This is a genomic window from Methanopyrus sp., assembly GCF_053997775.1.
Map to the genome: position 1 here is coordinate 107,973 of NZ_JBMXXF010000025.1, position 43,628 is coordinate 151,600.

Genomic DNA, 43,628 nt, shown 5'->3' on the forward strand with positions numbered 1-43,628 from the left:
GTCCGATGGCCACGTGCAGCACGCCGAACCCGAGGGAGACGAGCAGGATCGTGATCGGGTCCTTCATCGGGTCGACCCAGAGGGGCTTGATGCCGAGCAGGTTGCCGAAGTAGCCGCCGGTGAGTACGCCGAGGACGATCGTGGCCGCGCCCGCGTAGATCATCAGCTCGGAGAACATCTTGAGCCCCTCGTCCACTCGGCCACCGGTGAGTCGGATCGCGGTCGCCAGTCCGAGTAGGATGGCGCCGTAGGCGGCGTCGGTAAGGATGAACCCGAAGTAGATCGGGAAGAACACCGCCAAGATGGGGGTGGGGTCCACCTCGGTGGGCCTCGGGGGCGAGAACATCTCGACGAGCGTCTCGAAGGGCTTGAGCGGGCGCGGGTTCTTCAGCTCGACGGGCATCTCCTCCACGTCCGACACCCGCTCCCGGATCAGGGCGTAGCACCCGTCGGTCGCCTCCTCCACGGCGCGCTCGAGCCGGTCGATCTCGTCCTTGGGCACCCAGCCGTAGATGAGGTACGTTCGGTCCGTCATCGCCAGCTTCGGGATCTCGTCCAGCAGCTCCCGCTCGTTCTCCAGCAGCTCGATCCACGCGTTGATCTCGGCCGCCCGCTCCTCGTAGTACTCCGCCAGCTCGCGCCGCAGGCGCTCCAGCTCCTCCCGGGTCTCCCGGATCCGCCGCTCCAGCTCCTCCCGGACGGAGTTCACGGACCCGGACAGCTCCGATAGGATTTCGTTGACGGCCTCCGGCTCCGTCGCCCCCATTCGGCGGATTTCGGCCTCCAGCTCCGTCTCGCCCTTGGGCAGGGCGATGACGGCCACCACGTCCTCGTCCTCGGTCTCGCCCACCCTACCCGCGTACGCGGGCTCGTCCTCCAACCGCTCGACCAGATCGTCCCAGGCGTCGGACCGGACCACGTACAGCCGGGCGACGACGTGCGTACCCTCGCCCAGGTGCCCGACGTCGAAGTCCTCCGTGACGTGTTCCAGGAAGTCCCGGGTCTCCTCCAGCCGCTCCAGTTCGCCCTCCAACTCGTCGATCCGCTCCAGCCGCTCCCCGACCTCCTCCTCCAGCTGGTTTAGGAACCGCTCCGCGGACTCGATCACCTCCGAGGTGGGCCGGAGCTCGAACTCGACCTTCTCCGGCTCTTCGGCCCGGAAGAACGAGGCGAGAGCCTCCTTGATGCCCTCCTCAGAGAGCTCCTCGTGAATCTCCCGGAGCGCGTCGCGCAGGCGCGTGAGCCCGGCCAGCACGTCGGTGACCTTGATCAGCTCCTCCGGGGCCTCCGGGCGCTCAACGCCGTAGAACCGTTCTACCCCGTGCACCTCCCAGAAGTTCTCGATGTGCAGGCAGCCCTCCACCTGCACGCGCTTCAGCGTGTCGGCAACGTCCTCCCTCAGGCAGAAGATGAAGACCTCCTCCATCTCCCGGATCGCCACGCTACCCCTCCCCCAGGACCAGCCTGACGACGGCGTCCACGGCCTCGTCCATCCGCTCCTTCGCCCGCTCCCTCAGCTCCTTCGCCTCCCGTTCACCCTCCTCCCGGATCTTCCGGGCCCGGTCCTCGGCCTCCTTCTCGGCCTGCCGCCGGATCTTCTCCGCCTCCTTCCGCGCCTCCTCCTCCGCCTCGCGAATCAGCTTCTCCGCCTTCTTCTCCGCCTCCTCGACGATGCGCTCGGCCTCCTCCCGTGCCTTCTCCACCCGCTCCTTGGCCTCGGACTCGGCCGACCGAATCCGGTCCAGCGCCTCCGCCACCGTGGTCATGGGTCCTCCCGCCCGACCTCTACTCGCCGCTTCTAAACAGCTTTTCCACCTTCTTCAGCTTGTCCCGGAGCGCGAGCACGAGGACTCGGTCTCCGGGATTTATTTCCGTGTCGCCACGGGGTAGGATGAGTTCCCCATCCCGGTAGAGCGCGACGATCACGCAGTCGTTGGGGAGGTCGGAGACCCGCTTGCCCGAGACCTTGGCCCCTTCGGTGACCTCGAACTCCAGCAGCTCGGCCTCGCCGCGGCCGAACGTGATCATGTCAACGAGGTAGGGGCGGGTGATCGCCTTCTCGATCAGCTGGGCGGCGCTCCGGTCCGGGTTCACCACGGCGTCGACGCCCAGCCTGCGGAAAATGTCGACGAACCGGTCGTCGGTGACGCGCGAGACGACGCGGTCGACGCCGAACTCCTCCTTCGCGATCAGGGAGACGGCCAGGTTCACCTCGTCCTTGTCGGTGACCGCGGCGACGACGTCGGCCGACTCAATCTCCGCGTCCTGCAGCACGTCGAGGTCGGTGGCGTCGCCCTGCACGACCAGCACGTCCAGCTCGGACTGGGCGAGCTCCTGGGCCCTCCTTTTATCCTTTTCTATTATAACCACGTCGTGACCGTGAGCGATCAACATCTCAGCCAAGATCCGGCCCACCCGCCCGCCTCCCACGATGATGACGTGCAAGCGTCCCCACCCCCGGAGGCAGCCTCCTGAGGAGCGTGAGGGACCAGTACAGGGTCGCCAGGCACGGTAGGACCTCCAGCCGGCCCAGCCACATGTGGAAGATGAGCAGCGCCTTCACGCCGGCCGGGGCGTCGGGGGCCGTGATCCCGGCGGAGAGTCCGACCCCGCCCTGGGCGGAGGCGATCTCGAAGAACGCGTCCACGGGTCGGTACCCGTAGTATCCGGCGAGGAGGAGCGCCCCCAGGACGACGAAGAAGATGTAGGAGCCGGCGATCGCGAACGCGTCGATGATCTCGTCCTCGGAGAGCGTTCGACTCTGCAGCTTGGGGACGATGACGCCGCGGAGGGGGCGCGTGCGTCGGGCGATCGCGACCCGGATGGCCTCACCGATGATCAGGAATCGGAGGATCTTGACGGCGCCCGCGGTCGAGGCGGTGGAGCCCCCGACGATCATCAGCATGATGAGGGCGGCCTTGGCGTGGTCCGGGAAGTCCGGCACGTTCGCGTTCGAGAATCCGCAGCAGGTGATCGCCGAGACGGCCTGGTATCCGTAGTACCGGAGGGACTCCAGCGGCGGTAACCGCGAGTGGAGGCACATGTACGCGGTCGTGAGCAGCACCAGGGCGATCAGCGTGAGGAACTGGAGGTCCCGGGAGTAGTGCCGGAGGGCGTTGAGCAGCCGCCGGGGTCCGCTCCCCGGGTGCACGCGGAGGGTCTTGAACGCCCGGTGGTGGGTTACGAAGCTCGTGGCGCCGAGCACCATGAGGATCGAGGTGGCGAGCTCGATCGCGGGCGAGCGGTAGGCGGCGATGCTGTCCGAGCGGGTGGAGAACCCGCCGGTGGCCAGCGCCGTCATCGCGTGGTTGAGCGCGTCGAAGGGGCTCATGCCCAGGAGCCAGAGGATCAGGGCGCCGGCCGCCGTGAACGCCGCGTAGATCTTCCACATCTCCTTGGCCGTGTTGACGACGTTCGGGCGGATCCGCTCCTCCCGGGCCTCCGCCACGTACAGCAGGCTCGGGGTCTCGAATCGGAGGATGCTGATGACCGTGACGACGAGGCCCAGGCCGCCCACCCACTGCTCCAGGCTACGCCAGAAGAGGATCGAGCGGTGGGCGTGGTCGACGTCCGGGAGGACCGTGAGCCCGGTCGTGGTCCATCCGGACATGCTCTCGAAGTAGGCGTCGAGCCAGGGCATCCCCTCGCACAGGTGGAAGGGGATGGCGGTGAACAGCGGGATCAGAAGCCACAGGATGGGCACGGAGACTATCGCGTGCCGGGGCCTCACCAGGTTTCCGTCGCCCGGAATGCGCTCCAGGAGGAGGCCGGCGGCGAGCATCGCGACGAACGTGAGCAGGAAGGGGATCACGCAGGACAGCTCGCCGTAAATCAGGGCGACCGGGATGGGAAGTAGGGAGAGAAGGGAGGCGACCTTGGTCACCATCCCCAGGATCCGGCCCACCGTGACCAGGTCCGAGATCGGGTCCGTGGGGTGGCACCCCCCCGTCACTCTCCGTGCAGGAGCGATCGGAGTAGGTCCGCGTACACGGGTCTGGTGATCGAGACGCCGTACAGGGCGCCCAGCACCGTCATGATGGCGAAGCCCTTCAGCAGCCCCATGCCGGCGAAGAACAGGGCGGCCATGGCCGCCGCCAGCGTCGCGAACGAGGCCAGGACGACGCTGAACGCCCGCTTGATCCGCTGCCTCAGCGGGACCTCCTCGCCCTTTCTCCCCCTGCCGCCCCCGCGGACCACCTCGTCGGTGATCACGATCAGGTCGTCGACGCCGCTACCGATCGAGAGGATGATTCCGGCGAGCGCCGGCAGGTCGATGGTGTACCCGGTGAGCGAGGCCACGCCGAGGAGGAAGGCCACCTCGGAGGAGCCCGTGAAGAGGATCGGGCCCACGACGCGGGGCTCCCGGTACCGCAGCGCGATGATGAGGGACACCGCGACGAACGCGACCGCCCCGGCGATCACGGCCATCCTCAGGAAGTTCTGGCCCAGGGTGGCGGACACCGAGTACACGCCCTCAGGGATGAGCTTCGCCGGCAGCTGTCCCGAGCGGAGCACCGCCATGATCTCCCTGGCCTCCCGCTCGGCCTGCTCGCGGGTGGGCGCACCGCCCTGGATCTCGATCTCCCGCTCCACGTGCCCGGAGGCGGCCGCCTCGGCCAGGTCCTGGGATATCCGCGGGCTGGAGACCTTCTTGTTGTCAAGGTACATGTCGATCGGCTGCCCGGGCGCCCGCTTGGCCACCTCGGCGAACCTCTTCGCGCCCTCCGGGGTCAGCCGGAAGGGGACCTCCCACTCGTACCCGCCCTCGACCCGTTGGATCCGGTAGGATTCAACGGACTCGATGTCCTGGCCCGTCAGCACCGTCCTGCCCTTGTACTTGGCCTCGAACTTGCCGGGCCGGGTGATGAGCTCCACCGCCTCCTTCGGGGGCGTCCCGGGCATCATCACGATGATGTGGCTCCGGCCCACCGGCTGGACCTTGATCCCCTTGAACCCGAACGTGGAGAGTCGGTTCTGCAGGACGGAGACGGTCTGATCCATCTCCTTCTTGCTGAGCGGGTGGTCCGTGCGGGCGATGACCATCGTGCCTCCCTTCAGCTCCAGCCCTAGGTTCAGTCCCTTTACGGCGAGGGAGGTGATGGAGGCGACCCAGACGAGGGCGATGACGATCAGGCGCCAGCGCTCCCTCAACCATCCGAGGCTCAACCTCACCGCCCCGCGATCTTCTCTTTGATCACCCAGGCGTTGAACACCCACGTGTTGAGCACGTCGGCGAGCAGGCCGAACACGACCACGGCCGCGATCTCAAAGATCGCCTCCGAGGCGGAGAGGAGGAACAGCGCCCCCGCGGCCGCGGACGTGGTCAGCGTCATGGTCATGCCCGTCTTGAAGGATTCCCGGATGGACGCCTCCACCGTGCGGGCCCGGCGGCGCTTGACCGTGTACATGGAGAGGAGGATGTTGCTGTCCACCGCGTAGCCGATGATCATGAGCAGCCCGGCGAAGCTGGCGAGCGTCAGCGGGATGCCCGTGAGCGACATGAGGCCCAGGGCGTCGATCAGGTCGAGGGCCAGGGCCGCCAGGACGGTCGCGCTCAGCAGCGGTCGCCGGAAGATCGCGAAGACGATCGCCGCGACGGCGACGATGGCGAGCGGGACCGCGATCTTCACGCTCCGCCAAAAGGCTCGGCCGAGGGCGGGTCCGACGGTCTGCATCGACTCGATCTTGACGTGGAGGGAGCGCTCCAGCCTCGAGGCGTCGCCCGCGGACAGGTACTTAGGCACCTGTAGCAGGATCACGCCCTGCGAGGAGCGGACCGCCTGCACGTCGGGGACGCCGAGGACCCGTGATGCCTGCCGCGCGAGCGTGTCGGGGTCCTGGTTGGACTTCAGCACCAGCATGGTGCCGCCCTTGAGGTCCACCCCGAGCTTGATCCCGACGGTCAGCAGGGCCCCCGCGCACGCGGCGGTGAACGCGAGCGTGACGATCATGAGGCGGTCCAGGTTCCTCACGTACGCGTCGATCGCCCTCAACCCGCATCCCCCGGGGGGTGGTCGGGCGTGGTGAGGCCGGAGGATCTCGTGCGGGTGGGCGTGGTGCTCACGCTGCTCGGAGTGTTGCTGCTCATGGCGGCGGTCCTGCTGGCGGTGGTTAAGAGTGCCTCGGGGCGGGGCGAGTGGGGAGGGGTGATCCTGATCGGCCCGGTGCCGGTGGTGGTGGGTAGTTCGCCGAAGATGGCGCTGCTGGCGGCCCTGGTGGCGCTGGTGCTGATGGTGCTTGCGCTCGCGTGGTGGTGGAGCGTGCGCGGGCCCTAGGCCCGGGCGGCGATCGTTATGGGGTTCGTAACGATTGGCGGGAAGAAGTTGAGGGGCGTGAGGGGGATGAGGGTTTAGAACTCGGTGCTGCTGCCGCCGCTCTCCTCCTCTTCCTCTTCCTCCTCCTTGCTCAGCTCCCGGGCGGCGATGACGTCGTCGATTCGCAGGATCATCTCTGCGGCCTCGGTGGCGCTCGCCAGCGCCTGCGTCTTCACGCGCAGCGGCTCGACGACGCCCTCCTTCATCATGTCCTTGATCTCGCCGTCGTACACGTCGACGCCGGCGGTCACCTCGCCCTCCTCGTGCTTGGCGCGCAGCTGCACCAGCACGTCGATCGGGTCGAGTCCGCTGTTCTCCGCCAGCGTGCGCGGGATGATCTCCAGCGCGTCGGCGAACGCCTCGACGGCCAGCTGCTCGCGGCCCTCCACCTTGTCCGCGTAGTCGCGCAGCTGCCGGGCGACCTCGATCTCCGGCGCGCCGCCGCCGGCCACGACCTTGCCGTCCTCGAGGGCCGCGGCCACGACGCCGATCGCGTCCTCGATGGCCCGCTCGGCCTCGTCCACGACGTGCTCCGTACCGCCGCGGATCAGGATGGTGACCGCCTTCGGGTCCTTGCAGCCCTCGACGAAGATCATCTTGTCGCCGGCGACCTTCCGCTCCTCGACGACCTCGGCCTCACCCAGGTCCTCCTCGCTCAGGTCGTCGATGTTGGTCACGATCCGGCCGCCGGTGGCCCGGGCCAGCTTCTGCATGTCGGACTTCTTCACGCGCCGGACGGCGAGGATGCCCTTCTTCGCCAGGTAGTGCTGGGCCAGGTCGTCGATGCCCTTCTGGCAGAAGACCACGTTCGCGCCGGTCTCGGCGATCTTGTCCACCATCTCCTTCAGCATGCGCTCCTCTTCCTCGACGAAGGCCTGCAGCTGCTCCGGGTCCGTGATCCGGATCTCGGCGTCCGTCTCGGTCTCCTTCACCTCGATCGGGCAGTTCAGCAGGGCGATCTTGGCGTTCTCCACCCGCCGCGGCATGCCCGGGTGCACGCGCTCCTTGTCGATCACCATGCCGTGGACCAGCTCGGTGTCCTCGAGCCCGCCGCCCTCCTTCTTCTCCAGCTTGATGTGGTCCGTGTCGATGACGATCTTACCGTCCTCCTCCTCGGCCACCTGCTTGACGGCCTTCACGACCAGCTCGGCCAGGTGGTCTCGGGCCTTCTCCACACCCTTACCGGTCATCGCGGTCTTCGCGATCTTCTTGAGCATCTCCTCGTCGTCCGGGTCGATCTCCTCCGCGATCTCGTCCAGGATCTCCTCGGCCTTCTCCACCGCCATCCGGAAGCCGCGCGCGATCACGGTCGGGTGGATGTCCTGCTGCAGCAGGTCCTCGGCCTTGTGCAGCAGCTCACCGGCCAGCACGACGGCCGTGGTCGTGCCGTCACCCACCTCGTCCTCCTGCGTCTTCGCGACCTCCACGACCATCTTGGCGGCCGGGTGCTCGATGTCCATCTCCTCGAGGATGGTCACGCCGTCGTTGGTGACGACCACGTCGCCCATCTCGTCCACGAGCATCTTGTCCATGCCCATCGGGCCGAGCGTGGTCCGCACGGTCTCGGCGACGACGCGCGCCGCCATGATGTTCATCCGCTGGGCGTCTCGACCCACGAAGCGCTGGTAACCCTCGGGCAGGATCAGGACCTGCCGCCCGTCACCCGCCAGCATCGCCATCTCGGCTTACCCCCGTTCCGGGTTCTCTCGGTGGTGACCGCCGAGCACTTATATTTAAATCTTTCCCTCTATGGACATGCGCCGGAGGAGCTCCCGGATCACGGGCTCGCTGAGCCCCGTGCGCCGGGCGATCTCCTTGGGGGAGGTGATCCCCGCCTCCTCGACCAGCTCCCGCACCTTCTCCGACGGGTCGTGCTCCTCCAGGTACTCCTTCAGCTCCTCGATGTCCTTGAGGTCCTCCAGGGTCTCCAGGTCGAGGGTGGGGAGGCACGAGGCGCGCCGGCCCCGCCGCCGCGTGACCACGAACCCCAGGGAGCCCGTGGCCTGGATCACGTCCCGGAGCGCGATCGACTCCCGCCCGCTCACGTCCTCCGACCGGACCAGGACCGTGTCCCCGTCCTTGGCCAGCAGCTCGAACGGGGCCCGGCGGACCTTGCCCGTGCGCTCGGCCCCCATGCGCTCGAGGTGCCGGGCCACCCGGCGCTCGAACCGGGTCATCCGGTCCTTGCCCGTGTCCACCCGCTCCGGCACCCGGAAGCGCACCGGAACGCCCTCGACCTCCGCCTCCTCGGCCCGGGCCAGGCTGACCCGGCCGCCCTCCCGCCTCAGCTGGCGGCGCCGGACGCTCGACACGCTCACGCTGTCGATCTCCTCCTCCCGCACCTCGACGTACTTCCCGCCGCGGTCGGCCACGGTTCGGGGCGGCTCACCCTCCACCGTCTCCGCGAACGTGATCGGGTCCATCACGGGGATCTCGTATCGGTGGTAGACCACGCCCCGCTCCAGGGGCCCGGACCGGCGGCGCAGCGCGACGACGATCGGCACGGCCTCCAGGAAGTGCGAGACCACCTTGAGGTCCTTCGCGACCTCCTTCCGGAGCCCGTCCACGTTCGTGAGGACCTTGACGACGAAGGAGCGACCGTCCCGGGTGACCACGAGGAGGTCGAAGCAGGCGCGGTCGAGCCGGACGACCCGGTGGCCGCCCTCCCGCAGGAACTCCTCGAGGTCCGCCAGCAGCTCCTCCCGGAGGTCCAGCGTGATCACCCCCCTACGATCGCCATGGAGAGGGCGACGGAGAGCGGTCCGGTGACGACCACCAGCAGGAGCCCGATCCGCCTCGTCCGCTCGTCGTTCCAGAAGGCCGAGAGGATGAGGAGGGCGATCCCGGCGCCTCCCAGGAGGAACGGGACGAGGTGAGAGACGAGGGCCGCGGCCATCTTCTGGCCGATCACCGTGCGTTTCCCCCGGCGGGGGTGGGTTCGGTTGGCGTGGGTGGGGTTGGACGACACCGACGCGCCGGACGGTGGGTGCACGACGTACGTGGCGGTTCGGTTGATGCGGGAGCTGGAGCGGGCCGGGGCGGAGGTGGTGGGCCGGCCGTTCCTGGTGCGGTTGAACCCGAACGTGCCGTTCAAGACGCGGGGTAACGCGGCGGTGGCGTTTCGGGTGGAGGGGGAGGTGGACGTGCGGGAGGTGGTGGAGCGGGTGCTCGAGGGGACGGTGGGTGAGCACCCGGAGACGCGGCCCGGGGTGGTGGTGTACCCGGGTCGCCGTCCACCGGGCGCCTGCGAGGTCGTATATAAAAGGGCGGTTCGGGGGTTGATCGGTCCGGCGGAGGTGAGGGAGCTGGTGGGTGAGCGGGTGGAGGTGGTGCGGGACGGTCGCGGCGTCGTGGGGGCGGTGGCCGCGCTGGGGTTCGCGCGGTTGAGGGGTCGGGAGGTGACGTTCGAGGGGATCGCGTACCGGGACCGCGGGTTCTGGGGCTCGGAGCGCCGGGTGGTGGAGGACTCGGTCTGGGAGCTGGACGAGCGCACGTTCCCCGTGACCTTCGACAACGTGGATCGACTGCACGGGGAGGTGCTGATCACGCCGCACACGCCGTGTCCGGTCCTCTACGGGGTGAGGGCGGTGGAGGCGTGGGTGTTGGAGGAGGTGGTGCCTCGGGTCGTGCGGGCGCGGGAGCCCGTGGTGGATTACGTGGTGTTCGAGACGAATCAGGGCACGGACGCGCACCTGAGGACGGTGGGGAGCCTGTCCGAGGCCTCGGACTACGAGAGCGTGGTGGTGGAGGTGCGGGTGGAGGGGGAGCCGCGCCGCATCCGGGGCGGTCACGTGGTCGTCCCGTGCGAGGATGAGGAGGGAAACCGGGTGGACCTGGCGGCGTTCGCCCCGGCGCGGCCGCTGACGGAGGTGGTGGAGGCGCTGCGGCCGGGGGACGTGGTCCGGGTGGCGGGTGCGGTGCGGCCCGAGACGCCGAAGCATCCCCGGACGATCAACGTGGAGAAGCTCCTGCCGGTGGAGCTGGTCCGGGAGGAGCGGTCGGTGCCGCCCGTGTGCGGGCGGTGCGGGGGTAGGATGGCGTCGGCGGGCCGGGGCAAGGGATTCAAGTGCAAGCGGTGCGGTGAGCGGGCGCCGGAGGGCTCGGAGGTGCGCGTGGAGGTGCCCCGGGAGCTGGTCGAGGGACGGGTCTACGAGGCGCCCCCGGTGGCCCGGAGGCACCTCTCCAAGCCCGAGTACCTGGTGGACCTGGGGTTGCTGGAGCCCTCGCCGATCCGGGAGGGTGGATGACGAGCGGCCCGAGCCGAGCGGCGCGCGGTGACGACTGACAGGATTGCCGACACCCTCACCGGCGATCCACGTAGTGGGTTAGGGTGCCGATCCCCTCGATGGTCAGCTCCACCCGGTCCTCGGGCTGCAGGGGACCGACGCCCGGCGGCGTGCCCGTGGCGATCACGTCCCCAGGCTCCAGGGTCATCACCCGGGACGTGTACGAGACGAGCTCGTACGGGTCCATGACCATGTCGTCCGTGGTGGCCCGCTGTCGGACCTCCCCGTTGACCTCGAGGCGCATGCTCAGCCCCTCGGGCTCCAGCTCCGTCTCGATCCAGGGGCCCAGCGGGGCGAACGTGTCGTAGCTCTTGGCCCGGACCCACTGACCCTCCTCCCGCTCCACGTCCCGGGCCGTCACGTCGTTGATGATCGTGAAGCCGAGGACGACGTCCCGCGCCTCCTCCGGGGAGACCCGGCGGCAGCGGGTCCCGATCACGACCGCGAGCTCGAGCTCGTGATCGACGCGGCCCACCCCGTCGGGAATCAGCACGGTGTCCAGGTGGCCGATGACGGCCGTGGGGGCCTTCATGGTCATGACCGGGCGCTCCGGCACCTCCATCCCCAGCTCGCGCAGCTCCTCGACGTGCTCCCGGTAGTTCAGCCCGAAGCAGACGATCTTGGGCGGTCTGGGGACCGGTGGGCCGATCCGCTCCTCCCGGAGCGGGAACCTTCGGTGGTCCAGCTCCTCGAGTCGGCCCGAGTGCGCGGCCCGCAGGAACTCGGGGAAGGTGGCCCGGTACACGAGAACCTCCTCGTCCGTGAAAACCGCGGGGCGGTAGGTGCCTCCGAATCGGTACGAACCGATCCTCATGGGGGCCCCGGGGTGGGAGGGGAGGGGCCGCTACTTGATGGTTCCGAGCCGCTCGTAGCTCAGCCGGATCTTGATGGCGTCCACGGGGCAGGCGCGCTCGCAGAGCTTGCATCCGGGGCACTTCTCCGGCACCTTGGCCACGCCGTCCACCTCGATGAGGTTCCCCGGGCACACCTCGGCGCAGACGCCGCAGCCGATGCAGGCGTCCTCGTCCACCTCGTTCTCGATCTCCCTCGGTTGCGGTGAAACCTCCTGAGGGGCGGTGATGGCGCCCCACGGGCACGCCTGGACGCACGTCGCGCAGCCGGCGCACTTGTCCTCGTCGATCCGGGCGACCTTGCGCCCCTGCTCGACCTCGAGCGTCTCCGGATCCACGTACACGGGGCTCCACTCGTTCTCCTCGGCCCGGAAGAACTCCTCATCGGTGGAAACGAGCTCGATCGCGTCGTTCGGGCAGACGAGGGCGCAGATCGCGCAGCCGACGCACCGCTCCGGGTGCACGTACACGCCCTTACCCTCGGGGTGCTCCGGGGGCTCGGACTCGGGCTCGGTGACGCCCTTCACCCCGATCGCGCCGATGGGGCACGCCTCCATGCACCTCAGGCACATCACGCAGTAGCCCTGGAGCTCCGGGTACTCGTCCTCGATGCGCAGGATCTCCTGCGGGCAGTGCTGGCCGCAGACGGGCGGGTCCTCCTTGTCGCAGTCCTCGGGGCGCCAGGCGATCCGCTTGACCGTGACCGTCTCCCCGTCGATCTCCCGCTCTAGGTCCTCCAGTTCCAGCGCGTCGTTCGGGCAGGCCTTCACGCAGGCGCCGCACACGAGGCAGTTAATTACGTCGCCGTCCTCTCCCCGGCGGACGCGGATGGCCCCGGTCGGACAGGCGGCCACGCAGGCCTCGCAGTACAGGCACGAGTCCTTATCGATCTCGATCGGCATCCGCGGCCGCCCCGGCAGCTCCCGACCTCGAGCGCCTTTTACGGTTTGCGAGACGGGCGCCGGTGTCGCCGGTCTGCCAACCCGCCGTCGGCAACGGGCCACCCTCTCATCGGGGCGCCCCTCGACCCCCGTAAACCTCCTCATCCGGCAGGAACTCCCGGTAGTCGACCCGCATCCGGTACTTCCTCCGGAAGTACTCGCACACGTTCCGCACGTCCCGCTCGATCAGCTCGGGCGCGGAGGGGTGACCGAGCTCCACCCAGTGCGCCCAGTCGATGATCAGCACGCTGCCGTCCTTCTCGACCACGATGTTGAACTGGCTCAGGTCCCCGTGCACGACCCCCACCTCGAGCGCCCGGTGGTACGCCTCCATGACGCCCCGAAGCACCCGCTCCGGGTCGTCGACGCGGGTCTCCGCCAGCTCCCGGCCCCTGAACCGCTTCATGACCAGCACGTGCCGGTTCTGGTAGACGGGCCGCGGCACGGGCACGCCCTCCGGGTACAGGTGCAGGAGCGCCTCGAACTCCCGCTCGGCGGTCAGCCGGTTGACGTAGAGCCAGGAAATGTGGCGCTTATCCTTCACGTACTCCCGGTAGCGCTTGATCTTGGTGTAGCTCGTCCGCCCGATCCGGTTGAACTTGACCGCCAGCTCGACGCCCTTGGGAGAGACGCCCAGGTACACGTCCGCCTCCTTGCCCACCCCGATCTCGGGGCCCAGGCCCTCGAGAACGCCCTCCTCCACGAGGGTGCGGAGCGCGAGGGCGTCGTACCCCTCGGGGCGCAGCTGGTACCCCAGGTACCCGACCGTCTCGCGCCGCGTTCGGACGATCATGTCCCAGCGGTCCAGCCGGGAGAGCCGGTAGCCGAGCTCCTTCTCGTCGAACCCGGTCCGCTCGAGCAGGCGCTCGAACGGGACCCACTCGTGGCGGCTCATCTCGAGCTCCAGGGCTCGGAGGACCTTGAAGTCCTCCGGCTCCATCTGCGGGAACGCCTGGACCACCCGCTCCACCATCACCATGGCGCGGGCGCCGCCCGACCGATCGCGAATGCGTTTTTTACGGCTCGAACGCGGGTGGTTGGGGGGAGCGAATCGTGGCCCGAACGCCTCCCCCGGGCTCGCGTCGGCTGGACTCGTTCATAACCTCTCCTCCCGAGGGTGAGGGGAGGAAGGGGGAGAGGGAGGAAGAGGATCGCGAGCCCTCGCCCAGCCTGGAGGTGAAGACCGCGGACGGGGACGTGTATTACTCCTCGCTCGCGGAGGCGTTCGAGCGGTTGGAGCGGCTCAGCTCCCGCAAGGCGAAGATCGCGCTCATCGCCCAGTTCCTGCGGCAGTGCCCGGAGGACGTGCTGGACACGGTGGCGGTCTTCCTGGCCAACCAGGTGTTCCCGGGCTGGGACCCGAGGGAGCTGGGGATCGGTACGAAGCTGATGCAGCGGATCATCGCGAAGGCCGCTGGCGTTCCCGAGTCCGAGGTGACGGAGCGGTTCAAGCGGTTGGGCGACCTGGGGCTGGTGGCCGAGGAGCTGTTGAAGGGTAGGAGGACGGCCACGCTGCTCTCCTCAAGGCCGCTGACGGTGGGGGAGGTGCGGGAAACGTTCGAGAAGATCGCGGAGGTGGAGGGCGAGGGCGCGGTCACGCGGAAGATGCGGCTGATGATGGGGCTGCTGGCCCGGGCGAGGCCGAAGGAGGCGCGGTACCTGGTGCGGCAGGTGCTGGAGGAGCTGCGCACCGGCGTGCGCGAGAACACGGTGGAGGAGGCCATCTCGCAGGCGTTCGGCGTGAGTCGGAAGCTGGTCGAGCGGGCGCACATGCTCTCCAACGACATCGGGCTGGTGGCGAAGGTCGCGGCGACGAAGGGGGAGGAGGGGCTTCGGGAGATCGACCTGAAGCCGATGCGGCCGATCAAGCCGATGCTCGCGCAGGCGGCGCGGAACGTGAAGGAGGCGCTGGCGGAGGTGGGCGGTAAGGGGGCGGTGGAGACCAAGCTGGACGGGGCCCGGGTGCAGATCCACTCGGACGGCGAGGAGGTGCGCGTGTTCACGCGGCGGATCGAGGACGTGACGCACGCGCTGCCGGACCTGGTGGAGGCGGTCAAGGAGTGCGTGGACGCGGACGAGTTCATCCTGGAGGGTGAGGCGGTGGCGATCAACCCGGAGACGGGCAAGCCGCGGCCGTTCCAGGAGCTGCTGCACCGGATCAAGCGGAAGTACGACATCGAGGAGGTGCGCCGCGAGATCCCGGTCGAGGTCTACCTGTTCGACTGCCTGTACGTGGACGGGGAGTCGCTGGTGGACGCGCCGTTCCGGGAGCGCCGGCGGCGGCTGGAGGAGATCGTGGATGAGGAGGAGGGTCGGCTCATGCTCGTGGATCAAATCATCACCGACGATCCGAGGGAGGCGGCGGAGATGTTCCACCGGGCGCTGGAAATGGGCCACGAGGGGGTGATGGTGAAGGACCTGGACGCGGACTACACGCCGGGCGTGCGCGGGAAGAAGATGCTCAAGGTCAAGCCGGTGCTGGAGACGCTGGACTGCGTGGTCGTGGGGGGCGTCTGGGGCAAGGGCAAGCGGAAGGGGTTGATCAGCTCGTACCTGCTGGCCGTGTGGGATGAGAACAAGGAGAAGCTGCTGGAGGTGGGCAAGGTCGGCACGGGCATGGACGATGAGACGCTCGAGCGGCTGACGAGGCTGTTCGTCGAGGAGAAGGACCTGATCGTCGAGGAGTCCGGGCGCGAGGTGCGGTTCAAGCCGGAGGTGGTGTTCGAGGTCGAGTTCGAGGACATCCAGAAGAGCCCGAAGTACTCGTCCGGCTTCGCCCTGAGGTTCCCGAGGCTGGTTCGGGTCCGGGAGGATCTGGGCCCGGAGGACGCGGACACGATCGAGAAGGTGCGCCGGCTCTACGAGGAGATTCTCAAGAAGCACTAGCGGTTTCGGGGGCCTGGATCAGGTATTCGGCCAGCGCGGTAAGGTTTCTCCAGAACACGAACGGCCCCTCCTCCTCCACCCTCCACCCCCTCACCTCTGGAGTCTGCAGCACGGTCCCGTCCGGGCGGATCCGGTAGCCCTCCACGGGCCGCTCCGAGTTCCCCACGATGCCGACGGAGGGGTCCACCGTGATCCAGCGGCCGTCCACCCACACCTGGACCTGAGCGTGCAGGACCACGCGTCCGGGCGCGCGCAGGCCGGGCACCACGGTCGGGCTGCCGGCGGGCTCGATCAGCACGATCCGGGTGGGGATGCCGTAGCAGCGGCAGAGGTAAGAGAACAGGTACGCGGCCGTGCCGCACGCGCCGCGCCAGCGTCCGGTGAGGAGGAGCTGACCCAGAGCCCGCTCCAGCACGGGCGGGGTGTACTGCCGCGGTTCGGCCGAAATGTCGTACGTCATGGTGTCCGAGACGAGCCGGGCGAGCCGCCTCACGACGTCGATCTCCCGCTCACCTCGGGTCACCCCGGGCACCGTGACGGGCCGCGGGGGCGGGTAGACGAAGAGCTTCACCGCGGTCGCGCCGCCCGACCTCCAGGTCACGACGTCGAGCATGTCGCAGTAGGGAAGCAGCCCGGAGGGCAGCGGCTTCCACCCCATCCCGGTGCGGACGCCGTTCACGTAGGAGCGGGCGCGTTCCGCGTCGATCCCGGCGAGGATCAGCGGTGAGAGGAGCAGGAGGATCAGCGGGATGGTGGCGAGCCACCGGATCCGCAATCACCCCGCTCAGTAGGCCTCCGAGACCGTGGGTCGTAGCTCCACCTCCACCTCCGTGCGCTTCCCGATCCCGTAGTCCTTCGCGTCCAGCACCCGGCCGGTGCCGAACCTCGTGACCGCCAGCCTCGCGGCCTCGAACTCGCGCTCGGAGTACTCTCCCTCGGTCTCGCCCGAGAGGACCCGCTCGTAGACGATCCGGATGGATCGGACCGTGGCGACCACGCCCTCGACGCCCTCCTTCAGCTCCCGCTTCCCAACGCTGGTGATGAACACGTGGTCACCGGGGTTCAGGCGCCGGACCGCGTCGAGGTTGTTGCTGCTTCGGACGAGGAGGTGGGCGCTGCCGCCGGCGATCAACTGCTCGAGTACCCGCGGGCTCACCCCGGTGATGGCGGGCATTCGCAAGCCTCGATCACCCTAGACGAACATCCGCTCGGTGGGTGACTCCTCCTCTTCCTCCTCCACGCCCCGGCGCAGCCGTTCCATCGTCTCCTCGACGGTTTTGGCGATGCGCTCCGCCTCCTCTTCGAGCTTGGAGGTATCGATGTCCAGGCCCATGCCCTCGTTGAGGGCCTCCACGAGCCGCGACGCGGCCCGGGGGTCCGGGTACGTACCGGGGGTCTCGACCAGCAGGCACACGGCGTCGATGCCGCGCAGGTTGCCCTCGAGCAGTAGCGGCCCGCTGACGCCGGTGATCGTGCCGCGATTCAGCGGCTCCGCGACGTCCTTGAACGGCTCGGCCGCCCGCTCGGAGGTCGCGGCGTAGTACAGCCCCGGCTCCCCCTCCAGCTCCGGGGCCCGGATGCCGGCGAGGCAGACGATCGTTTCCACCCCCACCTCCCGGGCCAGGTCGGCCACCGACTCGGAGATCTCCTGGACGACGCCCGGGCGCAGGTCCGCCTGCTCCGAGTAGAAGAACGCGAGCCCGTGGTCGCCGCTTACGAAGAGCCCGGAGGAGGGGTACACGCGACCCTCGTGCACGATCGCGGCCGTGGGCATGTCCTCCGTTTTCATCAGGAAGGCGGGCTCCGCCCCGAACTCCATCACCATGTGCCTCACGGCGATGACGCCCACCATCCCGATGCCCGGATACCCCTCGATGAGCACCTCACACTCGGGCACCTCGTCCACCACGCGAATGAACTCCACGCGGCCCACCGGGACACCCCCGTCCGAGTGGGGCGCGAGGGGACAAAAGGCTACTGCGAGTGAAGCCTACGCTCCACCTCCCGCTGCATTTTCAGGAGCTTACGCTGACCGTTCCCCAGGATGCCCACCCGGCGCCCGCGCCGGGACTCGCTCAGCGCCCGCTCCACCACCTCATCCTCCGGGACCTCCCGCGCGTCCAGCCCGGCCCGACGGAGCTCCTCCAGGACGTCCGGCACGGTCTCCCGGGACAGGCCCGGGAAGACGAACGCCCGCTCGACGCCCGCCTCCCGGAGCAGCTCGCCCAGGCCGCGGACCCGGTAGTCCTCTCCCGGGCGGGGGCTCCCCCAGAACACGAGGTCGAAGGGCCCGTAGTCCCGCACGACGGCCCGGAGGGCCGAGAGGTTGTCCGTCTTCCCCACGACCAGAGCGCCGCCGTCGACCCGGTACTCGCGCACCCGGCCCGGGACGCCCCGAAAGTCGGCCAGCAGGTCGGCGAGCTCCCCCGGCTCCTCGCCGGTCACCGCGGAGACGGCCGCGAGGGCGGCCTTCGCGTCCAGCTCGTAGAACCGACCCCGGAGCGGTAGCCTCGGGCTCACGTCCAGCCGGTCGAAGCAGACGGGGTCGGAGGACATGCGGCGCACCACGTCCCGCTCGCGGCCGGAGCACTTGACCACGGCCACCTCGGCCGCGTCGCAGAACCGGGCCGCCCGCTCCGCGTACCGGTCCAGCGAGCCGTGGTGGTCCAGATGATCGCGTCCCAGGTTGAGGAACACCGCCACGTCGTAGCCCGGGGCGCGGGTGACGAAGTAGTCGAGCGTCATGTCGCAGACCTCGCACACGACCACGTCCGGGCGCTCCCGCTCCGCGCGGACGTAGAGGGTGGCGTACCCGTCGAACCCGCCGCCGGCGTTCCCCCCGAGCAGGTGATCGACGTCGAGGGCGTCGAGCAGGTGGCCGATCATGTGCACCGTGGTGGTCTTCCCGTTCGTACCGCTGACGACGATGAAGTCGGACCGCTCCGGCCACGTCAGCGTGTCCTCCAGGAAGGGCACGCCGAGCTCGCGGATCCGGCGCACGATCTCGGCGTCGTCGGGGATGCTAGGGGAGGCGTAGGCGGCGTCGCACTCAGCGATCTTGTCCAGGTCGTGCCGCCCGAGCTCCACCTCGACGTTCTCCAGCCCCTCCAGCTCGGACACGTCCAGGTCGGTGCGAAGGTCGGACGCGTACACCCGGATCCCCATCTCGGCCAGCCGGCGGGCGCAGGTCCTACCCTCCACGCCCAGCCCGATCACCGCGAGGCTCTTGGGAACGCCCATCGCGCGCCCCGGACCCGGCCGACAGCTCGCGCTCTAAACGTTCCACGCGGGCCAGTAGCTCGTCCAGCTTGGCCTCGACGCGGTCGAGCCGCTGGAGGACCTCCTCCAGCTTGGCCGCCACGAGCTCGAACGGTCCCGCCTGCAGCCGTTCACGGAGCTCGTCCAACGCGGGGCTCCCCATCGTTACGATTCATGTAACGATTCGCGGTGGTGGGCCGGCCGGGATTTGAACCCGGGACCACGGGCTCCGAAGGCCCGCGCTCTGTCCAGACTGAGCTGCCGGCCCGACCCCGTGCGCCCCACGATCCCTGGACGTTAAATGTTTTTCCCGCGGATCCGGACCTCAACCTCGTGGAGCCCCAGGTCCTCTTTCAGGTCCTCGGCGGCCTCCTCGATGTGCTTGACGTCCTCCTCGCTGCGCGGCTCCACGACGACCGTCCCGTGCAGCTGGAAGATGGTGATACCGTAGCCGCGCAGCACCCGCTCCACCTGCTTGCGGAGGTCCTCGGAGGCGCCCGTCATGTCCTCCAGGATGGACTCCACGAACGACTCATCCGGCTCCTCGATCCCGTACTTCTTGAGCAGCTCCTCGCGGGAGAGTTCCTCGGTCTTCTCCTCCGCGGCCTCCTCCTCGACCTCGGTCTCAACCTCCGCTTCCCCACCCTCCGCCGAGGGGACCTCCACCTCTCCGACCTCCGGAAGCTCTTCGGGCTCTTCCTCAACCTCCTCTTCCTCCTCACTACTGAACTCCACAGTGCCCTCCGCGGCGACCCCGGCGCGCTCGTAGGCCTCCGCGACGGCGGACGCCAGGTCGTAGTCGCCCATCTCCTCCACCCCGAGCTGGTACCGGGCGAAGGACTTGACCTCACCGGCCGGGCCCCGGTAGATGTCCAGGACGGCGGGGTCCTGTGGGCTCAGGTCGGCCAGGAGCTCGGTGAGCACCTCGAGGGCCTCCTCGCCTTCCCACCGCTCCTGGGAGGTCACGTTCTCCACCTGGACGTGCGCCACCCGGCCGTTCAGCACGACGATGATCGCGTCGTACAGGTCGCGATCGAGCCGCTTGGTGATGCGGATGACGCCGGAGCTGAGCTCCGCCTCGTTGATGGTGGTGATCAGCTCGTCCAGGTCCTCCACGAACTCGTCCCTCACCACGGCCTCCAGGGTCCTGGGGATCCGCAAGGCGTATCACCCGAGCCGAGGCCCGGTGGGTCGTCAGGGGTCCCGGGTTGGAGGTCCGCGCCAGGGTTCCATTGAAAGTTATTATCTCCGGGGAACACGCGGCGGTGTACGGGTACCCGGCCGTGTCGGCGGCGATCGGGCTGAGCGTGCGGGTGAGGGCGGTGGAGTCGGACGGGGAGGGGTTCCTGATCGAGACCGAGCTGGACGGGCCGGGTCCGGGGAGGGTGCGGGCCCGGGTGGGAGCCTCGGGGGAGCTGAGTCGAGTATCCTCGCCGGGGCTGCGTCGGGAGCTGCGGTACGTGGCGTCGGCGATTCGGGTGGGTGCGCGGGAGTTCTCGCCCCCGCCGGCGGAGGTAAGGATCGAGTGCGAGGCCCCGCCGGCCAGCGGGCTGGGGACGTCGGCCGCGGTGAGCGCGGGGGTCCTGGCCGCGCTGGCGGCGCTCTCCGGGGAGGAGTTGGACAGGGAGCGGCTGCGGCGGCTCGTGCGGCGGGTGGAGTTGGACGTGCAGGGGAAGGCGAGCTGGGTGGACTCGACGACCGTAACCTACGGGGGCGTGCTCTCCGTCTCGGGCCGCGAGTTCCGTCGGTTGGAGTGCCCGAGGGACCCGGTCCTGGTGGTGGCGTACTCGGGTCGGCCGTCCCGGACGGGGGAGATGGTGGAGCGGGTGAGGCGGTTGGTGGGGGAGGTGGGAGAGGTAGGGGAGCGGGTGATGGAGGTGATCGGTGAGGTGGTGTCGGGGGTGGAGAGGGCGTTGGAGGAGGGGGATTTGGAGCGGCTCGGTCGGTTGTTGGACGTGAATCACGGGCTCCTGGCGGCCTTGGGGGTCTCGACCAGGGAGCTGGAGGAGGTGGTGCACGCGCTGCGTGGGGCGGGCGCGCTGGGTGCGAAGGTGACGGGGGCGGGCGGCGGTGGGTGCGCGGTCGGGGTGTTCGAGGACGTGTCCCGGGCCGAGGCGGCGGCGGAGTTGCTCGAGCTGATGGGGTACCGGGCGCACGTTACCCGTCCGTCTCCTCGCGGGGTGAGAATCTCGGGCTAGGCAGGCGCGAGATCAGGGACTTCAGCTTCTTGAAGGTCACCTCGGCCATCATGGTGCCGGCCACGCGGACGGCGTCCACGCCGTCCTCCTTGAGGCGTCGGAGGAGGTACCGGGGTCGCAGGTAGAACTCCAGCATGGCGCGGCGCTGGTACCGTTTGATCTCCTCGGGGGAGAGCTCGGTGGTGGCCGCCACCGGTTCCATGAGGGTGAACTTGTCCCAGTCCCGGTCGACCAGGAGGTCCTTCTCCACGACCTCCTCGAAGAACCTGGTGCCCGGGTAGGGGGTGGCGACGGAGACCACGGCGTAGTCAGGGTCCAGCTCCTTCAGCAGTCGGATGGTGGAGCGGGCGGTCTCGTGGGTCTCGCCCGGCAGGCCGATGACGGCGGACGCGACCGTTCGGATGCCCAGCTCCCGGCAGAGTTCGAACGCCCGCTTCGTCTGCTCCACGGTGAACCCCTTGCCCACGTTGTCCAGGATCTCCTGCGAGCCCGACTCCACGCCGAAGAAAAGGACGGAGCAGCCGGCGTCCCGCATCAGCTCGAGGAGCTCGCGGTCCACGGTGTCCACGCGGGCGGCGCAGCCCCAGGTCACGTCCAGGTCGGCCTCGATCATCAGCCGGCAGATCCGCTCCACGCGGCGCCGGTCGTAGGTGAACGTGTCGTCGACGAAGGCGACGATGTCCGAGCCGTAGCGCTCGCGGACGTGGGCGACCTCGGACACGACGCGCTCGGCGGAGTGCATGCGGAGCCTCCGACCGTGCATGTGGGAGGAGGCGCAGAAGTCGCACCCGACGGGGCACCCTCGGCTCGTGATCACGGTGGTGGCGCTGGTCCGGGCACCGAAGAAGGTGTACCGGTCCATGGGCAGGAGGTGCCGGGCGGGGAAGGGTAGCGCGTCCAGGTCCCGGATCAGCGGTCGGTCCGGGTTCCGCACGATGTCCCCCTTCCTCCGGTACGTGATGCCCAGGACCTCGGACAGTGACTTTACCCCGTCGATGAGGGCGCGGGCGAGGTCGAGGAGGGTGAATTCACCCTCCCTGCGGATGACGATGTCCACGTGCTCGCACTCCTCCAGGCACTCCGCGTCCATGAACGTGGGGTGGTACCCGCCCAGGCACACGATGACGTCCTCGAGCTCCTCCTTCACGATCCGGGCGGCCCGATACGCCTGCTGGATGATGGGGGTGGTGGCCATGATCGACACGATCTTAGGCTTCAGTCGACGCACGGTCCGGCGGAACTCCTCCCAGGTCATCTCCAGCGGTGGGCAGTCCAGGATGCGGACGGTGTAACCGGCCTCCTCCAGCACGGCCGCGATGTAGGCGAGTCCCAGCGGAGGGGCCGTGATCCCCAGGAAGCGTTGGTACTTGGTCGTGACGTCCGGCGGGTTCACCAGGAGCACGTCCAGCCCCAACGTACCATCCCCGGACGGGGGTGGTGTCCACGGTTTATGAAACGGGGGCGAAGTTCGCCTACCGTCACGCCCTTGAGCTGAACAAGGATCGGGTGAAGGAGGTGTACCGCACGCTGACGGAGATGCTCGCGCACGTCCCGGCCCGCGAGTACTCGGACGTGGAGTGCTCGCTGACGATCTGGACGCGCCGCGACGAGGACGTGCCCACGAACGAGCTCGTGGACGGCCCGACCGAGGACGCCCGGTACACCTTCGGGCTCCGGGCGCGCCGGGTGGGAAGGTCGAAGCTGCTGACCGTGGTCTCGGTGCTGTTCGAGAAGAGCGAGCTGAGTCCCAGGGGGTTGAACGTGGAGGACGTGAGGCTCACCGCGGAGGGCTCCGTGAGCCGGGAGATCCGGTGGCGCGGGGGGTCGGTCAGGGACCCCCTGCGAATCGCCCTGTACTTCCTTCGCGAGTACGACCTGGACAGCAGTTGGAGCGTGAAAAAGGCCGTGGACCGCGCGTGGAGGGAGCTGAAGGAGGCGCTGGGGGACCGGGGGGATCGGCGGTCGGGGGTGGAGGGCTGGGTCACCGGGTACGACGGGATCCTGGAACGGTGGCTGCGCGCGCGTGGGGATTGGGTGGAGGTGCAGCTGATCCGGCGCATCCAGAGGCTCGAGGGGCGGTTCTCCCTGTACGGCGTGCGGGCCCGGTTCCCGGCGTCCTCCTCACTTCAGCGGCACGAAGAGTGAGCTCCTCGTGGCGCCGATGCCCGGGTCACCGTGCTCCACCTTCTTCCTGGTCTTGGCGAACTCGCCGAGGTAGTGACCGATCATCTCCGGCTCGATCTTGACCTCCTTGAACTCCTTCCCGTTGTACACGGCGATGGTCAGCCCGACCATCTCCGGCAGGATGATCATGTCGCGGCAGTGCGTGCGGATCACCGGCGGCTTCTTCCCGCGCCGCAGGAGCCTTCGGGCCCGGCGGACCTTCTGCAGCAGCTTCTTGTGCCGGGAGGGCAGGCCCCGCTTCAGCGAGCGGCGCTGGCGCGCCGGCAGCAGCTCGATGAACTCCTCGATCGGCATCTTCATCAGCTCGTCCAGCGTGTAGCCACGGTACCGGAACTCCGCCCACTCCTTCTCCCACCAGTCCGGAATCTCACGGTCCTCCTTCGACTCCTCGGCCATCGGCACGACCCCCTACGCGGGCTTGCCTACGAAGATGTTGTGCCGGTCCCGGGTGATCCGGAGCCTCACCGAACTCCCCACGCTTAATTTCTTGGCGGAGTCCGGGACCGCGATCACGCGGTCCGCGGCCCGGGCGATCATCTCGCCCCGGATGCGCCCCTCCAGGATCACCTCGGCCCGCACCACGTCCCCCCGCCGGAAGGGCTTGGGAAGCGGCCGACGGGGCTCCGTCCCGAAGTGCTCGGGCCGCAGGACCAGCGGTCGCATCCCGGTCCTGCGCTCGAGCTTCCGCAGCCACCGGTAGAACTCCTTCATCGGCACGACCCGGCGCAGGAACCGGGGCCGTCGGCCGAACCGGTACTCCAGGTAATTCTGGATACCGAGCGCGGGCCACCGCTCGCCCGCACCGATCTCGACCGCGAACTCGATGATCTCGACGATGTCCTCGTCGTTGTACCCGGGCAACCACAGCGGGGCCAGCAGCACGTCCGCCCGGGTCTCCCGCGCGATGTACTCCGCGATCCGCATCACGTGCCGGACGTCGTAGTCCCGGGTACCGGCCATCGCGCGCGCCTTTTCCGGGTCCAGGCTGTTGAGGCTGACGTTGAAGCGGTCCAGACCCGCCTCGACGAGCTCGTCCACGTAGTCCTCGTCCAGCGGGACGGCGTTGGTCTGCATCGAGACCACGTCCACGTTGGGGTGCTCCTTCAGGCCCTGCACCAGGTCGGGTAGGAAGGGGTAGAGGGTCGGTTCGCCCTGACCGTCGATGTGCGCCTCCACGCCCTCACCCTTGAAGTCGGCGATCTCGCGGAACCAGTCCAGCAGGTAGTCGGGGTCCACCACGAAGTCCCGCCACCGGGTGCGTGAGATCCTCCCCTCGTCGACGCTGCAGTACACGCAGCAGAGGTTGCACCCCGTGAGTGGCCGCACCTGGAGCACGTTGGTACCACGGTCGATGATGCCGAAGGCGGTGTGGCCGACGAGCGGGACGCCCGAGGCCTCGGTGAGGTAGATCAGCCGCCGGCGGGTGTGGGCGTGAACGCCCGACTCCCCGGCGAGTCGGGAGATCAGGGTGCGCAGCGCCTCCTCCAACCGGTCGCGCCGGGTGCCCTGGGCCACCACCCGGGTTCCCTCCAGGCGCGCGAGCACGCGCCGGCGCTCGATCCGGGAGAGCAGTGAGGAGAGCATGCGGGCGAGTTCCCGGGGACTCACCTCGACCTCGATCAGCCCGTACAGGGTCAGTCGGAGGAGACCCTCCTCCGACCGCACGGTGAGTTGATCGTGGACGGTGGCGAGGTCCACCTCAACCCGGTCTCGGCTGGCCGCCCGCGTACTTGTTCTCAAGCTCGTCGACCGCCCGGGTGAAGGCGTTCACGGCCGCCCTGGCCTTCTTCAGCTGCACCAGGCACTCCCGGATCTTGACGTCCGATAACGCCGGATCGTGCATGACGTTCACGGCGAACTCCGCGTCCTTGCGCCGCTCGTTCAGCGATGACAGCTCCAGCGAAGCCTTCGCCCGGATCTTCTCCACGCGGTGCAGGTCGGAGCTGGAGATCGGGTACAGCTCGCGCAGCGTGCGGAGCCTATCGTTGGTTTTCATGAACTCGAGGCTCAGCTTCCGGTACTCCGCGTCGATGTGATTCAGTTGTTCCCGGTAGTTGCCGAACAGCAGCACCTGGGCCTTGTAACTATACTGGCTGATGGAGGTCACGATCAGGGATGCGATCAGGAGTATAGTGAGCACGGAACCGGAGTACATGGTGGCCCTCCAGACGCGGTTGACGCGCCGCAGCCGGTGGACCGAGGACTCGTTCCTGCCCATCAGTCCTCACCCACCGGCCAGACCTCCACCACGGTCCGGTCCCACGTGGGGTACTCCCGCACGATCACGGCCTCGAGCTCGCAGCCGGCGGCCTCCGCGATGTCGTCCAACAGGTCCGAAAGGTCCTGCAAAACGACCGGTTTCACCTCCACCCGGTCCTCGCGCACCCGCACCCACTCCTCGGGCACCTCGAGGAGCTCCGTCAGCACCCGGGCTACGTCCTCGGGATCGCCCGACCTCACGCGGATCTCCCCGCGAACGATCATCCCGTCCTCGTCCACCATCTCGTGCTCCCGCGCCACGTTTAGGGCGGTTCGCTTGAGCCGCTCGCGCAGCTGGACGGAGTCCTTGACCGAGGAGGGACAGTAATGCAGGGTCAGGGAGACCTCGTCCGCCGCGCGGGCTAGCCCGCCCAGGGCCGTCTCCTCGCTGCCCTTCGCGGCGTCGGAGTCGTCGCTGACTCGGCGGAGTCCCCGGGACCGGAGCTCCCGCGCGTTGGACTCCGTGAACTCGAGCTCGTTGACGTTCAGGAAGTCCAGCCCGTGCCGCTCCGCGATCCGCGCCACCTCCACGATCCAGTCCTCGCGCCCCGGGATCGCGGGCATCTCGAACCCCACGTCCCAGTCGTACCGGGAGGCCAGCCGGGCGGCCCGCTCGTTGACGTCCTCGTCGAACGACGGGTGAATCCGCAGCTCGTCCAGCCCCGACTCGGCGAGCCGGTCGAGCGCCTCCCGGTCCACGGACTCCGCCGGCACGTACGCGTGCACGTGAAAGTCCTCGCCGAACTCTCCCTTAAGAACCGTGAGCGCCCACTCGCACCGGTCCAGCCGCAGGGTGATGTCCCCGCCCGTGAGGCTGGCGCCCTCCGCGCTCATGAGCCTCGCCTCCTCAAGCAGATCCCGCTCGTCGCGGATCGGCCGCTCGTTGGCGTACGCCGCGTCCCTCCCCTTACGCTCCGGGGAGACGGGGCAGTACCAGCAGCCCCGCTCGCACCTGCCGGTGACGAAGACCACCAGCTTGGCGCCTTTGACGCAGAGCCGGCACCCTTCGGGCGGCTCGCCGCGGACGACGTTCCCCGTCCTCAGCCTTCGGAAGCCTCGAGGCAGCCCCGTATCAGCTCCGAAACCCGATCCACCCCCACGGCCGCCGTGAGCGTGCCCGCCCGGGGACCTCGGTCCTTCCCGATGACCACCCGGTAAAAGGCCCGGAAGGCCCTGCCGGGTTTAACATCAGCGTCCCGGGCGGCGTCGAAGAACGCGCGCTGCAGCTCGGACGGGTCCTCGGACTCCACCTCCTCCAACCGCCTCAGCAGGGCCCTCAGGAACGCCCGCTCCGACTCGTCCAGATCCACGGCCTCCGGCTCCTCCCGGACCCTGAACCGGGCCTCCTCCGGGGCGTACCGGTCCACCCACCGGGACGCCTTCTCCAGCCGCTCCCGCAGCCACTCGCGCCCGAACCCGGAGGGCTCCTCCTCCAGGTGACCGGTCCGGAGGAAGATCTCGATCGCCCGCTCGAGCTCCTCGGACCCCACCTCTCCCCGGACGTCGAGCACCTGCGCGACGACGGCGCAGAAGCGGAACGGGACGTGCGGGGGACACTCCTCGGGCACTCCGTCCACGCGCGTGAGCTCGTACAGGCGGCGCTCCCGCTCGTCCGCCTCGCCGCTGAAGTACCGCTCCTCCAGCTCGTCGTAGTCGTCCACGAGCTGGAGCAGCCCGAGCCCCAGGTCCAGGTCGAGGTGCTTGAGCGGCTTGCTGCGGAGCACGAAGTAGCGGAGCACCTCCCGGTGGCACACCTCCGCCCAGTCGGACAGGGTCGCGTAGTGCCCCTTGGAGGAGGACATGGCCTCGCCCTCGAGCGTGATCCACTCGTACGGTACCGGCACCGGGGCCGGGAAGTCGAAAATCTCCTCCACGATCTCGGAACCGACCTCGTAGGAGCCCCCGGACACGTAGTGATCCTTGCCGAAGGGCTCGCAGGCGACGTGAAGGTAGGCCCATCGGGCGGGCCACTCCACCTTCCAGCCCAGCTTGCCCGGGGGCACCTCGAGGCCGTTCACCTCGATCGGCGTCCGGAGGTCGAGCCTGCCGCGGTGGCCGCATCCCTCGAGCACGGCATCGCCCACGCGGTGCCGGCCCTCGCAGGCGTACTCGATCTCCCACCCGTCGACGGACTTGACCCGGGTGGTGGCGATGCGGCCGCACCGCTCGCAGATGGGCATGTACACGCGGGCCTCCTTGAGCCCGAACCGTCGGAAGATGGATCCGAGCCGGCCGTTCTCGTAGTAATCTCGGACGGCCCGCCGGACCAGCTCCGCGAACCCCTCCTCCATGTACAGCTCGGCGGAGGACACCCACTCGACGTCGACGCCGAACTCGCGCAGTTCGCGGACGAACCGCTCGGCCCAGTGGTCGGAGTAAGGGGTGCCGTCCTCGATAGGGATGGCCTTGTACGGGACGCCGAGGTACCTCTCGTCGAGCTCGCCCTCGAGGTCCCGGGGGATGCGTCGAAGCGGGTCCACGTCGTCGGAGACCCAGATCACCCGGACGTCGTGCCCTCGCTCCTCCAGCACCCGGGCCACGGCGTCCGCGGTGAGCACGTCCCGCGCGTTCCCTATGTGCAGCCGGCCGGAGGTCGAGGCGCCGCTCGCCACGACTGCCCTCTCCAGCCCGTGCCTCTCGAGGTGCTCCTCGACCTCCCGCGCCTTCACCTCCGCCCAGTGCCGCTTCAAACGTTAGCTCCCCAAGAACGATTGCGGGGAGGGGGCTAGAGGAAGCCCTTCCGGGCGCGCTCCAGATTCCACTCCGCCTTGGCCGCGTCCGGGTGGTCCTTGTTGACCTCGATCTCGCCGCCGCAGACCGCGCACTTCAGCCGCAGGTGCTTGTACTTCCGACCGCACTCGGAGCACTGGTACGGGCCCTCGTCCTTCGGTAGTTCCAGCTCCTTGGCGATCTCCTTCGCGAGCCGCTCGCCCTCCTCGGTGAGCCAGCGCCCCTTCATGTGTTCGAACTCCACCAGCCCCTTCTCCTCGAGCTCGTTGAGGGCCCGGGCGACCTTGGTCTTGTCCATGTGCACCACGGGGGACAGCTTCTTCACGCCCGCGGGCCCGCCGTCGAACTCCTCGTACAGGGCCAGCAGGACGAGCTTCTCTCGGTAAGTCAGGTCCTCGGGCTCCACCATCCGCCTCACTCCCCCTCCAGCCACTCCATCACCGCGCTTCGGACCTCGCCCCGGTCCGGGGGCTCTATGATTTCTCCGGGGTCTCCGTCCGCCCGACCGCAGAACATCCCCTCGCTGACCACTCCCGCGAACTCCCGGGGCGGCAGCAGCGCCAGGGCCATCGAGTCGCCCTCCTCCACGTCCTTCAGGTTCGTGACCACGGTCCTCCGGCCGAAGTCCCCGGCCTCCACGGTGGTGACCCGGAGGTTGTCGGCCTCCGGGTGCTCGCGCACGCTCAGGACCTCGCACACCGTGCACAACACGGCGTCGGCCTCGTCCCGAACCTCGCGCTCGAACAGCCGGTCGGCGCGCTCGAGGTACTCGAGCAGCCAGCGGAGGTCGGGCTCCTCTGGGTTCGCCGCCTCCTCGAGCTCCGAGCGCAGCGCGGAGAGCTCCTCGGCGACCCGGTCCGGAGGCAGGTACGAGTAGCGCAGCTCCTGCAGCTTGGACTCGATCCTCTCCAAGACCTCCACCAGCCGGCGCCGGTTCACGTCGGAGTACGCGCCGGAGGACGCCCGGTCCTTCACGCGGCTGACGAAGGAGATGAGCAGCCGGATGCGCGGGTCCTCCGGGGTGACGGGTTCCACGATCACACCCCCAGATCGGCGAGCTTCTCCGCCGCCTTGGGGTTGCTCCGGGCCAGCCGCCGGAGCAGCTCGACCGTGGGCTCGCCCGGCGGCCCCTCGACCTTGGCGTGAACCCCCTGCACCCCTACTTTATCCCTGCGTGTGAGCGCCTTGATCCGCTCGTTGACGAGCTGCGTGCTGATGCCCAGCTTGGCGGCCACCTCCCCCTCCCGACCGATGATGGAGTACTCCAGGTGGCCCCACGGCCGCGGCTCGATCATCCGGAGCCGCTTGTCAACGCCTGGTACCCGCTCGTCCCGCTCCAGCTCCCTTGGGGTGAGCTTCCCGGAGAAGTCGTAGAACTCGAGCTCACGGTCCGAGGGGGCGGTGACGGGGACGACGACCTCCACGTTCCGCTCCATCAGGACCTTAACCCGCACGCAGTCCCTGGGGGTGGGCAGCGTGGCCACAACTTTAAGGACCGGGTACGGGGAGGACTCGACGAGAGCGTCCACGACGTGCGGGGACGTGGTGTGGGGCACGAACACGTCCACGTCGCTGCCCTTCCGGACGTCCCCCCGGGCCACGCTACCGTGCACCCATCCCTCCATCCCCAGCTCAGAGAGGGTCTCGATCACCCGACGGGCCCTGCGGCGGAGCCTTCGCAGCAGCTCCCACCTCTCCTTGGAGTACCTCACCTCGCGCATCGTGATCCACTCCTGGGGGCTCCGTGTTGAGGTGGGACGTCCTCCTGACGCTGACGATCGCGGTCGCGGTGGCCGTGGGACTGGGTAGGGCCTTGGGGATGGAGTTCAGGTGGGGGGTCCTTTACAAGTACACGGACCGGGTGCCCGGGCTGGAGCGGTTGCTCCGCGGCCGGGTGGGGGTGCTGCTCCGGGCCACGGTCCGACTCTCCCCGGCGATCGGGATCATAGGGATCGGGCTGGCCACGTATCTGCTGGTGCGGGGGGTTGCGGTCTCGGGCCTCGGTGGAGGCGAGTTCGTGCCCCTGCTACCCGGGGTGACGATCCCGCTCGTTTCGGGCGCGGTCTCCCTGGCCCTCATTCTCGTGGTTCACGAGCTGGGGCACGCGGTGGCGCTGCGACTGGCCGGCATCCGCATCCGTCGCGTCGGGTTTTTCCTGGTCTTGATCTTCCCGGGCGCGTTCGTGGAGCCGGATCAGCGGGAGTTCGAGCGCGCCGATCTGAGGCGTAGGATCGAGGTCCTGAGCGCGGGCCCGGCGTTCAACGTGCTCACGTACCTGGCGTGCCTGGGGGCGGTGACCGGACTGTCGCTCGTCCCGAAGGTGCTGGGGGACGGGATCGTCGTCCACGGGAGGCTGTTCAAGGACGTCCCGCTCGAGCCCGGCGAGCGGATCCTCAGCGTGGACGGGCATCGAGTGCACTCGGTGCAGGATCTCAGGAAGGTGGTGAGCGGGCACCGGCCTGGGGACCGGGTGATCGTCCGGACGGATCGGGGCGTGAAGCGCGTCACGCTGCGAGGTTGGCACGGTCGAACCGTGATGGGGGTCTACGTGATCCCGGACTTCGGCGGGTACTGGCCGTCCGAGCTCGCGCTCCGTCTGATGGCGTTCCTGGAGCTGCTCGGACTGCTGTCCCTGGGCGTGGGCGTGGCCAACCTCCTGCCGATTAAACCCCTGGACGGGGGCAGGATCCTGGAGGAGGTTCTGCGCGAGGTCCTGGACCGCAAGGCGGCCTCCAGGATCGTCACCACCGTCTCCCTGACGGCGCTGGCGTTGCTCATCCTCAACATCCGCATACCGCACAGCGCGCTGGGGTCCTAACGCGCCTTGCGCGTGACCCTGCTTGACAAGCCCGGAATTCGGCTGGAGGCCGTGATAAGGGACGGCCGGGTTGACTTCGAGCTCTCCGGCAGGCTGTCCAGGTTCCTGAGCCCGATCAAGAAGCTGCTCAGGCACCTGGAGGAGGAGAAGCCAGCGGCCGTCCTGAACGATCAGATCGTCTTCTCCCTGTACCTCCCTCCCCTCCCCAGCAAGGCCTTCATTCGGATGATCAAGGCGCGACTGAAGTCCGAGCTGCTGAGGCGCCGAGTCCCGGAGGCCGTCACCCTGGCGGTTACGGCCCGGTGCCCGTGCAACTGCGTGCACTGCAGCGCGGCCCGACGACGCCCGGAGGAACTGTCCGCGGAGGAGTGGAAGGGAGTCATCCGGGACGCCCTGGACCTCGGCACGTACAACGTGACCTTCACCGGCGGCGACCCGCTGGTCCGGGAGGACCTGCCCGAGCTGATCTCAAGCGTGGATCCGGCCCGGGCGATCGCGGCGGTGTTCACGTCCGGGTACCTGCTGAGGGAGCGGGCCCGGGAGCTCGTTGAGGCCGGCGTTTACGCGGTGCACGTGAGCATCGACAGCCCCGACCCCGACGAGCACGACGAGCTGCGGGGGACCCCGGGGCTCTTCGAGCGGTGCCTGGAGGGGATCCGGTCCTGCCTGAAGGAGGGCGCCCTGGTAGGGATCTCCACGTACGCCACCCCCGAGGACGTGGAGACGGGGAAAGTGGAGGACCTGCTTCGACTCGCCCGCCGCCTGGGGGTGCACGAGGTCACCGTGTTCGACGCCGTGCCGACGGGACGCCTGCTGCACCGGGAGGACGTTATGCTGTCCAAGCGACACCGCGAGGAGCTCGCGGACCTGCACCTGAGGTGGAACCGGGAGCGGCGCTCGGGCCCGCGGGTGTCCGTGATGTCGTACGTGAACAGCCGGCGCGGGTCCGGGTGCTTCGCCGGGTACGTGCAGTGTCACGTGACCAACGACGGGGAGGTGACACCGTGCGATTTCACGCCGATCTCGTTCGGCAACGTGCGCGAGATCGGGTTCAAGCGGGCGTGGAGGCGGCTCACGTCGCACCCGGAGTGGCGACGCTGGAGCGAGCGGTGCCGCATGCAGGATCCGGAGTTTCGAAGGAAGTACATCCGGCGCATCAGGCCGGGCGAGCGGCTGCCCGTGAGGATCGAGGAGCTGGAGCGGAGGGCGGGTGAGAAAGGCTGAGGTCGTACAAGGCCTACCCGGCGAGGTTGGGGGAGCGACTGCGGGAGCTCGATCCTAAGACCTCGCTGCGGGTCGAGCGGTTCCTGGAGGATCTGACCGAGCACCTGCGAGAGACGATGGGAGAGGAGGAGTTCGATCGGCTGCTGAGCAGGGTCGTGCGGGCCGAGATCGACCTGGACGGGCTGGTTGAGGTGGTCGAGCTGGAGGAGAAGGTCCGGCGGCGGGTGGCGAGGCTTCGGCGCGAGGCGGACCGCATCCGGACGGAGCTGAAGCGGTCCAAGTCGAAGATCGACTCGCGGGCGGAGGAGCTGGAGAAGGAGCTCGAGCGGATCGAGGAGGAGCTGGAAAACGTGATCCGGGACTTCGCCGATCGGGCGGTGAGAAGGTTGTCCGAGGTCCTCGGGGAGGTGGGCGAGAAGGACCTGAGGAGGTTCGTCGAGGGCAGGATCAACCCCTGAGGTACGGGTAAATGTTCGGGAGCATCAGCACCTCTGCCCACTCGCACCCCTCCCGGCGCAGCTCCGCCTCGAGCCTCCGAAGGAACGCCCCACGATCGCGGGCGTCGATGGCGTAAAGATCGCCCCCGACGGGCCTGGCTCCGGCACGAACCAACGCGGATCTCGGACCGCTCAGCCGCACCAGGAGGATCCGGTCCCACCGTGGCCCGTAGTGCCTCGCCGTGACCGCGGTCCCGAGCACCAGCTTGGCGTATGGTGACAGTGCCGCCGCCAGCCCGAAGGTTAGGGAGCTCGCCGTTCTGCCCCTGAGCGCCTCGGACACCGACATTATCCAGCACCCGTGGATGTAGGGCAGCGAGAACCCGCCGCCGTCCACCGTGCTCATAGTCAGGAGTGCGCCGGCCAGGCACGTCGCCGGACCCCGGCTCACCGCGGCGGCGGTGGTCAGAGAGGCCGCGACGACGGCGAGCTCAACCGCCCGGATGGGGGCGGGGTGAACCCGACGCAGGGAGAGGCCCGAGTGCACGGTGGGGGGCGCGAGCGGTATCACCGAGGACACGGCGGACTTCCCCAGGTGCGTGTGGAAGGGGGAGTCGCCCTCCAGCTTGACACCGTCGAACGTGAAGATCTCGGCGTCGGGTGGAAGGCCGGAGAGGATCGCACCGACGCAGTGGAGCGCGTTCGACAGGAACGGTAGCAGCACCACCGCCACCCTGAGCGCCGTTCGGTCGGGCGTCCTGACGACCGAGGACAGCAGGGAGACCGACGCCACCACGAGGAGGAAGGACGCGACCTTGGGCTTGCTGCCGCCCTCAAGGAGCGGGGTCGCCGGGCTCAGGTAATCGGGCCCGTACGGGATCAGAAGGGTCAGAAGGATCAAGGAGGCGGTTGCGGTGAGGGCCCGCCCCCTCATCGGTTCCACCACCACAGCAGGAACAGGGCCACGGCAACCGGGACGACGATGTTGTCGTTCAGCCTCGGCACGGTCTCCGCGGCGGATCCGACGAGGGAGGCCAGCACGGAGACGACCGGGTCCCCGGTCCACAGCGAGGTCAGCGCCGCGGCCGAGGCGAACCCGGCCAAGCTTCCTTCCAGGCTCTTTTTGGGGTTGTAGGGGATGGGGGTGTTCCCGAACCTGGTCCCCACGATCGTGGACACGCCGTCCCCCACCGACAGGACGATGATGGCCACGTCCACGATCCTCGCGTCCCTGGTGATGAGGGTGGCGAGTAGGACGCCGGCGAGGAAGTGGATCGTACCCTGACCCGGCATTCTCATCTCCTCGGGCCGCTCGAACAGCTCCACCAGCTCGGTGATGATGGGTACGTAACCACCGCGTCGGATGCGGTAGGATACCCACAGGCCCACCAGGATTAACGAGAGCAAGAAAATGGAGTACCAAAGCGGGCCAAAAAGGTGCAACGGGACGATGAAGAGGAGGCCGAAGAGGATGTGGATCAGCTGCCGGCCCAGTTCACGGCGATCCGGACATCGTTTCCCGGATGATGCGGGCAGCTCGGACGGCCCCCTTGCCGTCCATCAACTTGATCCTGGGAACCCGGATCCCCATGGCCCTTCGGATGGCCTCGGCCACCCGGTCCGGCGAGAGGTTTTGGGGCTGGAGGGCCACCCCGAGACCCCGCTTCTCCGCACGGAGCGCGTTCATCTGCTGCTCCGGGTGGTTGGGTAGGGGGATGGAGACGACCGGGGTCCTCAGGCAGGCGCACTCGGAGATGGTGGTGTGGCCCCCGTGCGTTACCACCACGTCGGCCGCCCGGATCATCTCCAGCAGGTTGTCCACGTAGTTAAACGCCAGGCCCGAGACCCCGCGGAGCGTGCCGGATCCGACCCCGTCGTCCACCACGATCACGTACACGTCCTCCTCCAGCCTGCGGATTCCCTCCATCGCGAGCCTCACGATCCTGCCGCCGTACCGGGAGCCGCCGGCGGTGATCAGCACGATCGGCCGCTCCTTCGGCAGGTTGAGGCGCTCCCGGATCGACTCCCTTCCGGGGAGCTCGTCCGGGCTGGCCCGGAGGATGGGTCCCACCCAGACCACGTCCACGTCGGAGGGGGGCGACTCGCCGTCCGGGACGTCCGGTACGATCACGAGGTCGGCCAGCTGGAGGGTCTCCCTGAGGAACCAGTTCACCAGCCGGGAGGACGGGCCGTCTCCGGGGAGGCGGAGGACGTTCGTGATCATCACGGAGGGTACGTCCAGCATCCGGGCCGCCGCCAGGGCGTGGAACTGGCAGTCGGACACGACGACGCGGCATCCGTGGTGCCGGATGATCTTGAGGTCCAGGCCCACCCCGGCGTAGAACCGGATAGGCAGGTCCGGGCACCGGCGCAGGATGTGGGAGAGTTTGAAGGAGCCCGAGGGGGAGATCACCTCGATCGTGGGCACCCGGTACACGGGGACGTCGGTGAACTCCCTGGATAGCATCCTCCACCCGTCTCCGAAGGAGCTGAGCACCACGCTCGCTCCCGTCCTGCGGAGCTCCTTGGCGACGCCGGTCACCCTGGAGGCGTGTCCGAACCCGATGCCGAACGCTGTGCAGTACGCGTCAGCTTGACGCCCAGAGGGCGATCGCCGTGGAAAGGACGATCACCCCCAGGAAGGTGGCGGGCAGCAGCACCTTGATCATCTTCAGCGCGACCCTCACGGAGTGGGAGAGCTGCTGGAAGCTGCCGGGCCCGGTGACCGTGAGTTCGACCCACTCCTCGACCTCGACGACCTCGCAGGGGGCGATCCGGTCGACCGCCCGCTCCGCCGCCTCCCGCACGGCCCGCACGAGCCGCGTTCCGGCCTCCGCCAGCGCGTCGCCGACCGGGTTATAGCCTCGCGGGTTCACCTCGTGCGAGTCCGAGGTGCATACCACCACCTCGTCCGCCAGCTCCGAGAGCTCCCGCTCGAGGCGCTCCTTCAGCTCCCGGACGATGCTGTTGGAGTCCAGCACGACGTAGAGGGTGCGCTGCCCCTCGACCTCCACCGCGGCCACCGAGATCCCGCCGCTGCCCACCCCGGACTCCGGGCCCAGTCCCGGGTCGGAGTGGGCGAAACCGGCGCGCAGGTCCCCGACCGCCTCCGCCCGCTCCGCGATGAGGCGCGCGTCGTCCAGCAGCCTCCAGAAGTCCCGGGAGAACGCGTACACGCGCCCCTTCTCCGGGTCCCCGAAGCAGTTGTGCCCGTCCGCCACCCAGGCCCCCGTCCTCGATTCGATGAAGATCCCGGTCGCCGGGTCGATGTCGTCGCTGGGCTCCGGGTACTTTGAGAGCACCAGGAACAGCCGGTCACCGAGCACCTGGCCCACCGAGTCCGTCCGCTTCCCGCGCACGGCCCGGGACGCGCGCCGAGACCCCTGCGCCCCCCGAACGCGGCGCACCATCCGCTCCACGGCGTCAACGATCCTACCGGCCTCCCGCCGATCCACGGGATTGAGGTCGTGGGTGGTGGTGGAGTGGAAGACCAGCGGCACGACCCCGAGGTCCAGCAGCCGTCTCACGATCCGCCCGGGCAGGTCTCCCCCACCGATCCGGCCCACGGGACCCGGGTGCACCCAGGGGATCACGAAGCAGCCCACCACCTCCCCGGAGCGGAGGAAGGCGAGGACGCGCACGGGCACCGTCACGCGCGTCGCCGTGCGTATCTCGCGGAACACCGCGTCCAGCGAGTGCTCGCGGCCGGACTTGAACTGGAGGAACTCGGACAGCGCCTCGATGGTCCCGACGCCCAGCGTGGAGCGGGTAACCGTGTCCAGGATGGCGATGGAGATCAGGGTCACTGACCAGCCCACCGCCGAGGGGAGGAGGGTCAGGGACGCCGGGGCTCCGGCGGCCAGGGACAGCGGGAGCGCGCTCGCCAGCAGGTAGAGGAGGACGAGGGCGCTCCTGATGGGGGAACACCCTACCGTACCCAGAAGCACCATGGTCAACAGCGTCGAGGACAGGCCTCGGACCGCGGCCAGGAGCGAAGGCGAGGGGGAGAGCGCGGCGGCCAGGTCCATCGCGCCGGAGAGGGCCCAGATGAACGCCCACCGGTTGGGCGGCACGTCCCGGCCCTGCAGGCGGTCCGTCAGCACGGTGATCAGGCATCCAAGCACCGGTATCGGGGCGTACACGGCCAGTCGTGGGGCGAGCGCGGTCGCGGCCAGGGTCACGAGGGCCCAGGCCGCCGCGCAGGTCCTCGTCCCCGGTAGCCTGAACGACAAACGCATAAGCCCGCTCACGGCGCCGGGCCCCGGGGTGCCGCGTGAGGGTTCACGTTTACGTGGGTCGAGGCGGCAGGCTGATGCTACTGCCCGACGAGGACGAGGAGGAGGAGAATCGGTCGATTCTCAGGTTCACGATCCGCCGCGAGGGGGACGCGATCGTCGTCGGGCCGGACGATGAGCTGCCTAAAGATTTGCCCCCGGAGCGCGTGTTCGCGTACGGAACGCTCACCGACCCGGAGACGGTGGCGTCCGTGGTGGGTCGGGTCCCGTACATGGTCTACCCGGCGGTGCTGGAGGGGTACGAGCTGGCGCTGGAGGATGTGGGCAATCGGTACAACACCGTGAGGGAGAGGGAGGGTTCACGCGTCTCCGGGACGCTGCTGGTGGGGCTCAGCGAGGAGGAGCTTCGTGAGGTGGATCGGTACGAGGGGTACCCGGTGCTGTACGAGCGTCGCAGGGAGCGGGTGGAAACGCCGCTCGGGGAGGTGGATGCGTACGTGTACGTCGCCCGTGAGTAGCGGCCTAAACTATTAAATCGCGCCCGCGCTCACGGGTACCGGCGGCGGGCTAGGCCGGCGGGCTGGCGGTCCGCTGTCACCCGAAATCCGCCTCATGCGGGGGCCGAAGCCGAGGGGGCGGCCCGGTCCCCTCGGGTGTCCGGCCCCCCGGACCGGCCGATGACCCTCCGGCCCCCCGGGGGCCCGGGGTGGCGGGGCCGCCGCCGGAGGGCGGCGCGCCACCGCCTTTGCCGGGGCACCGGGTCAGGCCCGAGAGGGAGCAGCCCACCCCGGACCCGCGGCCGCTCGGGGGTCGCCGGAGGCAGGTCGGCCGGGGGAAGCCGGCCCCGAGGGGGCCGGGTCCACCCCTCGGCGCGCCCGCCGCCGTCGGCCCGAATCGTTACGATAATCGTAACTATTGACGGCGGCGCGTGGGTCAGCGGAGGCCCAGCCTCTCCTTGATCCGCTCCGGGTCCGGCTCCACCGGCTCCGGCAGCTCGCAGGTCTCCATGACGATCTCCGGGTCCTTGAGCCCGTGACCCGTGGTCACGCACACCACCGACTCGTCGGGCTCGATCTCCCCCGCCTCCACCAGCCTCCGTAGGCCCGCGATGGAGGCCGCGCTGGCGGGTTCCACGAAGATTCCCTCCCTCGTGGCCAGCTTCCGCTGGGCCCTCAGGATCTCGTCGTCGGTGACCGACACGGCCCAGCCCCCGGAGCACCGGATCGCCCGCAGCGCCTTCACGGCGTTCACCGGGTTCCCGATGCGGATCGCCGTGGCGACCGTCTCCGGGTCCGGGTCCGGCTCGATGTCCTCCCGACCCTCGAGGACGGCGTCCACGATCGGGCGCGCCCCCTCCGCCTGCACCCCGTACATGCGCGGGAGCTCGTCGATCAACCCCAGCGCGCGCAGGTCCAGGAACCCCTGCCAGATCGCGCTGATGTTGCCCGCGTTGCCCACGGGCACCACCACGGCGTCCGGGACCTCCCACCCCAGCTGCCGGCAGATCTCGTAGGCGATCGTGCGCTGGCCGGACAGGCGGAACGGGTTCACCGAGTTCAGCAGGTAAACCAGCCCCTCCTCGGCCAGCCTCCGCACAACCGCCAGCGCGTCATCGAAGTTGCCGTCCACCGGCACGACCCGGGCCCCGTGGAACAGGGCCTGCGCGAGCTTGCCCAGGGCGACCTTCCCGGCCGGCAGCAGGACCGCGCACGTGAGGCCCGCGCGCGCCGCGTACGCGGCCAGCGAGGCGGAGGTGTTACCCGTGGACGCGCACGCGACGACCTCGGCCCCCAGCTCCACCGCCTTCGTGACCCCGACCGTCATCCCGCGATCCTTGAACGAGCCCGTGGGGTTCTCCCCCTCGTTCTTCACGTGGAGCGAGCGGACCCCCAGCTCGTCGGCCAGCGTCGGGCACGGGTGCAGCCCGGTGCCGCCCTCACCCATCGTCACGGGATCGTCCGTGGAGACCGGTAGCAGCTCGCGGAACGCCCACACGCCCAGCTCGCGCCGCTCCAGCGTCCGCCGGTCCACCTCGATCGCGTCGTAGTCCAGCGCGACCTCCAGCAGGCCCCCGCACCTCGGGCACCGCAGCAGGGAGTCGTCCGAGAAGGTGCGGCCGCACTCCACGCACTCCAGCGCGTAGTGGGACACGCCGCGAACCCCCTACCGGAAGAGGTCCCGCTCCGGATCGCGGATGAGCGCCGAGGCCCGTTCGGGGCCCTCGAACCTCTTTAACCTGTCCTTGAGACCCCGGAACACGACCGCCGGCGTCCCCTCGTCCGCCTGACCCATGAGCAGCTCGGCCGCGGACGCGATCAGGTCGCCGACGGCCACCACGGTCACCCGCAGCTCGCGCCCGTACAGGTCCCGATCCCCGCGCCGATCGACCAGCACCGGGACCCCGGAGGCCCCCACCGCCACCCCGATCACGCCCTCCCGGAAGGCGCGGCCCTGGGTGTCGGTGATCACGACGCCGACATCGACCCCGGCGAGCTCCCTGATCCTTCGGCGGAGCCGGTCCGCGCTGCGGTCCGGGTCCTCGGGGAGCGTCACCACGTGCCCGGGGGGCGCGTTCGACTCGTCCACCCCAGCGTTCGCGCAGACCATCCCGCCCCTGACCTCGGTGATGATCACGTCGCGGCCCACCTTCACGATCCCCTCCGCCTCCCGCAGGATCACCTCCATCACCCGGGGGTCCTTGCCCAGCCGCCTCGCCAGGCGGCGGGCCAGCGGGCTGGGCTCCACCTCGCTCAGGTCCACCAGGGCCCCCTCCGCCTTGGACACGATCGTGTGGGCCACCGCGAGGACGTCCCCGTCCCTGGGGTCGGCCGCCTCCGTCAGGATCCTACCCAGGTCGTCCCCGGGTCGGATCTCCCGCTCGAGCTTCACCGGATCAGCCCGGAGCACGGGGCAGGCCCCCGATGATCAAGGCCGTGCTGTTCGACCTGGACGACACGCTGTACCCCTCGTCGAAGCTGGCCGAGGCGGCCCGGAAGAACGCCATCCGGGCCATGATAGAGGCCGGTCTGGACGTGGACCTGACGGAGGAGGAGCTGTACGAAGAGCTGCAGGAGATCGTTCGGGAGTTCGGGTCCAACCACCCGCGGCACTTCAACCTGCTCCTGCGGCGGATCGGTCGGGACCCGGACCCCAAGCTCGTGGCCGCGGCGGTCGTGGCGTACCACGATACCAAGTTCGCCTACCTGAAGCCCTACCCGGACGTCATCCCGACCCTCATGAAGCTCCGGGAGATGGGGCTTAAGCTCGGGGTGGTGACGAGCGGGCTGGCCGTCAAGCAGTGGGAGAAGCTGATCCGGCTGGGGCTGCACCACTTCTTCCACACGGTGATTATCTCGGAGGAGATCGGGGTGGAGAAGCCGCACCCGAGGATCTTCCTCGAGGCGGCCCGAAGGCTGAAGGTGAAACCGGAGGAGTGCGTGTTCGTGGGGGATCGGCCGGACCGGGACATCCGGGGCGCGAACCGGGTGGGCATGGTGACGGTGCGCATCCGCAAGGGACGCTACCGGGACCGGGAGCCGAAGAACGAGGAGGAGGTACCGGACTTCGAGATCTCCCGGCCGGGCGAGCTCCTGGACGTGGTTCGGCGGCTGCTCCGGGAGTCCGAGGGGGACGGGAAGGACTAGGAGAACACCAGGATGCGGACGTCCAGGCCCCCGTGACGCGCCCAGCGCTCGTGCCGCAGTCGGAACCCGTGCTCCTCCATCGCGTCGACCATCCAGTCACGGCGCGGGGTAACCGTGGCGACCACGTCGACCAGGTCGGACAGGACCCGGGCGAGCCCGTGGTACAGCCGCTCGACCACCCTCGGGTTCGCGATCTTGAGCCCGTACGGCGGGTTGAACACGGCCGCCTCGAACTCCCGGTCCCGGAGCTCGGGCACTTCCTCGAACAGCCGGGTTGAGTCGCCCAGGTAGACCTCCGCCTCGACGCCCGCGGCGAGGACGTTCAGCCGGGCGCCCTCGTAGTGCGATCGGAACTTCTCAACCCCCACCGCCTCGCGGTTCGGGTCGCTGAGGAGGGCCTCGATGGGGATGGTGGCACCCCCGCACGTGGGGTCGATGAGCGACTCCGGGTCCCCGGCCAGCCTGAGCAGCCCCTGGGCGATAACCGGGTTCAGCGCGGCGGGGTGATCGTACACCCGGTACCCACGCTGGTGGAGGGACCGGTCCCCGGTCGTGCACACGCCGACGAGCACCCGGTCCCCGACCATGTCCGCCCGGATGATCACGGAGGGCGCGTCCAGGTTCACCTCGGGGCGGAAGCCGGCCTCCCGCTTCACGCGCTCGATCACGGCGTCCCCAACCGCGGCCCCCACGTCCACGCTCGTGAAATCGTGCTCGCCCAGCCGCGAGGGGCGCACGCCGAACGTGTCCTGCTCGGTGATGTAGCGCTCGAACGGGAGGTTGAGGCAGGCCTCCCGGATCTCGTCCAGCCCGCGCTCGTCCCGGTGCTCGATCTCGAACCCGCCCAGCAGGATCGCGACGCGGTGGACCGTCAGCGATTCGGAGTTAATCTTACGGGCGAAGTCGAGGGCCTCGTCCTCGGGGCAGCGGACGACCACCCGGCCGCGGACGCCCAGGGGGCGCTCCCTCACCCGGCATCCGGTCAGGTCCCGTAGCTCCTCGGAGCAGACGTCCTCCAGGCCGGGCACGGTCGTGCAGAGGAGCCCCTTCAAGGGACCGGCTCCCGGGGTAGGATGTAGACCTGGACGTGTGGAACGCCCGCGAGCTCCCCGATCTGACCCTCGCTGGCCAGTCGCGCCTTGAGCACCACGGAGCAGGCCCGCTCGCCCAGGGCGTTGATGGCCACGGTCTTCTCCTCGCGGTACTCGTTCGCGAGCCGGCGGACGCGGCGGACGGCCTCCCGGACCTCCATGAGCTCGCCGCCGTAGAAGCTCTCCGACACCCTAACCTCGCGGTCGCCCGCCGGGAGCCGCCTCCCCAGGAGCTCCTCGTCGCAGAGCGCGATGACGAGGGTGTCGGGGGTCCCCTGGACGTTCACGGAGACCCGGGGCATGCTACTTCAGCCTCCTGACCGAGGACCACGCCCCGCACGCCTCGCACTTCAGGATCCACTGCCGGTCCTCCCGAACCAGCTTCGTATCCGGGCGGCCGCACTCCGGGCACAGGACGAACTCCTCCACGTACTCCTTGAGCTCCTCCTCGATGAGCTTCGGGTGGTACGTGCCGTGCAGCACCAGGCGGTCGCCGTCAATGTGCCCGGCCGTACCCAGCTCCTTCAGGAAGAAGCGCGAGAGGTGCTCCGGGTCCCGGTTCAGCTTGTCCGCGATCTCCTTGAAGTTCTGGATGATGGTCATCTTGCCCTCGATCGAGACGCGGGGCTTCGGGACCTCGAACCGCCGGTCTTCCAGCACCTCCTCCGGGAGCTGCTCGTAGGCGCGTTCCAGGAGCTCCTCGTAGTCGTACTTGAGCGGCACGGGCTACACCCCCCACTCCACGACGACGGACCAGTGCTTGCCGCTCGGCAGCTTGATCGGGAAGATCAGATCGCGCTTTTCGAGCTCCTTGATCACGCGGTCGCAGAACTCCTCGTCCGCGTCCGGCACGACCTCGGCGATGATCTCGTATAAGTCTTGCTTAGAGAACATGTCCTCCTCATGCTCGACCAGCCGCTCGTACACCTTGCGGACGACGTCGTCGAGGTCCTCCGGGCGCTCGGGCTCCTCGGCCTCCTCCCTCGCACCCTCGGACGGTTCGGCCGCCTCCTCGGCCTCCTCCACCATCTCCCGGGCCTCCGGCTCGGCCTCCTCGGGCGCCTCGCCGGCGCGTTTCAGCGTCAGCTCGTACTCCAGCCGGCGCAGGAGCTCCTCGTGGTAGGAGGAGGGTCGGATGATCTCGGCCCGGAGGGGAACCGACCGGCCCTCCTCGCGCGGCTCCATGGGCCGGCCGACGACCTTCACCTCCACCCAGCGCTCCAGCTCGCTGGCCGTCTCGAACCACTCCTCGAAGGCGAAGACGTCCACCGAGCCCGTGTCGTCGGTGATCGTGAGGACGGCGAACTCCCGGTCCTCGTCCACGTACTTGGACGAGACCACGCCGACCACCAGGGCCCGGTGGAACCGTACCCCGTCGGGCGTGACGAACCCGTCGTCGGTCGGTGAGGAGCGGGCGAGGACGCCCGCGGGCACGCGCACCGCGGGGTATCGGCGCGAGAGCTCCTCGGACTCGCTCACCGCGACTCACCACCGCTACTTGATGGGCGCGTAAACCCCGGGTCGGGGCTGGATGAGGTCGCCCTCCTCGAGGAGGTCGTTCAAGATCTCTTCGATCTTCTCCCGGCTCACCCGGTTCTTGACCGCGTTGATGATCTCCTTCTTCGGCACCCCGTCCTCGTATTCCTTGGATAGCTTCCGCACGACTCGGAGCACGTACTCCCGGGCCTCGCGCACGGACTTGGGCTGGCCCGTTTCGATGACGTCCGCGTCCAGCGTCCCCTCGTCCCGCATCACCTCGTTCATGAACTCCTCCATGATGGACAGGGCGACCTCGACGTCCTCCGGTTCCACCGTGTCCGAGAGTCGGGCCCGGGCGGCGGCCCGGGCCAGTCGGATGGTGGAGCCCATCTGCCGGCGGGTGACGGGGACGGTCCGGAGCTCCCCCTCGTCCGCCATGTCCGCGGCCTTTTGGCGCACGGAGACGAACCACTCGGACAGCTTCTCCCGGGCCTCCGGGGAGATCTCCACGCGCTGGTACTCGGTGGTCGCGTACAGGATGTAGCGCTTGTAGAAGCCGTAGTCGTGGTCGAGCTCCTCGACGCCCCCGTCGAACGCGTCCATCATCGTCTCCGCGATCCGGCGATCCTGGTCCGGGTCCGGCTCGTCCCGGGTGAAGAGGATCACGTCGAAGCGGGAGAGGAGGGCGGGGTCGAGGTTGATCTCCTCGATGGGGTGGTCGCCCTGCCAGCGGCCGGCCTCGGGGTTGGCGGCGGCGAGGACGGCGCAGCGCGCGTTCAGCGTGGCCGTGATC

General features: G+C 69.1%; 48 protein-coding genes, 1 tRNA gene and 1 other RNA gene (1 of these 50 only partly in view). 11 read left to right on the top strand and 39 right to left on the bottom strand.

Features of this window, described 5'->3' with window-relative positions; translation table 11 throughout:
• The 6 genes in view from ACXJJV_RS03615 to ACXJJV_RS03640 are tightly spaced (at most 19 nt apart) and all read right to left on the bottom strand, a layout consistent with a single transcriptional unit that may run on beyond the window.
• Positions 1-1,441: the 5' portion of a V-type ATP synthase subunit I gene (locus ACXJJV_RS03615; RefSeq protein WP_456466807.1), read on the bottom strand. The gene continues 560 nt to the left of window position 1, outside the view; 1,441 of the gene's 2,001 nt are visible here — the first part of the coding sequence; it begins with the start codon at positions 1,439-1,441; its stop codon lies off the left edge, out of view.
• 1 nt (position 1,442) lies between these two features.
• On the bottom strand, positions 1,443-1,766 hold the full coding sequence (locus ACXJJV_RS03620; RefSeq protein ID WP_456466808.1) for a V-type ATPase subunit subunit G family protein: 324 nt from the start codon (positions 1,764-1,766) through the stop codon (positions 1,443-1,445).
• A gap of 19 nt (positions 1,767-1,785) precedes the next feature.
• Complete coding sequence (locus tag ACXJJV_RS03625; protein WP_456466863.1) at positions 1,786-2,394, bottom strand: potassium channel family protein; 609 nt, start codon at positions 2,392-2,394, stop codon at positions 1,786-1,788.
• Position 2,395: 1 nt separating this feature from the next.
• Positions 2,396-3,952, bottom strand: a complete 1,557-nt coding sequence (locus ACXJJV_RS03630) for a TrkH family potassium uptake protein (RefSeq protein WP_456466809.1) — start codon at positions 3,950-3,952, stop codon at positions 2,396-2,398.
• A complete protein-coding gene (locus tag ACXJJV_RS03635; RefSeq protein WP_456466810.1) occupies positions 3,949-5,166 on the bottom strand; it encodes a preprotein translocase subunit SecD in 1,218 nt (405 codons plus the stop codon). Before ACXJJV_RS03635 ends, ACXJJV_RS03630 begins: the two co-directional genes overlap by 4 nt.
• 2 nt (positions 5,167-5,168) lie before the next feature.
• Positions 5,169-5,993, bottom strand: coding sequence for a hypothetical protein (locus ACXJJV_RS03640; protein WP_456466811.1), 825 nt, complete (start codon positions 5,991-5,993; stop codon positions 5,169-5,171).
• A 27-nt stretch (positions 5,994-6,020) separates the two neighbouring features.
• Here ACXJJV_RS03640 and ACXJJV_RS03645 point away from each other — a divergent pair, with 27 nt between their 5' ends.
• On the top strand, positions 6,021-6,275 hold the full coding sequence (locus ACXJJV_RS03645) for a TIGR00304 family membrane protein (protein WP_456466812.1): 255 nt from the start codon (positions 6,021-6,023) through the stop codon (positions 6,273-6,275).
• Between the two features lie 74 nt (positions 6,276-6,349).
• On the opposite strand, the gene thsB is transcribed toward ACXJJV_RS03645, so the two are convergent.
• Genes thsB through ACXJJV_RS03660 form a run of 3 tightly spaced genes read right to left on the bottom strand, consistent with a single transcriptional unit; the run spans position 6,350 to position 9,225 of the window.
• Positions 6,350-7,993, bottom strand: a complete 1,644-nt coding sequence (gene thsB, locus ACXJJV_RS03650; RefSeq protein WP_456466813.1) for a thermosome subunit beta — start codon at positions 7,991-7,993, stop codon at positions 6,350-6,352.
• Positions 7,994-8,047: 54 nt separating this feature from the next.
• Complete coding sequence (locus ACXJJV_RS03655; protein WP_456466814.1) at positions 8,048-9,037, bottom strand: hypothetical protein; 990 nt, start codon at positions 9,035-9,037, stop codon at positions 8,048-8,050.
• Entirely contained in the window at positions 9,034-9,225 is a 192-nt protein-coding gene (locus ACXJJV_RS03660) for a hypothetical protein (protein WP_456466815.1), read from the bottom strand. The genes ACXJJV_RS03655 and ACXJJV_RS03660 overlap by 4 nt, the downstream gene beginning before the upstream one ends.
• Before the next feature lie 40 nt (positions 9,226-9,265).
• Between ACXJJV_RS03660 and ACXJJV_RS03665 the strand changes: the two genes are divergently transcribed.
• Entirely contained in the window at positions 9,266-10,561 is a 1,296-nt protein-coding gene (locus ACXJJV_RS03665; RefSeq protein ID WP_456466864.1) for a TiaS agmantine-binding domain-containing protein, read from the top strand.
• 55 nt (positions 10,562-10,616) lie between these two features.
• On the opposite strand, the gene ACXJJV_RS03670 is transcribed toward ACXJJV_RS03665, so the two are convergent.
• The 3 genes from ACXJJV_RS03670 to ACXJJV_RS03680 all read right to left on the bottom strand — a co-directional run bounded on the left by ACXJJV_RS03670 (position 10,617) and on the right by ACXJJV_RS03680 (position 13,371).
• Positions 10,617-11,414 (bottom strand): fumarylacetoacetate hydrolase family protein, encoded by a 798-nt coding sequence (locus ACXJJV_RS03670; protein WP_456466816.1) that lies wholly within the window; start codon positions 11,412-11,414, stop codon positions 10,617-10,619.
• Between the two features lie 30 nt (positions 11,415-11,444).
• Positions 11,445-12,353, bottom strand: coding sequence for a 4Fe-4S binding protein (locus tag ACXJJV_RS03675; RefSeq protein WP_456466817.1), 909 nt, complete (start codon positions 12,351-12,353; stop codon positions 11,445-11,447).
• Between the two features lie 106 nt (positions 12,354-12,459).
• Positions 12,460-13,371, bottom strand: coding sequence for a serine/threonine-protein kinase RIO2 (locus ACXJJV_RS03680; protein ID WP_456466818.1), 912 nt, complete (start codon positions 13,369-13,371; stop codon positions 12,460-12,462).
• Between the two features lie 74 nt (positions 13,372-13,445).
• On the opposite strand from ACXJJV_RS03680, the gene ACXJJV_RS03685 reads away from it, so the two are divergent.
• Positions 13,446-15,278 carry an ATP-dependent DNA ligase gene (locus tag ACXJJV_RS03685; protein ID WP_456466819.1) on the top strand — a complete coding sequence of 611 codons (1,833 nt, stop codon included), beginning with the start codon at positions 13,446-13,448 and terminating at the stop codon, positions 15,276-15,278.
• On the opposite strand, the gene ACXJJV_RS03690 is transcribed toward ACXJJV_RS03685, so the two are convergent.
• From ACXJJV_RS03690 to ACXJJV_RS03720, 7 genes are all read right to left on the bottom strand, one after another.
• A complete protein-coding gene (locus ACXJJV_RS03690; protein ID WP_456466820.1) occupies positions 15,265-16,053 on the bottom strand; it encodes a transglutaminase-like domain-containing protein in 789 nt (262 codons plus the stop codon). The two genes, ACXJJV_RS03685 and ACXJJV_RS03690, sit on opposite strands and share 14 nt — an antisense overlap.
• A gap of 9 nt (positions 16,054-16,062) precedes the next feature.
• Positions 16,063-16,452 (bottom strand): DUF473 family protein, encoded by a 390-nt coding sequence (locus ACXJJV_RS03695; RefSeq protein ID WP_456466865.1) that lies wholly within the window; start codon positions 16,450-16,452, stop codon positions 16,063-16,065.
• An 18-nt stretch (positions 16,453-16,470) separates the two neighbouring features.
• The gene (locus ACXJJV_RS03700; RefSeq protein WP_456466821.1) at positions 16,471-17,211 is read right to left on the bottom strand and encodes a proteasome assembly chaperone family protein; all 741 of its coding nucleotides are present in this window, start codon (positions 17,209-17,211) and stop codon (positions 16,471-16,473) included.
• 41 nt (positions 17,212-17,252) lie between these two features.
• On the bottom strand, positions 17,253-18,518 hold the full coding sequence (locus ACXJJV_RS03705; protein WP_456466822.1) for a Mur ligase family protein: 1,266 nt from the start codon (positions 18,516-18,518) through the stop codon (positions 17,253-17,255).
• Positions 18,469-18,684, bottom strand: coding sequence for a hypothetical protein (locus tag ACXJJV_RS03710; protein ID WP_456466823.1), 216 nt, complete (start codon positions 18,682-18,684; stop codon positions 18,469-18,471). The genes ACXJJV_RS03705 and ACXJJV_RS03710 overlap by 50 nt, the downstream gene beginning before the upstream one ends.
• Positions 18,685-18,726: 42 nt before the next feature.
• Positions 18,727-18,804 (bottom strand) — tRNA-Arg (locus ACXJJV_RS03715).
• A gap of 29 nt (positions 18,805-18,833) precedes the next feature.
• Positions 18,834-19,697 (bottom strand): DUF2226 domain-containing protein, encoded by an 864-nt coding sequence (locus ACXJJV_RS03720; RefSeq protein WP_456466824.1) that lies wholly within the window; start codon positions 19,695-19,697, stop codon positions 18,834-18,836.
• A 47-nt stretch (positions 19,698-19,744) separates the two neighbouring features.
• On the opposite strand from ACXJJV_RS03720, the gene mvk reads away from it, so the two are divergent.
• Positions 19,745-20,734, top strand: a complete 990-nt coding sequence (mvk, locus tag ACXJJV_RS03725; protein ID WP_456466825.1) for a mevalonate kinase — start codon at positions 19,745-19,747, stop codon at positions 20,732-20,734.
• Here mvk and ACXJJV_RS03730 read toward each other — a convergent pair.
• Positions 20,694-22,148 carry a B12-binding domain-containing radical SAM protein gene (locus ACXJJV_RS03730; RefSeq protein WP_456466826.1) on the bottom strand — a complete coding sequence of 485 codons (1,455 nt, stop codon included), beginning with the start codon at positions 22,146-22,148 and terminating at the stop codon, positions 20,694-20,696. The two genes, mvk and ACXJJV_RS03730, sit on opposite strands and share 41 nt — an antisense overlap.
• Before the next feature lie 23 nt (positions 22,149-22,171).
• Here ACXJJV_RS03730 and ACXJJV_RS03735 point away from each other — a divergent pair, with 23 nt between their 5' ends.
• Positions 22,172-22,879 carry a hypothetical protein gene (locus ACXJJV_RS03735; RefSeq protein WP_456466827.1) on the top strand — a complete coding sequence of 236 codons (708 nt, stop codon included), beginning with the start codon at positions 22,172-22,174 and terminating at the stop codon, positions 22,877-22,879.
• Here ACXJJV_RS03735 and ACXJJV_RS03740 read toward each other — a convergent pair.
• The 8 genes from ACXJJV_RS03740 to ACXJJV_RS03775 all read right to left on the bottom strand — a co-directional run bounded on the left by ACXJJV_RS03740 (position 22,856) and on the right by ACXJJV_RS03775 (position 29,628).
• Positions 22,856-23,314 carry a 30S ribosomal protein S19 gene (locus ACXJJV_RS03740; protein ID WP_456466828.1) on the bottom strand — a complete coding sequence of 153 codons (459 nt, stop codon included), beginning with the start codon at positions 23,312-23,314 and terminating at the stop codon, positions 22,856-22,858. The two genes, ACXJJV_RS03735 and ACXJJV_RS03740, sit on opposite strands and share 24 nt — an antisense overlap.
• 12 nt (positions 23,315-23,326) lie before the next feature.
• A complete protein-coding gene (locus ACXJJV_RS03745; RefSeq protein ID WP_456466829.1) occupies positions 23,327-24,658 on the bottom strand; it encodes a radical SAM protein in 1,332 nt (443 codons plus the stop codon).
• Positions 24,618-25,136, bottom strand: coding sequence for a hypothetical protein (locus tag ACXJJV_RS03750; protein ID WP_456466830.1), 519 nt, complete (start codon positions 25,134-25,136; stop codon positions 24,618-24,620). The genes ACXJJV_RS03745 and ACXJJV_RS03750 overlap by 41 nt, the downstream gene beginning before the upstream one ends.
• A complete protein-coding gene (locus tag ACXJJV_RS03755; protein WP_456466831.1) occupies positions 25,136-26,149 on the bottom strand; it encodes a radical SAM protein in 1,014 nt (337 codons plus the stop codon). Before ACXJJV_RS03755 ends, ACXJJV_RS03750 begins: the two co-directional genes overlap by 1 nt.
• Before the next feature lie 68 nt (positions 26,150-26,217).
• Entirely contained in the window at positions 26,218-27,867 is a 1,650-nt protein-coding gene (lysS, locus tag ACXJJV_RS03760) for a lysine--tRNA ligase (RefSeq protein WP_456466832.1), read from the bottom strand.
• A gap of 35 nt (positions 27,868-27,902) precedes the next feature.
• Positions 27,903-28,316, bottom strand: a complete 414-nt coding sequence (locus ACXJJV_RS03765) for a MarR family winged helix-turn-helix transcriptional regulator (RefSeq protein ID WP_456466833.1) — start codon at positions 28,314-28,316, stop codon at positions 27,903-27,905.
• A 5-nt stretch (positions 28,317-28,321) separates the two neighbouring features.
• A complete protein-coding gene (locus ACXJJV_RS03770; protein ID WP_456466834.1) occupies positions 28,322-28,942 on the bottom strand; it encodes a hypothetical protein in 621 nt (206 codons plus the stop codon).
• Positions 28,943-28,944: 2 nt separating this feature from the next.
• Positions 28,945-29,628, bottom strand: coding sequence for a nucleotidyltransferase domain-containing protein (locus ACXJJV_RS03775; protein WP_456466835.1), 684 nt, complete (start codon positions 29,626-29,628; stop codon positions 28,945-28,947).
• 26 nt (positions 29,629-29,654) lie between these two features.
• On the opposite strand from ACXJJV_RS03775, the gene ACXJJV_RS03780 reads away from it, so the two are divergent.
• From ACXJJV_RS03780 to ACXJJV_RS03790, 3 genes are read left to right on the top strand one after another with little or no spacing between them, the layout of a single operon-like run.
• The gene (locus ACXJJV_RS03780) at positions 29,655-30,725 is read left to right on the top strand and encodes a M50 family metallopeptidase (protein ID WP_456466836.1); all 1,071 of its coding nucleotides are present in this window, start codon (positions 29,655-29,657) and stop codon (positions 30,723-30,725) included.
• Between the two features lie 12 nt (positions 30,726-30,737).
• Positions 30,738-31,949: a radical SAM protein gene (locus tag ACXJJV_RS03785; RefSeq protein ID WP_456466866.1), complete on the top strand. Its 1,212-nt coding sequence runs from the start codon at positions 30,738-30,740 to the stop codon at positions 31,947-31,949.
• A 26-nt stretch (positions 31,950-31,975) separates the two neighbouring features.
• Positions 31,976-32,407: a hypothetical protein gene (locus tag ACXJJV_RS03790; RefSeq protein WP_456466837.1), complete on the top strand. Its 432-nt coding sequence runs from the start codon at positions 31,976-31,978 to the stop codon at positions 32,405-32,407.
• Here the strand turns inward: ACXJJV_RS03790 and ACXJJV_RS03795 are convergent.
• From ACXJJV_RS03795 to ACXJJV_RS03810, 4 genes are all read right to left on the bottom strand, one after another.
• Positions 32,397-33,320 (bottom strand): hypothetical protein, encoded by a 924-nt coding sequence (locus ACXJJV_RS03795; RefSeq protein ID WP_456466838.1) that lies wholly within the window; start codon positions 33,318-33,320, stop codon positions 32,397-32,399. The two genes, ACXJJV_RS03790 and ACXJJV_RS03795, sit on opposite strands and share 11 nt — an antisense overlap.
• On the bottom strand, positions 33,317-33,793 hold the full coding sequence (locus ACXJJV_RS03800; protein ID WP_456466839.1) for a diacylglycerol/polyprenol kinase family protein: 477 nt from the start codon (positions 33,791-33,793) through the stop codon (positions 33,317-33,319). The genes ACXJJV_RS03795 and ACXJJV_RS03800 overlap by 4 nt, the downstream gene beginning before the upstream one ends.
• A gap of 88 nt (positions 33,794-33,881) precedes the next feature.
• Positions 33,882-34,928 carry a UDP-N-acetylglucosamine--N-acetylmuramyl-(pentapeptide) pyrophosphoryl-undecaprenol N-acetylglucosamine transferase gene (locus ACXJJV_RS03805; protein ID WP_456466840.1) on the bottom strand — a complete coding sequence of 349 codons (1,047 nt, stop codon included), beginning with the start codon at positions 34,926-34,928 and terminating at the stop codon, positions 33,882-33,884.
• 46 nt (positions 34,929-34,974) lie between these two features.
• Complete coding sequence (locus ACXJJV_RS03810) at positions 34,975-36,618, bottom strand: DUF2070 family protein (protein WP_498043498.1); 1,644 nt, start codon at positions 36,616-36,618, stop codon at positions 34,975-34,977.
• Positions 36,619-36,659: 41 nt separating this feature from the next.
• On the opposite strand from ACXJJV_RS03810, the gene ACXJJV_RS03815 reads away from it, so the two are divergent.
• Both ACXJJV_RS03815 and ffs read left to right on the top strand, forming a co-directional pair.
• Complete coding sequence (locus tag ACXJJV_RS03815; protein WP_456466841.1) at positions 36,660-37,139, top strand: gamma-glutamylcyclotransferase family protein; 480 nt, start codon at positions 36,660-36,662, stop codon at positions 37,137-37,139.
• 42 nt (positions 37,140-37,181) lie between these two features.
• Positions 37,182-37,502, top strand: an RNA gene (gene ffs, locus ACXJJV_RS03820) — signal recognition particle sRNA.
• Between the two features lie 52 nt (positions 37,503-37,554).
• Here ffs and thrC read toward each other — a convergent pair.
• Together thrC and cofE are read right to left on the bottom strand one after the other, a co-directional pair.
• A complete protein-coding gene (gene thrC / locus ACXJJV_RS03825) occupies positions 37,555-38,772 on the bottom strand; it encodes a threonine synthase (protein WP_456466842.1) in 1,218 nt (405 codons plus the stop codon).
• Positions 38,773-38,784: 12 nt separating this feature from the next.
• Positions 38,785-39,528 (bottom strand): coenzyme F420-0:L-glutamate ligase, encoded by a 744-nt coding sequence (cofE, locus tag ACXJJV_RS03830; protein ID WP_456466843.1) that lies wholly within the window; start codon positions 39,526-39,528, stop codon positions 38,785-38,787.
• A 14-nt stretch (positions 39,529-39,542) separates the two neighbouring features.
• Between cofE and ACXJJV_RS03835 the strand changes: the two genes are divergently transcribed.
• Positions 39,543-40,265, top strand: coding sequence for a TIGR02253 family HAD-type hydrolase (locus ACXJJV_RS03835; protein WP_456466844.1), 723 nt, complete (start codon positions 39,543-39,545; stop codon positions 40,263-40,265).
• Here the strand turns inward: ACXJJV_RS03835 and ACXJJV_RS03840 are convergent.
• The 5 genes from ACXJJV_RS03840 to ACXJJV_RS03860 form a co-directional block, all read right to left on the bottom strand.
• Positions 40,262-41,317, bottom strand: coding sequence for a THUMP domain-containing protein (locus tag ACXJJV_RS03840; RefSeq protein ID WP_456466845.1), 1,056 nt, complete (start codon positions 41,315-41,317; stop codon positions 40,262-40,264). The two genes, ACXJJV_RS03835 and ACXJJV_RS03840, sit on opposite strands and share 4 nt — an antisense overlap.
• On the bottom strand, positions 41,314-41,658 hold the full coding sequence (locus tag ACXJJV_RS03845) for a DUF424 family protein (RefSeq protein WP_456466846.1): 345 nt from the start codon (positions 41,656-41,658) through the stop codon (positions 41,314-41,316). Before ACXJJV_RS03845 ends, ACXJJV_RS03840 begins: the two co-directional genes overlap by 4 nt.
• 1 nt (position 41,659) lies before the next feature.
• On the bottom strand, positions 41,660-42,079 hold the full coding sequence (locus ACXJJV_RS03850; protein ID WP_456466847.1) for a translation initiation factor IF-2 subunit beta: 420 nt from the start codon (positions 42,077-42,079) through the stop codon (positions 41,660-41,662).
• A gap of 3 nt (positions 42,080-42,082) precedes the next feature.
• Entirely contained in the window at positions 42,083-42,835 is a 753-nt protein-coding gene (locus tag ACXJJV_RS03855; RefSeq protein WP_456466848.1) for an OB-fold nucleic acid binding domain-containing protein, read from the bottom strand.
• 15 nt (positions 42,836-42,850) lie between these two features.
• A partial coding sequence (locus ACXJJV_RS03860; protein ID WP_498043499.1) for a minichromosome maintenance protein MCM occupies positions 42,851-43,628 on the bottom strand: 778 nt, incomplete at its 5' end.

Coding starts and splice junctions, on each gene's coding strand:
- ACXJJV_RS03680 (WP_456466818.1), bottom strand. CDS start 13,371: ATGGTGATGGTGGAGCGGGTGGTCCAGGCGTTCCCGCAGATGGAGCCG.
- ACXJJV_RS03750 (WP_456466830.1), bottom strand. CDS start 25,136: ATGGGCAGGAACGAGTCCTCGGTCCACCGGCTGCGGCGCGTCAACCGC.
- ACXJJV_RS03795 (WP_456466838.1), bottom strand. CDS start 33,320: ATGAGGGGGCGGGCCCTCACCGCAACCGCCTCCTTGATCCTTCTGACC.
- ACXJJV_RS03670 (WP_456466816.1), bottom strand. CDS start 11,414: ATGAGGATCGGTTCGTACCGATTCGGAGGCACCTACCGCCCCGCGGTT.
- ACXJJV_RS03775 (WP_456466835.1), bottom strand. CDS start 29,628: ATGCGCGAGGTGAGGTACTCCAAGGAGAGGTGGGAGCTGCTGCGAAGG.
- thsB (WP_456466813.1), bottom strand. CDS start 7,993: ATGGCGATGCTGGCGGGTGACGGGCGGCAGGTCCTGATCCTGCCCGAG.
- ACXJJV_RS03695 (WP_456466865.1), bottom strand. CDS start 16,452: ATGCCCGCCATCACCGGGGTGAGCCCGCGGGTACTCGAGCAGTTGATC.
- ACXJJV_RS03835 (WP_456466844.1), top strand. CDS start 39,543: ATGATCAAGGCCGTGCTGTTCGACCTGGACGACACGCTGTACCCCTCG.
- ACXJJV_RS03705 (WP_456466822.1), bottom strand. CDS start 18,518: ATGGGCGTTCCCAAGAGCCTCGCGGTGATCGGGCTGGGCGTGGAGGGT.
- ACXJJV_RS03740 (WP_456466828.1), bottom strand. CDS start 23,314: ATGGCCGAGGAGTCGAAGGAGGACCGTGAGATTCCGGACTGGTGGGAG.
- ACXJJV_RS03765 (WP_456466833.1), bottom strand. CDS start 28,316: ATGGTGGAGCCCGAGGACCTGACTTACCGAGAGAAGCTCGTCCTGCTG.
- ACXJJV_RS03625 (WP_456466863.1), bottom strand. CDS start 2,394: ATGTTGATCGCTCACGGTCACGACGTGGTTATAATAGAAAAGGATAAA.
- ACXJJV_RS03845 (WP_456466846.1), bottom strand. CDS start 41,658: ATGCCCCGGGTCTCCGTGAACGTCCAGGGGACCCCCGACACCCTCGTC.
- ACXJJV_RS03620 (WP_456466808.1), bottom strand. CDS start 1,766: ATGACCACGGTGGCGGAGGCGCTGGACCGGATTCGGTCGGCCGAGTCC.
- ACXJJV_RS03675 (WP_456466817.1), bottom strand. CDS start 12,353: ATGCCGATCGAGATCGATAAGGACTCGTGCCTGTACTGCGAGGCCTGC.